56 protein-coding genes, 1 pseudogene and 1 riboswitch are annotated in these 52,359 nt (G+C 66.0%); of the genes and pseudogenes, 25 read left to right on the top strand and 32 right to left on the bottom strand.

Features of this window, described 5'->3' with window-relative positions; all coding sequences use genetic code 11:
• The 4 genes from A5779_RS11195 to A5779_RS11180 all read right to left on the bottom strand — a co-directional run.
• A partial coding sequence (locus A5779_RS11195; RefSeq protein WP_236734736.1) for an ABC transporter substrate-binding protein occupies positions 1-797 on the bottom strand: 797 nt, incomplete at its 3' end.
• A 26-nt stretch (positions 798-823) separates the two neighbouring features.
• A complete protein-coding gene (locus A5779_RS11190; protein ID WP_064881761.1) occupies positions 824-1,582 on the bottom strand; it encodes an ABC transporter ATP-binding protein in 759 nt (252 codons plus the stop codon).
• 1 nt (position 1,583) lies between these two features.
• Entirely contained in the window at positions 1,584-2,423 is an 840-nt protein-coding gene (locus tag A5779_RS11185) for an ABC transporter permease (RefSeq protein WP_064881759.1), read from the bottom strand.
• Positions 2,420-3,745, bottom strand: coding sequence for an aryl-sulfate sulfotransferase (locus A5779_RS11180; protein WP_064881757.1), 1,326 nt, complete (start codon positions 3,743-3,745; stop codon positions 2,420-2,422). The genes A5779_RS11185 and A5779_RS11180 overlap by 4 nt, the downstream gene beginning before the upstream one ends.
• Positions 3,746-3,932: 187 nt before the next feature.
• Between A5779_RS11180 and A5779_RS11175 the strand changes: the two genes are divergently transcribed.
• Positions 3,933-4,910, top strand: a complete 978-nt coding sequence (locus A5779_RS11175) for a LacI family DNA-binding transcriptional regulator (protein WP_064881780.1) — start codon at positions 3,933-3,935, stop codon at positions 4,908-4,910.
• On the opposite strand, the gene A5779_RS11170 is transcribed toward A5779_RS11175, so the two are convergent.
• From A5779_RS11170 to A5779_RS11155, 4 genes are all read right to left on the bottom strand, one after another.
• A complete protein-coding gene (locus A5779_RS11170) occupies positions 4,907-6,229 on the bottom strand; it encodes a DUF445 domain-containing protein (RefSeq protein WP_064881755.1) in 1,323 nt (440 codons plus the stop codon). The two genes, A5779_RS11175 and A5779_RS11170, sit on opposite strands and share 4 nt — an antisense overlap.
• Positions 6,230-6,331: 102 nt before the next feature.
• A complete protein-coding gene (locus tag A5779_RS11165; protein WP_174554328.1) occupies positions 6,332-7,162 on the bottom strand; it encodes an Abi-alpha family protein in 831 nt (276 codons plus the stop codon).
• A gap of 106 nt (positions 7,163-7,268) precedes the next feature.
• A complete protein-coding gene (locus A5779_RS11160) occupies positions 7,269-7,895 on the bottom strand; it encodes a TetR/AcrR family transcriptional regulator (RefSeq protein WP_064881753.1) in 627 nt (208 codons plus the stop codon).
• A complete protein-coding gene (locus tag A5779_RS11155; protein WP_064881775.1) occupies positions 7,879-8,724 on the bottom strand; it encodes an oxidoreductase in 846 nt (281 codons plus the stop codon). Before A5779_RS11155 ends, A5779_RS11160 begins: the two co-directional genes overlap by 17 nt.
• Before the next feature lie 154 nt (positions 8,725-8,878).
• Positions 8,879-8,970, top strand: a riboswitch (glycine riboswitch).
• A 151-nt stretch (positions 8,971-9,121) separates the two neighbouring features.
• Here A5779_RS11155 and A5779_RS11150 point away from each other — a divergent pair.
• The 5 genes from A5779_RS11150 (at position 9,122) to A5779_RS11130 (ending at position 14,755) form a co-directional block, all read left to right on the top strand.
• The gene (locus A5779_RS11150; protein ID WP_064881751.1) at positions 9,122-10,507 is read left to right on the top strand and encodes an L-serine ammonia-lyase; all 1,386 of its coding nucleotides are present in this window, start codon (positions 9,122-9,124) and stop codon (positions 10,505-10,507) included.
• A gap of 178 nt (positions 10,508-10,685) precedes the next feature.
• Positions 10,686-12,542, top strand: coding sequence for a molecular chaperone DnaK (dnaK, locus tag A5779_RS11145; RefSeq protein WP_064881749.1), 1,857 nt, complete (start codon positions 10,686-10,688; stop codon positions 12,540-12,542).
• On the top strand, positions 12,539-13,180 hold the full coding sequence (grpE, locus tag A5779_RS11140; protein ID WP_064881747.1) for a nucleotide exchange factor GrpE: 642 nt from the start codon (positions 12,539-12,541) through the stop codon (positions 13,178-13,180). Before dnaK ends, grpE begins: the two co-directional genes overlap by 4 nt.
• A gap of 37 nt (positions 13,181-13,217) precedes the next feature.
• Positions 13,218-14,384 (top strand): molecular chaperone DnaJ, encoded by a 1,167-nt coding sequence (dnaJ, locus tag A5779_RS11135; RefSeq protein WP_055110693.1) that lies wholly within the window; start codon positions 13,218-13,220, stop codon positions 14,382-14,384.
• Positions 14,381-14,755, top strand: a complete 375-nt coding sequence (locus A5779_RS11130; protein WP_064881745.1) for a heat shock protein transcriptional repressor HspR — start codon at positions 14,381-14,383, stop codon at positions 14,753-14,755. The genes dnaJ and A5779_RS11130 overlap by 4 nt, the downstream gene beginning before the upstream one ends.
• On the opposite strand, the gene A5779_RS11125 is transcribed toward A5779_RS11130, so the two are convergent.
• From A5779_RS11125 to A5779_RS11115, 3 genes are read right to left on the bottom strand one after another with little or no spacing between them, the layout of a single operon-like run.
• Complete coding sequence (locus tag A5779_RS11125) at positions 14,752-15,654, bottom strand: aldose 1-epimerase (protein WP_064881743.1); 903 nt, start codon at positions 15,652-15,654, stop codon at positions 14,752-14,754. The genes A5779_RS11130 and A5779_RS11125 overlap by 4 nt on opposite strands.
• Before the next feature lie 19 nt (positions 15,655-15,673).
• Complete coding sequence (locus A5779_RS11120) at positions 15,674-16,840, bottom strand: FAD-binding oxidoreductase (RefSeq protein ID WP_064881741.1); 1,167 nt, start codon at positions 16,838-16,840, stop codon at positions 15,674-15,676.
• Positions 16,827-17,858 (bottom strand): ABC transporter permease, encoded by a 1,032-nt coding sequence (locus A5779_RS11115; protein ID WP_082941645.1) that lies wholly within the window; start codon positions 17,856-17,858, stop codon positions 16,827-16,829. The genes A5779_RS11120 and A5779_RS11115 overlap by 14 nt, the downstream gene beginning before the upstream one ends.
• A gap of 99 nt (positions 17,859-17,957) precedes the next feature.
• On the opposite strand from A5779_RS11115, the gene A5779_RS11110 reads away from it, so the two are divergent.
• The gene (locus A5779_RS11110; protein WP_064881738.1) at positions 17,958-18,587 is read left to right on the top strand and encodes a TetR/AcrR family transcriptional regulator; all 630 of its coding nucleotides are present in this window, start codon (positions 17,958-17,960) and stop codon (positions 18,585-18,587) included.
• A gap of 37 nt (positions 18,588-18,624) precedes the next feature.
• Here the strand turns inward: A5779_RS11110 and A5779_RS11105 are convergent, their stop codons facing one another.
• The gene (locus A5779_RS11105; protein WP_082941643.1) at positions 18,625-19,341 is read right to left on the bottom strand and encodes an EspA/EspE family type VII secretion system effector; all 717 of its coding nucleotides are present in this window, start codon (positions 19,339-19,341) and stop codon (positions 18,625-18,627) included.
• Positions 19,342-19,483: 142 nt separating this feature from the next.
• The gene (locus A5779_RS34485) at positions 19,484-19,798 is read right to left on the bottom strand and encodes a hypothetical protein (RefSeq protein WP_064881736.1); all 315 of its coding nucleotides are present in this window, start codon (positions 19,796-19,798) and stop codon (positions 19,484-19,486) included.
• 36 nt (positions 19,799-19,834) lie between these two features.
• Here A5779_RS34485 and A5779_RS34480 point away from each other — a divergent pair, with 36 nt between their 5' ends.
• Positions 19,835-20,050: a hypothetical protein gene (locus A5779_RS34480; RefSeq protein ID WP_236734738.1), complete on the top strand. Its 216-nt coding sequence runs from the start codon at positions 19,835-19,837 to the stop codon at positions 20,048-20,050.
• A 114-nt stretch (positions 20,051-20,164) separates the two neighbouring features.
• On the opposite strand, the pseudogene A5779_RS34475 reads toward A5779_RS34480, so the two are convergent.
• The 7 genes and pseudogenes from A5779_RS34475 to A5779_RS33825 all read right to left on the bottom strand — a co-directional run.
• Positions 20,165-20,308, bottom strand: a pseudogene (locus tag A5779_RS34475) (DUF2510 domain-containing protein); the annotation flags it as partial.
• 64 nt (positions 20,309-20,372) lie between these two features.
• Positions 20,373-20,960 (bottom strand): hypothetical protein, encoded by a 588-nt coding sequence (locus tag A5779_RS11090; RefSeq protein WP_064881732.1) that lies wholly within the window; start codon positions 20,958-20,960, stop codon positions 20,373-20,375.
• Positions 20,961-21,057: 97 nt separating this feature from the next.
• On the bottom strand, positions 21,058-21,375 hold the full coding sequence (locus A5779_RS11085) for an ESX-1 secretion-associated protein (protein WP_082941644.1): 318 nt from the start codon (positions 21,373-21,375) through the stop codon (positions 21,058-21,060).
• A gap of 360 nt (positions 21,376-21,735) precedes the next feature.
• A complete protein-coding gene (locus A5779_RS11080) occupies positions 21,736-22,359 on the bottom strand; it encodes a CYTH domain-containing protein (protein WP_064881728.1) in 624 nt (207 codons plus the stop codon).
• 37 nt (positions 22,360-22,396) lie between these two features.
• The gene (locus A5779_RS11075) at positions 22,397-23,065 is read right to left on the bottom strand and encodes a GAP family protein (protein ID WP_064881727.1); all 669 of its coding nucleotides are present in this window, start codon (positions 23,063-23,065) and stop codon (positions 22,397-22,399) included.
• A gap of 66 nt (positions 23,066-23,131) precedes the next feature.
• Positions 23,132-24,313: a macrolide family glycosyltransferase gene (locus A5779_RS11070; RefSeq protein WP_236734735.1), complete on the bottom strand. Its 1,182-nt coding sequence runs from the start codon at positions 24,311-24,313 to the stop codon at positions 23,132-23,134.
• A 337-nt stretch (positions 24,314-24,650) separates the two neighbouring features.
• Entirely contained in the window at positions 24,651-24,875 is a 225-nt protein-coding gene (locus A5779_RS33825; RefSeq protein ID WP_131811631.1) for a hypothetical protein, read from the bottom strand.
• A gap of 353 nt (positions 24,876-25,228) precedes the next feature.
• Here A5779_RS33825 and clpB point away from each other — a divergent pair, with 353 nt between their 5' ends.
• On the top strand, positions 25,229-27,775 hold the full coding sequence (gene clpB / locus A5779_RS11060; RefSeq protein ID WP_064881723.1) for an ATP-dependent chaperone ClpB: 2,547 nt from the start codon (positions 25,229-25,231) through the stop codon (positions 27,773-27,775).
• Positions 27,776-27,878: 103 nt separating this feature from the next.
• On the opposite strand, the gene A5779_RS11055 is transcribed toward clpB, so the two are convergent.
• Together A5779_RS11055 and A5779_RS11050 are read right to left on the bottom strand one after the other, a co-directional pair.
• Positions 27,879-28,958, bottom strand: a complete 1,080-nt coding sequence (locus A5779_RS11055; protein WP_064881721.1) for an NAD(P)H-dependent amine dehydrogenase family protein — start codon at positions 28,956-28,958, stop codon at positions 27,879-27,881.
• On the bottom strand, positions 28,955-29,986 hold the full coding sequence (locus A5779_RS11050; RefSeq protein ID WP_064881719.1) for an aromatic ring-hydroxylating dioxygenase subunit alpha: 1,032 nt from the start codon (positions 29,984-29,986) through the stop codon (positions 28,955-28,957). Before A5779_RS11050 ends, A5779_RS11055 begins: the two co-directional genes overlap by 4 nt.
• 90 nt (positions 29,987-30,076) lie before the next feature.
• On the opposite strand from A5779_RS11050, the gene A5779_RS11045 reads away from it, so the two are divergent.
• Genes A5779_RS11045 through A5779_RS11025 form a run of 5 tightly spaced genes read left to right on the top strand, consistent with a single transcriptional unit; the run spans position 30,077 to position 34,014 of the window.
• On the top strand, positions 30,077-30,721 hold the full coding sequence (locus tag A5779_RS11045; protein ID WP_064881717.1) for a TetR/AcrR family transcriptional regulator: 645 nt from the start codon (positions 30,077-30,079) through the stop codon (positions 30,719-30,721).
• 59 nt (positions 30,722-30,780) lie between these two features.
• Positions 30,781-31,647 carry a trehalose monomycolate transport factor TtfA gene (ttfA, locus tag A5779_RS11040; protein WP_055110682.1) on the top strand — a complete coding sequence of 289 codons (867 nt, stop codon included), beginning with the start codon at positions 30,781-30,783 and terminating at the stop codon, positions 31,645-31,647.
• A gap of 35 nt (positions 31,648-31,682) precedes the next feature.
• Complete coding sequence (locus tag A5779_RS11035; RefSeq protein ID WP_064881715.1) at positions 31,683-32,459, top strand: SDR family NAD(P)-dependent oxidoreductase; 777 nt, start codon at positions 31,683-31,685, stop codon at positions 32,457-32,459.
• Between the two features lie 18 nt (positions 32,460-32,477).
• On the top strand, positions 32,478-33,368 hold the full coding sequence (locus A5779_RS11030) for a hypothetical protein (RefSeq protein ID WP_064881769.1): 891 nt from the start codon (positions 32,478-32,480) through the stop codon (positions 33,366-33,368).
• The gene (locus A5779_RS11025; protein WP_064881713.1) at positions 33,361-34,014 is read left to right on the top strand and encodes a TrmH family RNA methyltransferase; all 654 of its coding nucleotides are present in this window, start codon (positions 33,361-33,363) and stop codon (positions 34,012-34,014) included. Before A5779_RS11030 ends, A5779_RS11025 begins: the two co-directional genes overlap by 8 nt.
• Here the strand turns inward: A5779_RS11025 and A5779_RS11020 are convergent.
• The 3 genes from A5779_RS11020 to cynR all read right to left on the bottom strand — a co-directional run bounded on the left by A5779_RS11020 (position 33,980) and on the right by cynR (position 36,007).
• Positions 33,980-34,507: a nucleoside deaminase gene (locus A5779_RS11020; RefSeq protein ID WP_064881711.1), complete on the bottom strand. Its 528-nt coding sequence runs from the start codon at positions 34,505-34,507 to the stop codon at positions 33,980-33,982. The two genes, A5779_RS11025 and A5779_RS11020, sit on opposite strands and share 35 nt — an antisense overlap.
• Before the next feature lie 25 nt (positions 34,508-34,532).
• The gene (cynS, locus tag A5779_RS11015; RefSeq protein ID WP_064881710.1) at positions 34,533-35,000 is read right to left on the bottom strand and encodes a cyanase; all 468 of its coding nucleotides are present in this window, start codon (positions 34,998-35,000) and stop codon (positions 34,533-34,535) included.
• Positions 35,001-35,116: 116 nt separating this feature from the next.
• The gene (gene cynR / locus A5779_RS11010; RefSeq protein ID WP_064881708.1) at positions 35,117-36,007 is read right to left on the bottom strand and encodes a transcriptional regulator CynR; all 891 of its coding nucleotides are present in this window, start codon (positions 36,005-36,007) and stop codon (positions 35,117-35,119) included.
• A gap of 223 nt (positions 36,008-36,230) precedes the next feature.
• Here cynR and A5779_RS11005 point away from each other — a divergent pair, with 223 nt between their 5' ends.
• The 5 genes from A5779_RS11005 (at position 36,231) to A5779_RS10985 (ending at position 41,493) form a co-directional block, all read left to right on the top strand.
• Positions 36,231-37,436: an amidohydrolase family protein gene (locus A5779_RS11005; RefSeq protein ID WP_064881706.1), complete on the top strand. Its 1,206-nt coding sequence runs from the start codon at positions 36,231-36,233 to the stop codon at positions 37,434-37,436.
• Positions 37,437-37,505: 69 nt separating this feature from the next.
• Positions 37,506-38,606, top strand: a complete 1,101-nt coding sequence (locus A5779_RS11000) for a glycoside hydrolase family 76 protein (RefSeq protein ID WP_064881704.1) — start codon at positions 37,506-37,508, stop codon at positions 38,604-38,606.
• Between the two features lie 92 nt (positions 38,607-38,698).
• Entirely contained in the window at positions 38,699-39,382 is a 684-nt protein-coding gene (locus A5779_RS10995) for a FadR/GntR family transcriptional regulator (protein WP_064881702.1), read from the top strand.
• A gap of 63 nt (positions 39,383-39,445) precedes the next feature.
• Positions 39,446-40,597, top strand: coding sequence for an XdhC family protein (locus A5779_RS10990; protein WP_064881700.1), 1,152 nt, complete (start codon positions 39,446-39,448; stop codon positions 40,595-40,597).
• On the top strand, positions 40,594-41,493 hold the full coding sequence (locus A5779_RS10985) for an LLM class F420-dependent oxidoreductase (protein ID WP_110777128.1): 900 nt from the start codon (positions 40,594-40,596) through the stop codon (positions 41,491-41,493). The genes A5779_RS10990 and A5779_RS10985 overlap by 4 nt, the downstream gene beginning before the upstream one ends.
• Here A5779_RS10985 and A5779_RS10980 read toward each other — a convergent pair.
• Positions 41,490-42,194 (bottom strand): DedA family protein, encoded by a 705-nt coding sequence (locus tag A5779_RS10980; RefSeq protein WP_064881695.1) that lies wholly within the window; start codon positions 42,192-42,194, stop codon positions 41,490-41,492. The genes A5779_RS10985 and A5779_RS10980 overlap by 4 nt on opposite strands.
• Before the next feature lie 74 nt (positions 42,195-42,268).
• Here A5779_RS10980 and fbaA point away from each other — a divergent pair, with 74 nt between their 5' ends.
• Positions 42,269-43,306 (top strand): class II fructose-bisphosphate aldolase, encoded by a 1,038-nt coding sequence (gene fbaA, locus A5779_RS10975; protein ID WP_064881767.1) that lies wholly within the window; start codon positions 42,269-42,271, stop codon positions 43,304-43,306.
• A 5-nt stretch (positions 43,307-43,311) separates the two neighbouring features.
• Here fbaA and A5779_RS10970 read toward each other — a convergent pair whose 3' ends face one another.
• Complete coding sequence (locus tag A5779_RS10970) at positions 43,312-43,899, bottom strand: CHAP domain-containing protein (protein WP_064881693.1); 588 nt, start codon at positions 43,897-43,899, stop codon at positions 43,312-43,314.
• Positions 43,900-43,908: 9 nt separating this feature from the next.
• The gene (locus tag A5779_RS10965) at positions 43,909-44,706 is read right to left on the bottom strand and encodes an Rv0361 family membrane protein (RefSeq protein WP_055110669.1); all 798 of its coding nucleotides are present in this window, start codon (positions 44,704-44,706) and stop codon (positions 43,909-43,911) included.
• A gap of 64 nt (positions 44,707-44,770) precedes the next feature.
• Here A5779_RS10965 and A5779_RS10960 point away from each other — a divergent pair, with 64 nt between their 5' ends.
• Positions 44,771-45,187 (top strand): DUF3151 domain-containing protein, encoded by a 417-nt coding sequence (locus tag A5779_RS10960; protein ID WP_055110668.1) that lies wholly within the window; start codon positions 44,771-44,773, stop codon positions 45,185-45,187.
• A gap of 3 nt (positions 45,188-45,190) precedes the next feature.
• On the opposite strand, the gene A5779_RS10955 is transcribed toward A5779_RS10960, so the two are convergent.
• The 3 genes from A5779_RS10955 to A5779_RS10945 all read right to left on the bottom strand — a co-directional run bounded on the left by A5779_RS10955 (position 45,191) and on the right by A5779_RS10945 (position 47,713).
• A complete protein-coding gene (locus A5779_RS10955) occupies positions 45,191-46,087 on the bottom strand; it encodes a cation diffusion facilitator family transporter (protein WP_064881691.1) in 897 nt (298 codons plus the stop codon).
• Between the two features lie 223 nt (positions 46,088-46,310).
• Entirely contained in the window at positions 46,311-47,090 is a 780-nt protein-coding gene (locus A5779_RS10950; protein WP_064881690.1) for a site-2 protease family protein, read from the bottom strand.
• Positions 47,091-47,131: 41 nt separating this feature from the next.
• The gene (locus A5779_RS10945) at positions 47,132-47,713 is read right to left on the bottom strand and encodes a hypothetical protein (protein WP_064881689.1); all 582 of its coding nucleotides are present in this window, start codon (positions 47,711-47,713) and stop codon (positions 47,132-47,134) included.
• A 106-nt stretch (positions 47,714-47,819) separates the two neighbouring features.
• Between A5779_RS10945 and A5779_RS10940 the strand changes: the two genes are divergently transcribed.
• Positions 47,820-49,115, top strand: a complete 1,296-nt coding sequence (locus A5779_RS10940; protein WP_064881688.1) for an adenylosuccinate synthase — start codon at positions 47,820-47,822, stop codon at positions 49,113-49,115.
• The gene (locus A5779_RS10935) at positions 49,112-49,738 is read left to right on the top strand and encodes a PaaI family thioesterase (protein WP_064881687.1); all 627 of its coding nucleotides are present in this window, start codon (positions 49,112-49,114) and stop codon (positions 49,736-49,738) included. Before A5779_RS10940 ends, A5779_RS10935 begins: the two co-directional genes overlap by 4 nt.
• A 2-nt stretch (positions 49,739-49,740) precedes the next feature.
• Here A5779_RS10935 and A5779_RS10930 read toward each other — a convergent pair whose 3' ends face one another.
• Positions 49,741-50,487 carry an SDR family NAD(P)-dependent oxidoreductase gene (locus A5779_RS10930; protein WP_082941640.1) on the bottom strand — a complete coding sequence of 249 codons (747 nt, stop codon included), beginning with the start codon at positions 50,485-50,487 and terminating at the stop codon, positions 49,741-49,743.
• Between the two features lie 62 nt (positions 50,488-50,549).
• Between A5779_RS10930 and A5779_RS10925 the strand changes: the two genes are divergently transcribed.
• Both A5779_RS10925 and A5779_RS10920 read left to right on the top strand, forming a co-directional pair.
• Positions 50,550-51,221, top strand: a complete 672-nt coding sequence (locus A5779_RS10925) for a hypothetical protein (RefSeq protein ID WP_236734734.1) — start codon at positions 50,550-50,552, stop codon at positions 51,219-51,221.
• A 50-nt stretch (positions 51,222-51,271) separates the two neighbouring features.
• Positions 51,272-52,359, top strand: a 1,088-nt coding sequence (locus A5779_RS10920) for an HNH endonuclease signature motif containing protein (protein ID WP_064881686.1), incomplete at its 3' end; no start/stop codon positions are given.

Here is a 52,359-nt window from a genome sequence, read left to right as displayed (position 1 = left end):
ATGCGGTGTCGATCTTCCAGCCCTACCAGGCGCAGACCATCAAGGCACTCGGCGACGACGCGGTGGCACTGAGCGGCGGAACCTACAACCAGCACAGCCTGTTCATCGCGACCGAATCCGCCGTCGCAACCAAGGGCAAAGCGATCGCCGCCTTCCTCACTGCCCTCGATGACGCAGGTGCCGCTCAGTGCCACCGCGTCGTCGCCGAGTGCCTTGATGGTCTGCGCCTGGTAGGGCTGGAAGATCGACACCGCATCGACATTGCGCTGGGTGGCGGCGGTGACGATCGCCGACGGTGCGACCTGCACCAGCTCAGCCTTGAGGTTGTTCTGCGCCAGGGCATTCGACACGTAGTAGGCGGCGCTGGTACCCAGCGGAGTGCCGATCGACTTGCCGGCCAGATCCGCGACGGTGTTGATGCCCGCGCTGCGCCGGGCGACGATCCGCGAGCCCTCCCAACGGGATCCGTCGGCGATCACCCGCAGCGTGGGTGTGCGGGTCAGCGCCGCCGAGGTGGGCACGTCCGCCGCGGTGGTGATGTCGACCTGACCGGCGGCCGCGGCCTGCAGTGCTTCGACACCGGATTGGAAGTTCACCACCTTGACGTCGACGTTGTGCTTGCCGAACAGGTCGGTGCCGGCGGCGACGGGGACCTGCGCCCAGGACGGGTCGACGACGAACCCGACGGTGAGTTGATCGGCGTTCGCGGTGCCCGAGTCGGTGCAGGCGGTGCCTGTCGCAGCGAGGGCGGCAGCGGCGACTGTTGCGGCGACGATGCGCCGGAAAGGAGTCTTCACGTTATGGGTTCCTTTGTGGGTGGATGTCAGTGCACGGCGTGGTCGATGCCGAGCTGGTGGTGCAGGGTCTTGCGGATCTCGCTGTAGCCGGGCTGGTCTGCCAGCGCATCGGCCGGGCGGGGGCGGCTGAGCGGATTGGTGATCTGATCGGCGATCTGCCCGTCGCGCAGCACGCTGACGGTGTCCCCCAGCCGGATCGCCTCGTCGATGTCGTGCGTGACGAACACGACCGTGCGGTTCAGCCGCGTCCATAGATCGATCAGCAGATCCTGCATGCGCAGCCGGGTCAGTGCGTCGAGCGCCGCGAACGGTTCGTCCATCAGCATGACGGACGGCTCCCCGGCCAGCACGCGGGCGATGCTGACCCGTTGTCGCATCCCACCGGACAGCTCACCGGGGCGCTGCGCGGCCACTTCGTCACGCAGACCTACCAACTCGAGCAACTCGTGAATGGTGTCCCGGCGCTGCGATTTCGGCAAACGTCGGGCCGCCAGGGCGAAGTCAATGTTGTCCGCGACCGTCATCCACGGGAACAGCACGTCGCGCTGGAAGGCGACGCCCCGGCGAGGATGCGGCGCGGTGACCGTCTCACCATTGTCGGTCACCGCGCCCGAGGTTGCGGTGATGAGGCCGGCAAGACAGTGCAGCAGAGTCGATTTGCCGCTGCCGGAGGCGCCGACGAGAACCGAGAAGGAGCCGTCCGGAATGGTCAGCGAAATGCCCTTCAGGGTCGGCTCCTGCTTGCCGGGGAACCTCACCACGAGGTCGTGGGTCTGCATGGACATCTCAGCGCTCCTCTTGGGCCCAACGGGTGAACGGGGACGTGACCGAGGCGACCAACAGGTCACACAGGGCGCCGATGATGCCCAGGATGATCAGGCAGAAGATCAGCCGATCGGCCTGGGAGAACAACTGCGCCTGAGAGATCCGATATCCGATACCTGATGTGGTGCCGGTCATCTCGGCCACCACGATGAGCACGAATGCCATCGCGGCACCTACCCGTAGTCCCGACGCGATGTCGGGGGCCGCCTCGGGCAGCACCACTCGCGACAGGGTCTGCCAACGGCCGGCCCCCAGGCAGCGGGCGGCCTTCAGATAGTCGACCGGAGTGCTCGCCAACCCGGAGTGGCTGTTGATCCACACCGGGACGAACACTCCGAGCGCGATGACCAGGAGCTTGCTGTTCTCGCCCAGCCCGAACCACAGGATCGCCAGTGGGACGAGACCGATCGTGGGGATCGGCGAGAACACCCGCAGCACCGGTTGCAGCAGATTGCGGCCGGCCGTTGTCGTCGCGGTGAGTATGGCGACGATGATGCCGATACCGGCACCGAGGGCGAAACCGACTGCTGCCCTTTGCAGGCTGGCGAGGATGTCGTCGGCCAGCAGCCCCTCGGTCCACAGGGTGTGACCGGCGGCGAGGATCTCGGGCACGCTCGGGAACAGCTGTCGCGGGAACCGCCCGGTCGCCACGATCAACGACCACAGGGCCGCGGCGATCCCCAGTCCGGTGAGCGTCCAGCCGAGGACACCGAGCCGGGCGAACGCCGACCGCGGCCGGGCCGGAGCCGGGTGCAGTGGCGGGTTCGATGCCTTGCCCAGGACGGCCAAACCGGCTGTCATGGACGGACTTCCGGGTCTGGCCGGACGGCCCTCAGCGGTTCGCGCGGGGTGTCCGCAGGCACCCAGTCGAACGGTACGGCCTGCGACCGGTACACCAGCGCCGTACGGGTCAGGCGGTCGACCCCGGGCACCCTGGTCTGCTTGACCTCGGGCTCACCGGCCACCCCGTAGCCCTGATAAGGGCTGTGGTACTCCCATGCCACGTCACCGTCCGGGGTGACCTGGAACAACCGTCCCTGCATCCCTTCGGTGATCAGGGTGTTGCCGTTGGGCAGGCGCTGCGCATTGCTCACGAATGAACTGAAGAAGGTCCACGACGGCAGCCCCGAGTCCTCGGCGGTGTACTGCCACACGATTTCCCTGGTGGCAGGGTCGATTTCGAGTACCCGGGAACCCGCGTAGATGCCCAGGGGAGCGGCCGGGTAACCGGCGCCGCCCTGGTTGTCGAACACCAGGATGTTGCCCGCCCCGGGCAGGCCCGCGGCGATCATGTGGGGGTTGTGCTGGCCGGACGTCTGATCGACCGGACGCGGCACCTTGTGCACGTTGATGCGCTGATGCTGGGCGCCGAACTCGGTGTCGTAATAGGGTCCGAGCTTCCAGGCGATCGCGCCGGAGGCCTTGTCGATCAGCGCGATGATGTTGGCCTTGCGGAAGCTGATCAGGATGTTGTCGGGGTGGAACACGGAATCGGAATCGTCGACATGCCACCGGTTGGGCCTGAGGGTCTTGGCGCTGTTCATCTCCAGATAACCCCATGGATCGTCGGGATCGCGAGCCACGGCCTGGCGCAACGCATCCCAACCTGCCTCGGAGAATCCGAACTCATCGAGGTGGTCGCCGGCAAGCCACTGCCAGACGATCTCACCCTCGGGCGTCACTTCGTAGAGCCCCTGATCTCCGACGGTGTGGTCCCCGAGACCGGGCACCACTCGAGGAACGGTCGTGAGGATCAGGCGATTGCCGTTGGGGAGCAGCTCCCAGTCGTGGTTCTGGCGGGCCGCTCCGCCAGGGGCCTGGTTGCCCCACTCCCAGACGGTCTCGCCTTCCCAGTCCAGTTGGCCGACGGTGCCGTTCGCGTAGATGCCACCGCGGGCGTCGTCGCTGTCGGACAGTTGCACCCCGACGTCGCCCAAACGCCCACCGTTGAGGGCCGGATCCACGATGCGCGGTGGCACACCGGCATACGGCCATTCGTGCACCACGGTGCCGTTGAGGTCGATCAGTCGGGTGGCCCCGTCGGCGCCGGTGAACAGGACGTAGCTGTCGTAGGCGAGTTCGGGGTCGAGATAGGTGACTCCGGTGAGTCGTACGAATGCCATGTCAGTTACTCCACCAACGACCGGTTACAACCACGGGTCCTCCTCGTTACGGTTCTAATCGATTAGCGTAGGCAGGCGAATTGTGGGCGTAACCGTCACAATCGAGGTGATTCAAACTCTTTCGAGCGGTCACCGACGAGCGGAGGCTCCAGCCGTTGTGAGTGGTAAACGTCCGACCCTGGCCGACGTGGCCAACCGCGCAGGCACCTCGACGGCGGTGGTGAGCTACGTCCTCAACGACGGGCCGCGTCCGGTGTCAGAGTTTCTGCGGGCCAAGGTGCTTCGTGCGATCGACGACCTGAACTATCGGCCGGACGGGCGTGCCCGCGCGTTGCGTCGGGCGCGACGCTGGCGGCAGATCGGACTGCTGGTTCCCGACCTCACGTTGCCTCTGTTCGGTGAATTCGTGGGGCGCATCGAAGTGGAAGCCCGGACGCGCGATCACCTGACCCTGATCGGCAACACCGGATACGACCCCGAGCGTGAGCTCGAGTTCGCCACCGCGTTCGCCGAGGTCGGCGTCGACGGGCTGCTGGTGGTCGGAGCGGCAAACGCCCCACGCACAGCGAATCTTTGTCGGCGAGAACACATTCCCGTGGTGTGGATGCACAACATCAGGGGCGCGGTCGAGGCGGACATCGTGGGAATCGATCACGTCCATGCCGGCGAACTCATCGCCCGGCACCTGTTCGACGTTCACGATTGTCGCGACGTCGCTTTCGTCGGCGGTTTCACCGAAGCCGATGTGTGCCACGGCGACCGGGAGACCGTGCAGCAGCGATTCGAAGGCGTCGCCTCCGTCGTCGGCCAGGACCTACCGATCATCCGCACGGATCTCACCCCGTCCGGCGCCTACGGTGCGGTGAGCGCGTTTCTGCGCGGTGACGCACGGGCGCCGCAGGCGTTCGTCGTCGGGACCTACGGCCAGACCTCCGCCACGATCCGTGCGGTCGCGGATGCGGGCCTGCGGATCCCCGACGACATCCGGGTGGTCGGGTTCGACGGCAGCGCTGCCGATTACGGACGACCGCGGCTCACCACCGTGCAGCAACCGGTCGACGCGCTGGCCCATCAGGCTCTCGGCCGGTTACTGGGCGATTCCCCGCTCGCCGACGATGGTTTCGTACCGATGCTGAAGGTCGGGGAGACCTGCGGCTGTGTCTAGTGGTGCAGGACGGTCCGCACGAGATCCGGCAGCGCACCGACCGACTCGGGGTCGTGCCCGAAGTGCTCGATGACCTGCACCTGGATCTCGCCGACCACACCGCCCAGGACGGCGCCGACGGCGATCATGGTCGGCTCGTCGTCCTTGAACACGGGCCGCAGAATCGACTCGTACTCCTCATTGGTGAGCTGACCCATCTTGTCGATGATGGTCTGTTCGAGATCGAGGGCGCCCATGGCGTAGTCCTGCGCGTCGACCAATGTCGTGGGGAGGCGTTCCAGCACCATCTGCACCAGGTTGTCCTTGAACGCGTTGTAGCGCTGCGTGCCGACCGCGAACTTGACCAGCGGTGTGGCGATGCCGGTCTGCGCGTCGATGGCCGCCTCGACCTCCTTGCCGACGAGTGAGAACAGTTTGTCGGCACCCGGACCACGCAGCACGCCGTCGAACAGGATCTCAGGGGAGAACAGGTCCTCGGCCAGGATCCGCGCGTAGTCCTTGGTGATGATGTCGCGCTGAGCGTGCAGCAACCCCTGGAAGGGGATGAAGCCGAGATACTTCGTCGGGTGGACGGGCCGGAACAACATGTTGAGTGCGATGTAATCGCTGATGAAGCCGACGCCGAAACCGAATGCCGGCATGATCCACGGGTTCTGGAACAGCGCCCAGGCCACCATCTGGACCACGCCGATCACCAGGCCGAAGTAGATGCCGCTGCGCCGGACAAACGCCATGGCGTTGTCGCCGAGCCCGCGCATCAGCTTGTTCAGCTTGTCCTTGTTGCGGACGAGCGTCGTGACGGCCAGGAACTGGATGTCGACGAACCGGTTGAGGTCCGCCCGCATCTCGTTGAGCATCTTCTCCACGACCTTGGGGGTCTGGTCGTGGATGCGGGCCTGGATCGCGTTGCGCGCCGCATCGGGCAGCGAGTCCCACAGCCCGGGGCGGATCTGCTCGGCGAGGTCGCGGGAGATCTCGTCGACCACCTGGGTCAGCGGCTCGCGCAGCGCGTTGACGGCTTCCTTCGCGTCGACCCTTTCGAGCAGTTCCTCCGGCTTGAGGAGGTTCTGGGTGAGTAGCTCGATGGTCTTCGAGCCCACCTTGCCTGCCCGGCGCGGCACGATGCCCTGCCAGCCGAACGGGCCGATGCCCTTGAACTCCATCGGCCGGTAGATCATCTCCAGCGCGACGATCTTGGTGCTCCAGCCGACAAACGCAGCGACGAACGGCATGGACAGATAGATCAGCCAGTTGACACTGAAATCGGCCTTGATCTCCTGCCACGTCTGGACGGCGAGGATCGTCTCCGTTGTGTTCATGCGCGATCCGCCTTCGGCTTCTCGCTGGCGTTCATGCGCGATCCGCCTTCGGCTTCTCGCTGGCGTTCATGCGCGATCCACCTTCGGCTTCTCGCTGGAGCGTCACAAACCGTTCCGTTGCACCGCAGACTCCCACAAGCCGCGCCCAAGCCCCGACAGCGTCAGCGTCAGCTTCTCCACCCGCGCGGCCAGCGGACCGCGGGATCCGTTCTTGATCGCCTGCAACACCATCGGCTCCGCCAGGAGCACCTCGTACTCGGCCTTCTGGGAAGGGTCTTCGGGACCGGTCTCGACCAGACCCAGCGACAGCAGGTGGCCGACGTACTGCGGGACCATGGCGGGCAACGCCACATTGGCGGTGCGTCCGATCAGGCAGGCGTTCTCCAACACCGCCTGACCCGGGGTGCGCGATCGGGTCCAGGTGTGGATGTTGACCAGCGGCGAGGCATCACCTTCGGAGAGCGCGCCGAGGATTCGCGCTTCGTCGGCCACCAGCTGGTCGAGCAGCCGGTGGTACAGCTCCACCTGACTGCCCGACGTGCTCTGATCCAGGGCCCGGTCCAGCAGGCGGTCCATCTTGGTGTTGAGCGATTCGGGCGTCGGCTCTTCGGGGGTGGCGATGGTCACGGGTCGGGGCGCCGCCGAATCGATGGCCTCCAGGCGGTTCTTCACCAGTGTGGCCAGCTGCTCCTCACCCCAGGCCGCCAGCTTCATGCTCGTCTTGGCGGCGTCGAGCGCGCGATCGGCGATGCCGAACGGGTCGTACCGCTTCGGCAGAAGCGGGCGCTCGTTGCGCGGGGTGCGGATCGCGATGGCGATCTCGCCGACGGGTGTGGCGAACCTGAACGCCCGCCGCTGCATGTTCTTGCGGCGTGCCGGGGCGTCATCAGACGCCGTGTCGTCCGGACCCCTCTTCGACAGTTCTTCTGACATGACCGATCGATCGCCTCCCCACCTACCGCTGTCCCCGAGCTGTGGGCACCGTACCTGGTCGCCTTGTGAGGTGCCGAAGTCCCAGGTGGTTGGTGGGGTTTGTGAGCTAGGAGGTGGTGTTGGGGAGCAATCCGCGCAACGCCGTCACGGCCAGTTGCCGGGCATGCTCCTCGGTCAGCGCGTAGTGGCCGGTCATCCGACGGAAGATGAGCGGACCGAACAGTATGTCGATCACATCGTCGATGGCGGTGCCGGCGTCGGCGTCGCCGCGGTCCAGTGCGCGTTGCCAGAGTTCGGTGATGGCCGCGCGCCGACCGCTCAGGAAGTACTCCCGGAAATACGCTGCGCCCATTGCATCTTCGACGCAGGCGGCGAGCAGTTGGGCGAACACCTCGCCTCGGGGGCTGGCATAGAACGCCGAGACCCGGACCACCTGTTCGGTCAGATCACCTGCCGTACTGCCCGTATCGGGCAAGGGCAACGCTTCGGCCATCGTGGTGCCGAACGCCTCGGCCGAGACGGCGGTCCGCGATGGCCAGTGTTTGTAGAGGGTGGCCTTGCTGGCGCCGGACCGCGCCGCGATCGCGTCCATGGTGGCCGCCGGGAAACCACCCTCGTCGAGCAGCTCGGCGGTGGCGACCAAGATGGCCTGATGGATCCGGTCGCTGCGTGCGCCGGTGGGGCGGACGAACGCGCCCGCCCCACGGGCCGCTCCGTCAGTGCTGGCTGACATCGTCGAAATCCGTTGATTCCGAGACGCTTCGCCACTGTGCCAGCTCGGCCTGAACATGGGCGATCTTGGCCTCGACGGCCGCGATGGTGTCGTTGCCCAGCAGCAGGCGCAGTGGTGGTTGCGGGGATTCGACGACATCGATGATGGCGCGGGACGCCTTCACCGGATCGCCGGGCTGGTCGTGGTTGCGCTCACCGGCGGCGACGCGCATCTGTCCGGCGGGCCCGTCGGCGTAGTCGGCGATGATATTGCGCTGGGTCTGCAGGCTCGACGAGTCGAGGAAGTCGGTGCGGAAGTAGCCGGGCTCGACCACCATGACGTGCACGCCGAGCGGTTTCAGTTCGGCGTTGAGTGCCTCGGAGATCGCCTCGACGGCGAACTTGGTCGATGCGTAGACGCCCCAGCCGGGTGAGCCGACGAATCCGCCGACCGATGAGATGTTGACGATGGTGCCCGACCGTTGTGCCCGCAGCACCGGGGTGACCGCGCGGGTGACGGTCAGCAGCCCGAACACGTTGGTGTCATACACGGCCCGCACCTCGGCGTCGGTGGCCTCCTCGACAGCTCCCAGCAGCCCACGTCCGGCGTTGTTGATCAGGACGTCGATGCGGCCGAAGCGATCCACGGCGGCCTGGGCCGCCTGTTGTGCCTGCTCTTCGTTGGTGACGTCCAGCGCCACCGCCAGCACGTTGTCGTTCTCGCCTAGGGCGGCGGTGACGGCGGACGCGTCACGTGCGGTCGCGACCACCTGATGGCCGCGGTCCAGTGCGTCGCGGGCGATCTGCAGGCCGAACCCGCGGGAAGCTCCGGTGATGAACCAAACGCTCATGTCTTTGACCACCTGTTCTCGGTTTTAACTGAACTGTACGATCAGTTTAGTTTTGTTGACGGTCGGTGTAACCGGGGAGCCGGCGTAGTTATTCCGGTCTCGCCGCCGCGGAGTCGCGGCCGAGTAGCATCCGTTACACAACTCAAAACGTCGACGACGCACTGTGGGAGAACCTCCGATTTCCGGAGGCGCCGTAGGAGCAAATCCTCCCCGGGAATCTCTCAGGCCCAATACCGCAGTGTCGAGACAACTCTGGAGAACAGTGCGGCCGCATGCGTCGCGCTTACCGAAGGGGAAAGGCGCGGCGCGCTGCAACTCTCAGGTTTCAGGACAGAGCGGGGAGGTGTCACCACACGATGCATCACAAAGCTGTGATGCCCGGAATTGGAGTCATCTCATGGCGGTCAGTGTCTTCGACCTGTTCTCGATCGGGATCGGCCCGTCGAGCTCGCACACTGTCGGCCCGATGCGGGCGGCGGGCATGTTCGCCGACGAACTCGTCGGTCGCGAGGTAGTTGAGCGGGTCGCCGAGGTCGGGGTGGACCTGTTCGGCTCGCTGGCGGCAACCGGTGCCGGCCACGGCACGATGCCGGCAATCCTGCTGGGTCTGGAGGGCTACCGGCCCGAGACGATCGAGACCGACGAGATGGAACGGCGTCTTGCGGCCATTCGCGCCGAGGGCAAGATCCTGTTGGCCGGCCGAATCATCATCGGGCTGACCGAATCCGACATGCAGCTGCAGCCCGGCCGCCGGCTCGCCCAGCACCCGAATGCCATGACATTGACGGCATTCTCGTCCGCTGGTGACCCGGTCTTCCGGGAGACCTACTTCTCGGTGGGCGGCGGCTTCGTCGTCACCGAATCCGAGCGGGACCAACGCGAGGATCCGGAACCACACGCCGACCGCTCCTTCCGCACGGCTGCCGAATTGCTCGGCCTGACCGAACGCGACGGACTGTCAGTGAGCCAGGTGATGATGCGCCATGAATGTGTGGCCCGAAGTGAAGCCGAGGTACGCGACCGTCTCCTGCGGATCCGTGACGTCATGGTCTCGTGTCAGGCCAACGGCATGTCCCGGGACGGCTACCTGCCCGGCAACCTCATGGTCCGGCGTCGGGCCAAGGACTGGTATGTCCGGCTCGATGCCGAAGACCCACAGCGTGATCCGGTCTTCGCCGAGGACTGGGTGAACCTGGTCGCACTCGCGGTCAACGAGGAGAACGCCTCGGGCGGCCGGATCGTGACCGCGCCCACCAACGGTGCAGCCGGGATCATCCCGGCGGTGCTGCACTATGCGTTGTGCTACACCCCGGTCGGAATTGCGGAGCCGGACGACACGACCGTCCGATTCCTTCTCACCGCCGGCGCCATCGGGTCGCTGTACAAGGAACGGGCCTCGATTTCGGGTGCCGAGGTCGGGTGCCAGGGGGAGGTCGGATCCGCGGCGTCCATGGCTGCCGGAGGGCTCGCCGAGATCCTGGGCGGGACCCCGCGACAGGTCGAGAACGCGGCCGAGATCGCGATGGAACACAGCCTCGGCCTGACCTGCGATCCGATCGGTGGCCTGGTGCAGATCCCGTGCATCGAACGCAACGCCATCTCGGCGGGTAAGGCGATCAACGCGGCCCGCATGGCACTGCGGGGCGACGGAACCCATCGAGTGAGCCTGGATCAGGTGATCGAGACGATGCGTGCCACCGGAATGGACATGAGCGCCAAGTACAAGGAGACATCCACGGGTGGCCTGGCGGTCAACGTTGCCGTCAACGTCGTCGAATGCTGAGTTCGGATCGGCAAAAATTTCCTGGAATCCCGGGAACAAAACCCCCGAAACCCCCGTTGACCACATCGACAGCAAGTTGAGTGGGGATGACTCAAGTCTGGGTTGACAATCTATGCTCACCCGGAGCAAGCTTGAGCGCAGTCCGCTCAGACCCCTATCTGTATCAGGAGGCAACACCATGGCTCGTGCGGTCGGTATCGACCTCGGGACCACCAACTCATGCGTGGCGGTCCTGGAAGGCGGCGACCCCGTCGTCGTCGCAAACTCTGAAGGCTCCCGGACCACCCCTTCCGTCGTCGCGTTCGCGCGCAACGGTGAGGTGCTGGTCGGCCAGCCCGCCAAGAACCAGGCGGTGACCAACGTCGACCGGACCATCCGTTCGGTCAAGCGTCACATGGGCACCGATTGGACCGTCGAGATCGACGGCAAGAACTACACGGCGCAGGAGATCAGCGCGCGCACGCTGCAGAAGCTGAAGCGCGACGCCGAGGCCTACCTCGGTGAGGACATCACCGACGCCGTCATCACCGTGCCCGCGTACTTCAACGACGCCCAGCGTCAGGCCACCAAGGAAGCCGGCCAGATCGCCGGTATGAACGTGCTGCGCATCGTCAACGAGCCGACCGCGGCCGCCCTGGCCTACGGTCTGGACAAGGGCAGCAAGGAACAGACCATCCTGGTCTTCGACCTCGGTGGCGGCACGTTCGACGTCTCGCTGCTGGAGATCGGCGACGGTGTCGTCGAGGTGCGTGCCACCTCTGGCGACAACCACCTCGGTGGCGACGACTGGGACGACCGGATCGTCGAGTGGCTGGTCGACAAGTTCAAGGCCACCAGCGGCATCGACCTGACCAAGGACAAGATGGCGATGCAGCGGCTGCGTGAAGCCGCCGAGAAGGCCAAGATCGAACTCAGCTCCTCGCAGAGCACCTCGATCAACCTGCCCTACATCACCGTCGACGCCGACAAGAACCCGCTGTTCCTCGACGAGCAGCTGACTCGCGCCGAGTTCCAGAAGATCACTCAGGATCTGTTGGACCGCACCCGTCAGCCGTTCCAGTCGGTGATCAAGGACGCCGGCATCTCGGTCGGCGAGATCGATCACGTGGTCCTGGTGGGTGGCTCGACGCGTATGCCCGCGGTCACCGACCTGGTCAAGGAACTGACCGGCGGCAAGGAGCCCAACAAGGGCGTCAACCCCGACGAGGTTGTCGCGGTGGGCGCTGCGCTGCAGGCCGGCGTGCTCAAGGGCGAGGTGAAAGACGTTCTGCTGCTTGACGTCACCCCGCTGTCCCTCGGTATCGAAACCAAGGGTGGCGTGATGACCAAGCTGATCGAGCGCAACACCACCATCCCGACCAAGCGGTCGGAGACCTTCACCACCGCTGACGACAACCAGCCGTCGGTGCAGATCCAGGTCTTCCAGGGTGAGCGCGAAATCGCTTCGCACAACAAGCTGCTCGGCTCCTTCGAGCTGACCGGCATCCCGCCGGCCCCCCGCGGCGTGCCGCAGATCGAGGTCACCTTCGACATCGACGCCAACGGCATCGTGCACGTCACCGCCAAGGACAAGGGCACCGGCAAGGAAAACACGATCAAGATCCAGGAAGGCTCCGGCCTGTCCAAGGAAGAGATCGACCGGATGATCAAGGACGCCGAAGCGCACGCGGACGAGGACAAGAAGCGTCGCGAAGAGGCCGATGTCCGCAACCAGGCCGAGTCGCTGGTCTACCAGACGGAGAAGTTCGTCAAGGAGCAGCGTGAGGCCGAAGGCGGGTCCAAGGTTCCCGAGGACACATTGACCAAGGTCGACGGCGCGATCGCCGAAGCCAAGTCGGCGCTGGAAGGCACCGACATCTCCGCGATCAAGACGGCGATGGAGAAGCTCGGCGTCGAGTCGCAGGGTCTGGGCCAGGCGATCTACGAAGCCACCCAGGCCGAGCAGGCCTCGGGGGCTGAAGCCGGAGGCTCGAGTGCTGCGGATGACAACGTGGTGGACGCCGAGGTTGTCGACGATGATCAGGAGACCAAGTGAGCGAGAACGATTCGCACGAGCCGGTGACCATCACCGACAAACGGCGCATCGATCCCGACACCGGTGAGGTTCGTGAGCAGGCGCCGGCCCCTGGTGGGCCGGCGTCCGCCGCCTCCGATGCCGGTGCGCCGGCGAGCGACAGCGACGAGGTTGCCGAGCTCAAGTCCACGCTGCAACGCGTGAAGGCCGAATACGACAACTACCGCAAGCGGTCACTGCGTGATCAGCAGGTCACCGCCGACCGGGCCAAGGCCACCGTCATCACCCAGTTGCTGGGTGTGCTCGACGACCTGGACCGGGCCCGTAGCCACGGTGACCTGGAATCCGGGCCGCTCAAGTCGGTTGCCGACAAGCTCGTCGGTGCCCTTGAGGGGCAGGGTCTTTCCGCGTTCGGCGCGGAGGGTGACGAGTTCGACCCGTCACTGCACGAAGCCGTGCAGCACGAGGGCGAGGGCACCCACCCCGTTGTCGGAACCGTGATGCGCCGCGGCTACAAGATCGGTGACCAGGTGGTCAGGCACGCCCTCGTCGGCGTGGTCGACACGGTGCCCGAGGCCGAGTCCGGCGGTGATTCCCCGTCGGGGACAGCGGATAACGCTGACGCCGCAGGCGCTCAGGCCGCAGAATCAGACAATTAGTCCATCCAACTAGAGAGAAGAGGTAAGGAGGTGGCGCATGGCCCAACGCGAGTGGGTCGAGAAGGACTTCTATAAAGAACTCGGCGTCTCCTCTGACGCCAGCGCCGACGAGATCAAGAAGGCCTACCGGAAACTGGCCTCGGAACTGCATCCTGACCGCAATCCCGATGCGGGAGCGGCAGAGCGGTTCAAGGCGGTTTCCGAGGCGAACAGTGTTCTGTCGGACCCCGCGAAGCGCAAGGAGTATGACGAGACCCGCCGGTTGTTCGCCGGGGGTGGGCGTCGGTTCAACCAGGGCGGGAACTTCAGTGGCGGATTCGGTTCCGACGGAGCCGAATTCAACCTGGGCGACCTGTTCGATGCGGCCGGCCAGAGCGGCGGTGCCAACATCGGTGACCTCTTCGGCGGGCTGTTCGGGCGCGGTGCACAACCGCGGCCGAGCCGGCCCCGCCGGGGCAACGACCTGGAAACCGAAACCGAGCTGTCCTTCCTGGAAGCCACCAAGGGCGTGGCCATGCCGCTGCGGCTGACCAGCCCGGCACCGTGCACCAACTGCCACGGCAGCGGTGCGCGGCCGGGAACCAGCCCCAAGGTATGCCCGAACTGCAACGGCTCCGGTGTGGTCAACCGCAACCAGGGGGCATTCGGGTTCTCCGAGCCCTGCACCGAATGCCGGGGCAGCGGTTCGATCATCGAGCACCCGTGTGCCGAATGTCAGGGCACCGGCGTCACCACCCGGACCCGCACGATCAACGTGCGGATCCCACCGGGTGTCGAGGACGGTCAGCGTATTCGGCTGGCCGGCCAGGGTGAGGCCGGGCTACGAGGTGCACCCTCGGGCGACCTCTACGTCACCGTGCACGTGCGTCCGGACAAGGTGTTCGGGCGTGACGGCGACGACCTGACAGTGAGCGTTCCGGTCAGTTTCCACGAATTAGCTCTTGGGACAACGCTTTCCGTTCCCACCCTGGAAGGCAAGGTCGGTGTGCGGGTGCCCAAGGGCACCTCCGACGGCCGGATCCTGCGGGTGCGCGGGCGGGGGGTGCCCAAGCGCTCCGGCGGCCACGGTGACCTGCTGGTCACGGTGAAGGTCGCAGTGCCGCCGAACCTGGAAGGTGAAGCGGCAGAGGCGCTGGAAGCGTATGCGAAAGCCGAACGGGCCAGTGGTTTCGATCCGCGGGCCGGATGGGCAGGCAACATATGAGCCAGCGGAAAGAGGAAGCCCGTACGTTCTTGATCTCGGTGGCCGCCGAGCTGGCCGGTATGCACGCGCAGACCCTGCGCACATACGACCGGCTCGGCCTGGTCAGCCCGCAGCGCAGTTCCGGCGGCGGGCGTCGCTACTCCGAACGTGACGTCGACCTGCTCCGTGAGGTGCAGCGGCTGTCACAGGACGAGGGCGTCAACCTCGCCGGGATCAAGCGGATCATCGAACTGACCAATCAGGTTGACGCGCTGCGCACGCGGGTTTCCGAGTTGACCCAACAGGTCGACCAACTCACCGACCAGCGGCGCGACGTTTCGGTGGCGTCGAAAGCGGTGGTCCTGTGGCAGCCGCGCAGGGGTGCACGCTAGCTGACATTGATCGAAAAGGTGGCCGTCTCCGGACTTCCGGGGGCGGCCATTTTGTAACTTCCGCGGTGTAGCGCGTCGGTCGGTGCGGTCATCGGCTCGATGCCCACCACGGCATCGCTGCCCGGCGCGAACAGCTGCGCTGCGGTGTAGCCCGCGTCGAAGGTGACCTCCACGCGGCGGTCCGCACCGGACAGTGCGAACACCGCCCCCGGCTCGAGATCGTCGAACCCGTCGTCCAGTTCGGTGGTACCGAGACGTTGCCTCCCACCCGGCCACTGCCGTGATTCGCCGGTGGGTAGGCCCCGCTCATCCACGAGCAGGTGCCGCATGGCGGGGGACTGCAACTGCCAATCCTCGCGCGGCACATCGGGAATCGTCACGTACGGGTGATAGCCGTAGCACAGCGGGACGTGTTGTTGGGCCGTCGGTGTCACGGTGGTGGCCACCGTGAGGGTCCGGTCGGCCAGCGTCACCGCCATCGTGAGGCGGTGGGGGAAGGGGAACGTCGCCAGCAGGCTTGGCTGGGCACTCCAGTCCAATTCCGCTATCAGTACGTTCCCGAGTTTTTCGATCACCTGCCAGTCCGGACTGGCGGCCAGCACACCGTGCATCGGCGCCCCGTGCGCATCAGCGCGCACACCGTTGACCCCTGGGGTCACCCGCACGGTGGTGTCGTCGACACGGTACTCGTTGGCGCTCAGTCGGTTTGCCCACGGATACAGGATGGGAATCCCCATGGTCTTGCCGTCGGCGACATAGGCGTGCAGACCGCGCCGCTGGCCCAGATACTCGACGGGGCCGTCGGTCAACGACGTGCAGATCATCCCTGCGTCCGGAACGTAGGTGGCCGTCAGTGACGACGACGGGTCAGACAAGGTGACTGGGTGAACCTCGGCCATGCCGCCAGTCTGGCACGCGTCAGCGCGTCAGCGGGTCGTGCTGGATGCGCTCGGCCGGTGCACCTCGCTCAACCAGCGCGGCCTTCGTCGCAGTGACCATGTCCGGTCCACCGCAGATGAGGATCTGCCGATCACCCCAGTTGCCGAATTTCGTCACGACCTCGGCCAGCGTGCCGGTCTGGCGCACGTGCAGCCCGCGCGGCGGCCGGACGTCGGGATACTGGCCGGCCCACGGGGGATCGGTGCTGTACTCCGACACCGGGGTGACCGACAGCCACGGATTGGTCGAGGCGATGTGCCACAGCGTCTTCAGGTCGTACAGGTCGCACGGATAGCGGCCCCCGAAGAACAGGTGCACGCGGGGATTCTCGCCGTGCAGCGTCATGTCCATGATGATGGTGCGCAGCGGGGCCAGACCCGTGCTGCCCGCCACCATCAGCACATCTTCGCCATCGCGGTCGACCTGCAGGCCGCCGTGCGGGCTGGACAGGCGCCAACGGTCGCCGATCTTGGTCTCCGCGACGACGGCAGTGCTCACCATGCCGCCGGGCACGGACCGGACGTGGAACTCGATGGCTCCCGAGCGGTCCGAGGGAATGGCCGGGCTCAGATAGCGCCAGCGCCGCGGCCACTGGGGCACCTGGACCGTGACGTATTGACCGGGGTAGTAGAACAGCGCCTGGTCGAGCTGCAGCCGGATCACCGAGACATCGCGGGTGACCCGGTGGTGTTCGATGACAGTGCCGTCGCAGTACGCCGGAGATTCCTCGGCGTCGGCGGCCCCGCGCATCACCCCGATGATCAGGGCCACCGCGTCGCGGGCGGTCTCGGCCAGGGCGTCGTCCCAATCGGCCTCGAGGTGGTCGTGCAGCGCGTTGAACAGCGCTTCCTGCATCGAGTCGTAATGACTCTGCGTCACACCGTACTTGCGGTGGTCTCTGCCGAGCTGAGCCAGGAACGCCACCGGCTCCTCGGCCCGCTGGGCGATCAACTCTCCGAACAGCCAGGTCAGGGCGCGGGCGAAGACTTTGCGTTGGCTGTCCATATCGGGGGGAAACAGATCGCGGGCGGAGAGATCGGTGGCGAACCAGCGCGTGTAGAAATCGCGGATCAGCGGCTCTGAGCCCTGCGTGAGGTCGACGGCGTTCTGGAGTGTCTCCAGTGCTGCACGGTCATCGAGGCCCACGGAGCTGCATCATAGGCGCGGAGCGGCTCGGGCGCCGTAAAGCGGCCATGATCACCAATGACAGGCCGACGACGACCCAGCAACCGAGCACGATGATCGCCGAGTCGGCCCCGGCTCCGTCGAAGTAGGCGGTGGACCGCAGCAGCGTCGCAGTGGCCCCCTGAGGCAGCAGCTGGCCGAGCTTGCCCCAGCCGGACGGCAGCATCTCCGGCGCAGCGGTCAGCCCGGACAGCGGGTTGCCGAGTAGCAGGGCCAGCGCCGCGCCCACGCCCAAACCGACTTTGCCGAACATCGCTCCCAAGCCGAGCATGAGCAATCCGGCGGCAGCAATTCCCAAGGTCAGGCCTGCGGCCACGCCCCACAAGTTCGAGTCGATCGAACCGAACACGTAACGCAGCAGGGCTGCCACCGTGATGCCGGCGAGTACGGAGAACACGATGGTGGCGGTCAGGCGGGTCCACACCTCACGGCGCAGCATCAGGGTCAGAGCGACCGCAGGCAACATCCCGGCCAAGGTGATCGGCAGGGCAGAGGCGGCCAACCCGGTCCCGCGCGGATCCTGGGCGGTGGGTGGGGCCAAGTCCTCGGTGTGCAGGGACAGTCCCGAGTGCGCCGCGATACCGCCACCGATCTGGGTGAGCAGCTGTGCGACGGCCGGGCTGCCTCCGGTCGCGGTCAGCATGGTCGGCCCATCGGGGCCGAAGGCGATGCCGCCGTAGACGTTTCGGTTGAGGATCGCCTCCCGCAGGGTGGCCTCGCCAGGGTAGTAGGTGACCTTGAACGCGCCGGGGGCCTGCTGTTCGAGTTTTTGGGCGACCTGGCTGGTGGCGGCCTGGGGGCCCGCCGCACCGATCGGGATCTGGTGGGGCTTGGAGCGTGAGGCGGGCAGGGCGAAGGCGATGGCAACGACCGCGATCGCGACGGTGAGGGCGGCGACGATACCCATGGCGCGCAGGGCGGCGGGTGGCGCATGTTCAGGTGCCGCGTGGTGGGGCGTGGAGACCTGTGTCGAGAGCATCATTCCCTCTTTTCATCCGACGTTGAATTAATCGGTTGATGTGAGGGTAACGTCCGCCTCGGATGTTTTCAACAGTCATTGAAATGATAGTGTCGATGTATGGCTTCACCAGGGAAAACTGCGAGCCGGCGCGGGCGACGTCAAGGTGACCCGGTGTCCCGCGACGCAGTGCTCGCGGCGGCCAAGCAGCGCTTCGCAGCCGAGGGGTACGAGAAGACGACGCTGCGGTCTATTGCTTCCGACGCGCATGTCGACGCGTCGATGGTGCTCTACCTGTTCGGGTCGAAGGCCGACCTGTTCCGGGAGTCGCTGCGGCTGATCCTCGATCCCGACGTGCTGGTGGCCGCCCTGGAAGGGCCGGAGGCGGAGATCGGCGAACGGATGGTCCGCACCTACCTGACGATGTGGGAATCACCCGACACCGCAGCCAGCATGCGGGTCATGCTGCAGTCCGCGACATCGAATTCCGATGCGCACGTGGCATTTCGAACGTTCATGCAGGACTATGTGCTCGCCGCGGTGTCCGGCGTGCTTGGTGGCGGCGAGCAGGCTCGATTACGGGCCATGCTCGCCGCTTCGAATCTTGTCGGTACCGCGATGCTGCGGTATGTGATGGCCGTGCCGCCGATGGCGACGTTGTCCGGCGAGGAAGTTGTGCGGCTACTCGCGCCGACCGTGACTCGCTATCTCACCGCCGATGCGGCGGAGCTGGGGTTGCCTGAGTTGTAGTGCGCTGCTTCACGATCGACGGTGCCGACGATTCGATCTAGATGCCGAGAGCCGAAGTTGCCGTCACCTTGGCGTATTGGGCCGAGGCCGCCACGACCTCGGCGGCGTTCGCTGTGGAGTTGGCAGCCATCTTCGTCATCATTGCCATACACGGAGGGACTGTCCCGGCGACGGCCCCCACCTCAATGGCGATGGCGTAGGGTGCCGTCGCGACAAAGGCCTTCGCCGCCACTGCGGGTATGATGGCGTACCCGAGTACCGTTGCATTAGTCCCCAGATACTGGCGTGAAAAATCGATCTGCTTGGCTTGTTTCTGGATAACTGCTTCGATCTTTTTATCCGCTTCCGCGATAGTGCGTGCACGTTCCTGTTGCTTTGCGTCCTGGCTGGTGTAGGCGCTCGAGGCGTCTCCCTGCCAACTATCCGTTGGGGTCGCCGACTCTAATGTTTGGCCGACATCGCCGAGTTGTTCTGAGCCTTGCCCGAATCTGTCCCCGCTGTCCGGATTCCCGATACCACAGGTCATCGTCATCCCTTGGATGGCCAACAGCCCGGCCGAAATGATCGGCGTTGCGTAGGACTTCCCGAGAAACATCTGCACGATGCCAACCGCGTCGGAACCCAACCCGAGTTTGTCCCCGGCTTCATCATGGGATTTGGTGGACCATAAAGTGTTGGCATCACCGACTTTGGAGAATTTTTCGCTCTTGCCGAGCATCGAGCTGACATTCTCTGCAGCGTCCCAAAAACTCATTCCAGATTGCCTTCCCTCGTTGCAATTAGCCTAACAGGGGCGCAAGACGGTGCCACGCACCAGTTTTGGATGTACGAGGGATCGCGGTCTCTGAACCAAGAGGACTGAGGTGCGACGAGCCAGCATTCGGTCGGCGGGACGGTTATCGGGAATGGCGCGACAACGGTGCCACCGATACCAGGTCGTCATATAGGAAGTGCGCAAATGCTATGGCTATGAGCAACGCCGGCATTGGCGGGGAGGTGGTGCGCGCGCAATCGAGACGGTAGTCGAAGGTCTTCGGCATCCACCCACGCATGAGCCTGGATTGGTTCGACTGGCTGCGCACCCGTGCGATCTCGTTGTCGTTGACGTCGTTGACCGGAGCGTCGAGTTCCAACGGGGTGAACGGGGGGATGTGGGTACGTATCTTGGTGTTACCCAGGCGCTGACCCTGATACTCGAGGTCGACAGACATCCGAGGTGTTCGCAAGTACTGCCAGTACGAGTTCGTTTGACGGAGGCAGCCGAGTTCATGACCGGCGGGGTCATCAACCTGCAGGCGATGGCGGGCAAACGACGTCACACCAGTGAATCGAGTGAACCGCAGAAGTTGGACACCGTTGGGCCGAACCACTTCGAATTCGAGCTTGCTCACTTCCCGAGCCGGCGGGAGTTCTCCCAGCGGTTGGATCAGCGCCAGTGGCTGCCCACCCGCGTTCGAAATTGAGCAGCGAATATTGCGGTGCAATACGCCGCTGGGCACTGGATGTAGAAACAGGGTCGATTCCCCGAACGGGTACCCGCCCGACGAGACCGGTGGCGAAGTCAATGGTGTGGAGGTCTCCGGTTGGGCCACGTGGCCGGTCCACTGTTGCCCGTCGAAGTACCGGATTTGCTGCGCGTTCCACGGATCAGTGAACCACCCTGCCTGTGGGGGAACTGGAACCGATTCGTTGATGTTGGGCCCCTGATGCGGAGGTTTCATACCGACGGTGGCCCAGATGCCACCGTCGATGCGGTTGGGCTGCAGTTGCCGGGTGCGTCGAGAGTCATTGCGACTGCTCGGAGTGCCGCGCGATGAGAGCGAGGTCGGCTTCGCCGGCTTGGTCCGGGGTGGCGAACGGCATGTTGGTTTCCACGAAATCCCTCGCTTCGCGCAAACTAATACCCTGTTCGACGAGCATGTTCACCACTCCGACGTGCACGATTGCCGAAGCCTTCTTGGCCGCCACGCCTGCCACGAACCGGACCTCCTCAGCCAGTTGGGCCTCGGTAAGCACAGTCACTTTCGGATCCAGGTCAACGTGCGTTACCGAACCGCCGAGAACGGCCGTCACGGTGACCGTGCCTGGAGGGTTAGCGACCACGATGGTCGGAACCTGCTCGTTGTCCTCGGTGGTGTCGTCGGATTCGACAGCAGCGAAGTCGTCGTGTTCGTGGAGTTCGATCTCCTGATCGGTGTAAGACTCCTGGACGGCATCGAGGCCGATGTTGTCGGCGTCGTCGCTCGGCGCAGTGTCGTAGTCGGGCAGGGCGTCGAGGCCGGAGCCTTCCTCGACTGATTCGGGAGTAGTGAAGTCGAGTGCAGCGAGGCCAGCGTCGTTGTCAAAATCGTCGTCCGGATCGTGTGTGCTCAAGGTACTTTCGGTCCCGATTCTCGTTGGTCGCCGCTGGTCGGAGACCGTTGGCTTCGGCAAAGACTCGCTGCGCGCAAGCCACCTGTTGCCGACGGTATCAGCGTGGGTGCATCTGCTTGCCCAGTTGTCCGGCGCTCTGCGCATCCGTACCGTCGTAGCGCGATGCGGCCACTCCCAGCTTTTGGGACAGGCTCGAGGAGACCGCGTTCATGCTGGCGCAGGCGAACGCGCGGGCCTGTTCGGCCGCAGTGACAGCCGTATTTGCCGGGGCACAGACCACGCCATGGTTGGCCAACATCGACATGCCGACACCGTTCGTCGTCGTGCCGGCCTCAAGAACTTGCTTCGCGGCAGTACTCTGCCGTTCCGCGAGGTCACGCACGTGTGAGGTATCCACCCGCAGTTCGCCAGACAAGGTCATCTCCTCATGCTTAAGTAGCCGGTGGCCAAGATTCGCGCGATGTTTCTCTGAGGAACTTTATCAGCGCGTTCAGGCGCTTGTATGCACCAAAGTTTGCGGTGACTGGAGATGCCGCAGCGGCCGAGGTGATCGCCGGTGTCATCAGGCTGCCGTTCCTGGTGGCGGCGACATCCGGGCCCAAATCACGCAGTTCGCGGAAATTTCGCGCTCAGGCCTGCTGGGCGAAAACGCTTGCCGCTCAGTTGTTCCGGGATGGTCGGCAGCGCGGAACGAATGCCTGCCCGGCAACGAAACCTATGACGAGGCCAACCGCCAGATCGCTACGTATCAGCAGCTGCTCTACAGCACGTGAATTCAGCCGCCCTCGAACTGATTCTGGCCCAACGTATCCACGAAGGTAGGGCCGCGGAGGTCGAGTTCAGCTCGGTATTCGTCGGCCCAGGTTCCGAATGGCTTGTGTGCCAGGTATTCATTGCGGAATCGGTCGTCCTCGGACACCTCCGAAACGCAGAATGACGGAATGGCCAGATCGACAACCGGCCCGCCGCGCTCGACTTCGGAGAGCAATAGCGGTGCGTTCCGGCCCAGGAACTGGTCGATGATCCAGCCGTCCTCGCCGAGCCACATCGAATAGCGAACCTTGGCAACCACATGTTCGGATCGACCGACGATCTGCGCCGCGATCAATGGGTCGAGCTCGCGTTCGGCCTCGTATCGGGTGCCGCCGACGGCGGGACCTTTCGCAGTCATGGTCCCGAGCGATTCATCTCCTAGTGTCGCGACGAGTTCGGCGGGAGCGCCGCCCAATTCTGCGGGCGCGGGACCCTGGACGCGAACGCGGACCGCATATCCGTCGGAAGCGAACAGATATGCCTGGACGATCAGTGCTGGTGCGGGATCCGATGCTGCCACTGCGGGCAATTCGCGGACAAAGAACTTCCGCTCGAATTCGAAATCACCGAAACCGGATTCGGACATGCGCACACCGTAGCGTCTCCTGCGCCAAATACGTCGCCTATAGCGCGTGAATTCCCTTGTAGAGCACTAGCAGGCCGATCACAACGAGAATGGCGGCAACCAACACGGCGTGGTTGCGTTCCATCCAGTCTTTGAGCCGGACCAGCGCGGGGTCCAAGCGCTCTCCCGACACCGCATAGGCGAGGATCGGCAGCGCGACGGTCGATCCGGCCGCCAACACGTAATAGAGCCCTGCTGCCCACACCCCGGGCTGGCCCAGGCCGGCGCTACCGATGGCCAATCCTGCTGCCGCGCAGATGAACAGCACCTTGGGATTCACCACGGTGAGCACCGCGCCGGCGGCCCCCGCCTTGACCGGCGTGAGCGTGCTGAGCTTGGTCATCCAGCCCGGCATGTGCTCGGATTCGGCCCGAGTGAGAAAGCGGTAGACGCCGAAGACGATGAGGGCGGCGCCCACCACGATGCGTAACCACGAGGCCCAGGTCGGGGCTGCGTTGAGCCCGCCGAGCATGCTGGAGACGCCGACGAAGATCGTGGTCAGCGCGGCCAGTCCGACGAGCCACCCCGTGAGGAACGCCAGGCCGGCGGGCCGGGGGTGAGGGGTGTGCAGCACCAGCACCGCGGGAATGATCGACAGCGGCGACAGCGCCACCACCATTGCCAGTGGAATGAGTTCGGCAAGCACCGAACCCCAGCTTTCAGTCATTGCCGCCCTCTCGATGCAGTCCCGAGCAAAACCTAGCAAGCATCGAGTCGCCTGGGAGGTGAGTGCTCACCAACGTCCGGTCGCAACGTCCTCCACGGCATCAGCGGCATGTCCGGGCCCGCCGTGGGAACGGATCTCGTCGCGAATTGCGTCGAGGTTCGCCCGGATCTGCTGATCGGTCGCCACGCCGAGTACCGCGTCGCGGATCTCCGCCGTACCGGGTAGATCGTCCGGAAGGTGACGGCCGGCGCCGATCGCCTCCAGGTGGGCGGCGTTGGCCGGCTGGTCGACGGCCTGCGGTAGGGCCGCCATCGGCACCCCGAACCACAGCGCTTCGGTGCACGAGCCCATGCCCGCGTGGGTGATGAAACAGTCCGCCCGTTGCAACACCGCCGGTTGGGGGACGGTAGTGCGCAGCTGGACCCACGGAGGGACGGCACCCAAGTCATCGACGTCGGCGCGGCCGGCGGCCAGCACCAGCCGCCAGCCCTGTCCGTCGAGCGCCCCGATCACGTTGCGGTACACGGCGGCTCGGTCCGTGTAGGCCGTGCCGAAGGCCAGCAGGGCCAGCGGACCGTCGCCGTGCGGCGGGCTCCAGTCGCCCGGATCCTCGCGACGCGGATCGATGCACGGTCCCACGAACCGATACCGGTCACCGACCCGGTCGGCGTTGCGCTGCATCACGCGGGGGAGAAGCGCCAGGCAACGTCGCGGCACACCGGTCACCTCGTCGAACGTCAACCCTGACCGCGAATCGGTCAGCCAGTCGTCGAACGTCTGGCGGTAAGCCACGCCACTGGGACTGCCGAGGATCGGGCCGAGGATCTCGGCCATGTCGTCGAAATAGCCCTCCCATGCCACCTCGCTGGGTGACAACTGAGCGGCCGGTACACCCCACTGCTCGGCAGCCACCGGACCGGCCATGCCGCCGATGTCGTAGAGCACGAGGTCGGGCCGATCGTCATCCAGAGCGGCGTGAAGCTGGGGCAGCACGTGGATGGCCTCGTCGAGGAACATCCGCATGCCGGCCACCGGATCGGCGTCGTCGAAGCTCTCCGGTGCCCCGGGCGCACCGGGCAGCACCGAGGTGCAGAAGATGACGTCCGCCCCGGTCGGGGTGACCAGGCCGGCGAGATGCCCGCCGACCAGGTAGCTCACCCGATGGCCGCGGCGCGCCAACTCGTGAACCACCGCCAAATGCGGGTACATATGGCTGGGTGCGGAGGCGGCGACGACGGCGATGTGCACGAGATCGAGTCTGCCTGCCAATTTCGGCGGAATGCACGCGCTACGGTGGGTTTGGCGCGAGCGAATCGACATGGTGTGTGGGGGAGCTGCTATGACGTTGCCACACTCAGGATGGTCTGCCGACGCGGCGATTCCCGGGCACCGTCGAGGTTTCGGTTACCCACTCGGGCAGGAGGTTCTTCTCCTTCGAGAGTTGCCGGGCCGTCGTGCCGAGGACATCGATTGTTCGATCGGTGACCGACATGGTCGTCAACTTGCCGTCGTTCATCCGGCGACGCCGATCCCTGGATTTGTCGGCAGGGACACCCGCACGGTCGAGTTTGAAGTCGCGGCCCCATCAGGTGAGGCGATGTGGTTGATCACCAGAAGGGGCGGGAGGCGGGCCCAGCAGCTCGCCGTAACCGACCCCGAGCACCGTGAGTACGGCCGGCTTGTTCAGACCAGTTCCTTCTGGCGACGGGTCCACAGTGCTCGGATGTCCATGCGGTTGCAGGACAGTCAGCAATGTCTTGCCACTACCGAGTTCTATCTGAACCCGCTTGACCGCCTCGATGTGGTCCATCAGCAGATCCATGACTCGGCCGGCGCGGTGATGGCAACCCTGACTCGGCGGAGACGGAATCCTGCCCCGCAGCGGAATCGGTTCGAGTACCAGCTGGAGTGCTCACGGGCAGTAGCTCAGCCTCTCCCCGCCCTGCTGTTGGCCGCGCTGTTCGCTCACTATTTCTATGACCGGATGGAGGATCGAGAGAGCTTCTTCGACAGGGCTGCGTTCGGGTTGTCTCGCCCGTCATGGGAGTCCTGAGTCGTCTGAAAGCTGCGTCACAAAATTTCTAAAGTTGAGCGGAACAGACTCAACCTTGACTACGTTGTAGATCACGACAAGCATTTTCTCTATCGAAAAAGGGAGGTGTCGTGGACTCGTTCAACCCGACGACCAAGACTCAGGCGGCGCTGACCTCGGCGTTGCAGGCGGCCAGTTCCGCAGGCAATCCGGAGATCCGTCCCGCCCATCTTTTGATGGCACTGCTCACTCAGAACGAGGGCATTGCCGCACCCCTGCTCGAGGCCGTCGGCGTGGACCCCGCGACGATTCGTGCGGGGGCGCAACGACTGCTCGACCAGTTACCCAGCGCCAGCGGCGCAAGCAGCCAACCTCAACTGAGCCGGGAATCGCTCGCCGCGATCACCACGGCCCAGGGCCTGGCCACCGAGATGGACGACGAGTACGTCTCCACCGAACATCTGATGGTCGGCCTGGCCACCGGTGACTCGGAGGTCGCCAAACTGCTGACCGGGCACGGTGCCTCACCCGAGGCGCTTCGCGAGGCCTTCACCAAGGTGCGCGGTAGTGCCAGGGTCACCAGCCCCGACCCCGAGGGCAGCTACCAGGCGTTGGAGAAGTACTCCACCGATCTGACCGCCCGCGCCCGGGAAGGCAAGCTCGACCCGGTCATCGGGCGCGACAACGAGATCCGCCGTGTCGTACAGGTGCTGAGCCGTCGCACGAAGAACAACCCCGTGCTCATCGGTGAGCCCGGTGTCGGCAAGACCGCCATCGTCGAGGGCCTGGCCCAGCGCATCGTCGCCGGCGATGTTCCGGAGAGCCTGCGCAATAAGACCCTGGTCTCACTCGATCTGGGCGCCATGGTCGCAGGCGCGAAGTACCGCGGTGAGTTCGAGGAGCGGCTCAAGGCTGTGCTCGACGACATCAAAGAGTCTGCCGGGCAGGTCATTACCTTCATCGACGAGCTGCATACCATCGTCGGCGCCGGAGCCACCGGTGAATCCGCGATGGACGCGGGCAACATGATCAAGCCCATGCTGGCCCGTGGTGAGCTGCGACTGGTCGGTGCGACCACGCTCGACGAGTACCGCAAGTACATCGAGAAGGACGCCGCCCTGGAGCGCCGGTTCCAGCAGGTACTGGTCGGCGAACCGTCGGTCGAGGACACCGTCGGCATCCTGCGCGGCCTCAAGGACCGCTACGAGGTGCACCACGGTGTGCGCATCACCGACTCCGCATTGGTGGCTGCCGCAACGCTTTCCGATCGCTACATCACCTCGCGATTCCTGCCGGACAAGGCTATCGACCTGGTCGACGAGGCCGGATCCAGGCTGCGTATGGAGATCGACTCCCGGCCCGTCGAGATCGACGAGGTCGAGCGGCTCGTCCGTCGCCTCGAGATCGAGGAGATGGCGCTGGAGAAGGAAGAGGACGACGCCTCCAAGGAACGTCTGGAGAAGCTGCGCGGTGAGCTGGCCGACTACAAGGAGAAGCTCGCGGAGCTGACCACCCGTTGGCAGAACGAGAAGGGCGCCATCGACATCGTCCGCGAGCTCAAGGAGCAGCTGGACACGTTGCGCGGTGAGGCCGATCGGGCCGAGCGTGACGGTGACCTGGCCAAGGCCGCCGAGCTGCGCTACGGGCGCATCCCGGAGGTCGAGAAGAAGCTCGATGCCGCACTTCCCGTGGCCGAGGCACGCGAGAACGTGATGCTGAAGGAAGAAGTCGGTCCCGACGACATCGCCGAGGTGGTCGAGGCGTGGACCGGTATTCCAGCCGGCCGGATGCTCGAAGGCGAGAGCGCCAAGCTGCTGCGCATGGAGGAGGAGCTGGGCAAGCGCGTCATCGGCCAGAAGGCCGCGGTGACCGCGGTGTCGGATGCGGTGCGCCGCACCCGGGCCGGGGTGGCCGACCCCAACCGGCCGACAGGTTCGTTCATGTTCCTGGGCCCGACCGGTGTCGGCAAGACCGAGCTGGCAAAAGCGTTGGCGGAGTTCCTCTTCGACGACGAGCGTGCCATGGTCCGCATCGACATGAGCGAGTACGGCGAGAAGCACTCGGTGGCTCGGCTGGTCGGTGCGCCTCCGGGATACATCGGCTACGACCAGGGCGGTCAGCTGACCGAAGCGGTGCGGCGGCGTCCGTACACGGTGGTGCTGTTCGACGAGATCGAAAAGGCCCACCCGGACGTGTTCGACGTGCTGCTGCAGGTGCTCGACGAGGGCCGGTTGACCGACGGCCAGGGCCGTACAGTCGACTTCCGCAACACGATCCTGATCCTGACCTCCAACCTGGGTGCCGGTGGCACCGAGGAGCAGGTGATGGCGGCGGTGCGGGCGGCGTTCAAGCCGGAGTTCATCAACCGGCTCGACGACGTGATCCTGTTCGACGCACTGAATCCCGAGCAGCTGGTGTCGATCGTCGACATCCAGTTGCAGCAGCTGCAGAAGCGGCTGGGACAGCGCCGGCTCACCCTCGAGGTGTCGCTGCCTGCCAAGACGTGGCTGGCCGAGCGTGGTTTCGACCCGCTCTACGGTGCCCGCCCGCTGCGCCGCCTGGTGCAGCAGGCCATCGGCGACCAGCTGGCCAAGATGTTGTTGGCCGGCGAGGTGCACGACGGCGACGTGGTGCCCGTCAATGTCAGCGCGGACGGTGAAGGCCTGATCCTGGGCTGATCCAGCCGCCATTGCCGCGAAACGGTATTCCAGCAGAGAAAGTTCGAGAGGACGCCTGCTGGAATACCGTTTCGGCGCGAGAGGTGAGTGCGAGAGGTGAGTGCTAGATGTTGAACCGGCCGGCGAAGCCGCGCAACGGCACGTCGGCACTCGTCAACAATCCCGGCGGTGCCTTGACCACCGACGCGATCGCGTTGAGCGCGGGCAGTCCGGTCACGGTCATGCCTATCGACGCGAATGAGGCCGGATCGGACAGGTCCACACCGGGTTTCGGGAAGATCATGTGCTTGTTGTAGACGCACGGATCGCCCTTGATCTGAGTGATGTAGCAGCCCTTGATGTCCCAGCTGGGATCGGTGTGCGGGGTCATCTGCCATTCCAGATGGGTTTCGACGCGCGGCACCCCGTCGACCATCCCCTGGTACTTGATGTAGTTGCCGCCGAGGGAACCCTTGGGCAGCGTGTACCAGCCGAGGTCGACGTCCTTGGTGCAGGCGCCGAGGTCGTAGGTGAACTTGACCTCGTCGAGTTCCAACCCGAAGCAGTCGGCCATCATCAACACGCTGTCGGCGAACACCTCGGTGTACTTGCGCAGCTTGCCCGGGATCGAGGGATCGTCGACGGGCAGACCGTAACCGACCTCGATCCAGGTGTCCTTGCTGTGATGGCATGACACGTCGACGGATTCGATGGTGGTGACATTCTCGATCTCGGCGACATCGGCGGAGCACACCACGCCCAGGATCTGGTTGAGGCCCGGGTTCATGCCGGTGCCGTAGAACGTGGAACCACCTTTTTCGCACGCTTCGGCCAGCAGCTGCGACACCGGCTTGCCGGAGGGGTGCGGGTGATTGGTGTCGCGGTGCCAGCCGGTGATCCAGTCGGCGGTGGTGACGATGTTGATCCCGGCCTCAAGGACTTTCACATACAGGTCCTCGTCCGGAAAGACGCCATGAAAAGTGAGCACGTCAGGCTTTATGGCGATGATCTCGTCGATCGAGCCGGTGGCGGTGACCCCGATGGGATCGATGCCGGCGATCTCGCCGGCATCGCATCCTACCTTTTCCGGTGTGTAGCAATGCAATCCGATCAGTTCGAGATCGGGTCGGTGTCCGATGCGTTTGATCATCTCCGTGCCGACATTGCCGGTGGCGACCTGGAAAACCCGGATCTTCTCGGTCATAGGGTGTCCTTTTTCCTCACACTTGCCAGGTCTGCGGCGGATCCGCCCAGACCGTCCGGATAGAACTGCATGGCCCACTTACGGATTGCGGTGAAGCCCTCGTACTCGGCGGTCGCCAGCGCCGGGGGATCGGAATAGCGCTGGTGTGACCAGATGTGGATGTCCTGGGTGAACTGGCGGATCACCTCGTCGCCGAATTCGGCGGCGCGCTCGCCGGCCCGGGGAGTGTCCTTGCCGGGGGTTCGGCCGATGTAGACCATGAACCGCACGTCGGAGGTGGATTCGTCGACAGGGGTGACCGCGGAAATGGTGCGGTTGTCGATCATGCCCCAGCTCTTGGTCACCGCGATGCCCAGACCGCCGTTGATGGCCTCGACACCGCTGCGGACATCGTCGATCGACTGTTGATCGTCACCCTCGAACGTGATGGTGAAGTCGACGTAGGAGATCGGCGCGGCGAAGTCGTGGCGGGTGAACACCGGCACGATCGGGGTCTGGTGGACGTACTTGAAGTGGGCGAAGTCGACGCCGTTCTCCAGTACGTACTGCGGATGCAGCTCGAGCCCGACGCGAAAGAGTCGCTGTTGGGGGTAATAGTCGGCGGCGCTGCTGCCGTCGGCGAACGACGCGAAGACGTCGGGCGCCTCGAAGAACGGCTCACGTCCGTCGATGTCGTGCCAGATGTAGATGGCCTCGTTGCGCTCGGCGACGGGGTAGGTGCGCATCCGGCGGCCGCGGTTGGGCCGGTCCTGGTAGGGAATGCAAACGTTGCGGCCCTCGGCATTCCACTGCCAACCGTGGAACGGGCATTGGATGACCTCGCCGACGACCTGGCCGCCGAATCCGAGATGGGCCCCGAGGTGTTCGCAGTAGGCGTTCATCACGGTCACCTGCCCGGCTTCCGAGCGCCAGGCGACCATCTCCTCGCCGAAGTACTTCATGGCATGCACTGCACCGACCTCGACCTGGTCGGACCAGGCGACCTGGAACCATCCCGTCGGTTTCATCGACAACGGTGGTTTGGCCATGACGGGAATCGTAGGAGGATCTGTGAAACTTGTGAAGGGTTTAGTAGAGGGTTCTACGAAACTCGTCTCCGACCGGCTAATCTCTCGGAGATGACCGAGACCGAGGCGGGAGCGCGGCGGACCAACCGACGCGGCCTGGCCACGCGGGAGAACATGCTGGAAGCCGCGCGCAAGGCGCTGGCCACCGGCGACCCGGGAGCGGTGTCGGCCAACCGGATCGCCAAAGAGATCGGTGCCACCTGGGGCGCGGTGAAGTACCAGTTCGGCGACATCGACGGATTCTGGGCGGCCGTCCTGCAGCGCACCGCGGAACGCCGCGCGGGCATGCTGGGCCACCGCGACGACGGTGCGCCGCTGCGGCACCGCGTCGCCGGCATCATCGACCTGCTCTACGACGGTCTGACGGCCAGCGATTCGCGGGCGATCGAGAACCTGCGCGCAGCCCTACCGCGCGACCACGCCGAACTCGAGCGGCTCTACCCGAAGACCGCGGCCGAACTCTCGTCGTGGGGGCAGAGCTGGTTGCAGACCTGCCAGCAGGCCTTCGCCGACCTCGACGTGGATCCCGAGCGGGTTCGTGAGGTGGCATCCTTCATCCCCGGCGCAATGCGCGGCATCACCTCCGAGCGTCAACTCGGCACCTATACCGACCTCGATGTGGCCCGGCGGGGGCTCACGAATGCGATCGTCACCTACCTCGAAGCGTCCCGGTCACAGCGCTCTGATCACCAGTAACCGGGTTGTGACCTCACAAGGTGGGGGCATTTCCGCCGTCAACAAGTAGGCTAGGCCCGATGGTCCCGCTCTGGTTCACGCTGTCCGCACTCTGTTTCGTGGGTGCGGCCGTATTGCTGTACGTCGACATCGACCGTCGGCGTGGGTTGGGACGGCGCCGCAAGTCGTGGGCGAAGTCGCATGGCTTCGACTACGAGCACGAGTCGCACGAGATCCTCAAGCGCTGGAAGCGCGGGGTGATGTCGACCGTCGGTGACGTCACGGCCAAGAACGTCGTCCTCGGCCAGATTCGTGGCGAGGCGGTGTTCATCTTTGACATCGAAGAAGTCGCGACAGTGATCGCGCTGCACCGCAAGGTCGGCACGAACGTCGTCGTCGATCTGCGGCTCAAGGGCATCAAGGAGCCCCGGGAGAGCGACATCTGGCTGCTCGGTGCGATCGGTCCGCGGATGGTGTACTCCACCAACCTCGATGCCGCCCGTCGCGCGTGCGACCGCCGGATGGTCACTTTCGCCCACACGGCTCCGGACTGTGCCGAGATCATGTGGAACGAGCAGAACTGGACGCTCGTCAGCATGCCGGTCACGAGCACCCGTGCCCAGTGGGACGAGGGACTGCGCACGGTGCGTCAGTTCAACGACCTGCTGCGGGTATTGCCCCCGGTTCCGCAGAACGGCGTGGCACCACAGTCCGGTCAGGGCAGCCAGGCTGCACTGGCTCGTCGCGCCAGCTCGCCGAGCCGCCCGTTGGCGCCGACCCCGGCCGGGCGTCGCGAACTGCCTCCCGGCCGGGCCGATGCGGCGCCCGGACGTGGCGACGTGAGCCGCTACACCCAGCCGCGGCAGGAGCCGGGCCGCCCGGACGCGATCCGTCGCACCCCGCCGCCGGCCCGCAACGGGCGTCACGCACCGCACTACCAGCGCTAGCCGGCGCGGCAGAGCAGATAAGTACCCTCTAGGTCGTGCCTCGTCCCCTCGCGCTGATCACCGGACCGACATCGGGGCTCGGCGCCGGATTCGCCCGCCGCTACGCGCGCGACGGGTATGACCTTGTCCTCGTGGCCCGTGACGCGGCACGGCTGGAACACCTCGCCGCCGAGCTGCACGCAGAGGTCGGTGTAGACGTCGAAGTACTCCCGGCGGACCTGGCGTCCGCCGCCGACCGGGCCAAGGTCGCCGACCGGCTGCGCGCCGGGGTGCAGGTCCTGGTCAACAACGCCGGCTTCGGCACATCGGGTGAATTCTGGACTGCCGACCTCGTCCAGCTGCAGGCCCAATTGGATGTCAACGTCACCGCGGTGATGGAACTGACGCACGCCGCCCTGCCGTCGATGATCGAGGCCGGCCGCGGCACCGTCATCAATGTGGCCAGTGTCGCCGGTCTGGTGCCGGGGCGCGGATCGACCTACTCGGCGTCGAAGGCCTGGGTGGTCTCGTTCACGGAGGGGTTGGCCAACGGGCTCGGCGGTACCGGCGTCGGGGTGCATGCCCTGTGCCCAGGGTTCGTCCACACCGAGTTTCATGCCCGTGCGGGCATCGACATGGCGGGCACACCGTCGTTCCTGTGGCTGCAGGTCGAGGACGTGGTGCGCGAATGCCTGGCCGACGTGGCCGCAGGCAAAGTGGTCATCGTGCCCGGCCTGCAGTACAAGGTGCTCACCACTGGGGGGCGGATGGCTCCGCGAAACCTGGTGCGCGCCATGACAAAAGCAGTGGGAAAAGGTCGTGGGAGAACTTAGGACAGAACTGCCGTGGCAGTGCGGGCGCTGATCGCGGCGGTGATGGCGGTACTTCTCGTCGTCACCGCGGGCTGCACATCCGATGAACCGGGACGCACGTACGAGGCTTCGACTGCTGCGCTCGGCAAGTCGCTCGACATCCTGGGCTGGAACCTGAAGGTGTCGAATCTTCGATTCGACTCTGACCACGTACTGGTCGACGTCGAGGGTTCGGCTACCGGTGACGCCCACGCCAAACCCGAGGACATCCGGTTCGGTCTGTACGGTGCCCTGGCGCATCCGATCGAGGCCGACGCACTCCACGGCTGCGACGCGATGACCAACCTGGGGATCCGGCCGCTGTCCGCGTCGGCCCCTGACAAGCTCAGCGGCACAGTCTGTCTGGGGCCGCAACGCGACCAGAGCCAGGTACGCGGGGTCTATGTGTACTCGCCGCGCGAGCGAATCCCCAAGACCACCGTGGCCTACCCGGCGGCCTTCCCGGTGGGCATGCTGCCCACTGATGTCAACGACACGGGCATCACCGTCAGGACCTCCAGCGTGGACGGGTTCAGTGCCGACGGCGGGCAACTGGCGCCGACGGCGATCGGTGACCCCACGGCTTTCAGCGGCAAGGGCTACATGCTGCTCGGACTCGAAATCGCCGGTGCGGCAAAGCGTTACGCCGAAGATTCGGCGGGACGCGGCGGGCCGTTGATGGTGGTGGCCGGCCCTACCCTGCCCCCGCCGGGGCTCAGTCATCTCTGCTCGGTGTACGGCTCGTCGGTGCTGCTGCTGCCGGAAGCCAGCCGTGAGGCGGTCAACGTCCGGGCCTCGTTGTGCACCCAGGGAGAGATGACCGCGGCGCTGCTGTACGCGTCGGTTTCGGTCATCGGCACGCACGCGGCACTGTGGACCACCGGTGGCTGACGCCGTCGGCCCGACCGAGTGGGGCGAGAGCCCAGGCGTGGGCCCCTGGGTAGGCGCTCCACCCTCCGGGGATGAAGCCGCGCGCTACGATCCCGACCTACTGCGCGACGGCGATACCCGCAATGTCGTTGACGCCTACCGGTATTGGACCCGTGAGGCGATCATCGCCGACATCGACCGGCGGCGGCACCGGCTGCACATCGCGATCGAGAACTTCGGCAACGACGCCAACATCGGTGCGGTGGTGCGCACCGCCAACGCCTTTGCGGTCGACACCGTGCACATCGTGGGGAAGCGCCGCTGGAACCGACGGGGCGCCATGGTCACCGACCGCTATCAGCGGTTGTGCCACCACGACAGCACCGCCGAACTGCTGGCGTTCGCCGCCGACGCCGGATTGACCGTCGTCGCAGTCGACAACGTGCCCGGCGCCGTACGTCTTGAGCAGACCGAGTTACCCCGCGACTGCCTGCTGATCTTCGGTCAGGAGGGTCCGGGCATCACGCCGGAGGCGCAGGGCGGGGCTGCCGTCACAGTCTCGATCGCTCAGTTCGGCTCGACCCGCAGCATCAACGCCGGTGTCGCCGCGGGAATTGCCATGCACGCGTGGATCACTCGTCACGCGGATTTTTCGCAGGCCTGGTAGGGGTGGGCACTCCGGCCACCCGGCGTTCGCCACCGTTTCGCTCCTGCCAGAGCTTGTAGACATCGACCGCGGAGTCGCGCGGTTCGTAGCGCATCGGCAGGCGCCGTTCATTCCACGGCTTGGCGAACTCGTCGTAGAACGTATTGAGCTCGAAGTACTTTCGATCGTCGACGTAATGTGGTTCGTAGGCGTCCCGGGTGGTCAGGAACACGACTTCGTCCGGCGAGCAGTAGTAGAGCGAGCCCAGACACACCGGGCAGGGTTGGGCCAGGACATAGATCGTGGCACCGGTCAGGTGCTCGGTGCCGAGCTTGGTGCACGCCTTGCGGATCGCGAGGATCTCCGCGTGCGCGGTGGGATCATGGGTCTGGGCAACCAGGTTCGGGCTCTCGGCCAGGATCGCACCGTCTTTGACGATCACGGTGGCGAACGGACGGCCGCCCTCGGTGACGTTCCGGCGTGCGATGTCGATGGTGTGTTGTGCGAAGTCCATGAGACCTCCTCGATTTCGGACTCGATCAAAAAGGTTTGGTGGGAAGGTATTTGCCGTCCAAAGTGATCACGGCGCGTTCCCCGCCCTCCGGATCGGCGACCTTGCGCACATCGAGCTTGAAGTTGATGGCACTGATGATGCCGTCGCCGAACTGTTCGTGAACCAATGCCTTGAGCGTCGTGCCGTAGACCTGGAGCATCTCGTAGAAGCGGTAGATCGTCGGGTCGGTGGGGACACCGCCGGGGATCGAACCGCGGGTCGGGATGGTCTGCAGCAGCATTGCCGCGTCGTCGTCGAGACCCAATAATGCGGCAACCGCGACGGCCGACTGGGCAGGCAGCGCGTGCTGGCCGAGGACGGCAGCGGTCACGAATGCCGTTGAGAGCTCGGCAACGTCGGCGATCTGCTGCCAGGTGAGATCCTTGCGGGTCTTGGCCTCGACCGCTGCGATGGCCAGGGCCTGGCGGGCGGTCGGGTCGAACTGCGCGTGCATGGGTTCACTCCATTCGATGGGAGCCGGACTTGGAAAACCGGCGGTATATCAACCACCCTGCGCGCGAACTTCGATAGCGTCCAATACTTAATTTCCATCGGAGCGATAGTTCGTGTCTATGGCTGGTGATGGTGGGAGTAGTGCACCGCGATCGCGCTGAACGCCCGCGCGGCGGCGGACTGATATCCCGCCGACCGGTGTAGGAGTACGACCTCGCGTGATGGAAGAGGCGGAACGGGCCGGATCGGATAAAGGTCGGCATGCGCCTGCGTGATCGCGTCCGGCAATACCGTGGCGAGCGTGCCGAGGCGCACGAACTCGATCAGCGCGCTGATGGAGTTCGCCTCGATCGCGATGCGGGGCGTGACGTTCTGGGCGGCGAAGAACTCGTCGATGTAGTTGCGCGTCGCGAAGTCTCGGCTGAGCAACGCCAACGGTTGGGCGGGAAGGTCCGCGATGGCGAACGTCGTGGCGCGCGGGTGGAGAGGATGAGCGGCACCCACGACCAGGCTGAGGGTCTCGGTGAAGAGCGCCGATGCGGCTACCCCCGCAGCGTGGGGGCCGGCGAAGGCGATGCCCAGGTCGACTCGGTCGGCGAGCAGGTCGGCTTCGATCAGGTCCTGAGTGGTCTCGATGACCGTGAGGGTGACACCGGGGTGCTCGGCGTGGAACTGGCGCACCAGCGGACCGATGAGATACGCGGTGATGGTCGGTGTCATCGCGATCCGCAGGTGGCCGCGGCTCAGGTCGTGTACGTCATGGACCGCCCGCTCGGCGGCGTCCAGATCCTGTAGGGCCAGTCGTCCGTGCTGGGCGTATGCCTCGCCGGCATCGGTGAGCCGGACGGTGCGCCCCGAGCGGTCGAGCAGCGGGACTCCCACTTCCCGTTCGAGCTGCTTGATCTGCTGCGACAAGGTGGGTTGCGACACATGCAGGGCCTCGGCGGCGCGGGTGAAGTTGCCGTGGTCGGCGACGGCGAGCAGGTACCGGAGGTGACGCAACTCCATCGGCCCAATGTATAGGTGGCGTCTATTGCTGCGATGAGAAATGCGTCTTGGACACTATGGTTCGAACAAGGCAGGTTGGAGCCATGCCTGATTCCTTTCGTGCCTTCCGCTGCGCCCCGGCCGCGGTTGACTTCGCGACGTTCTCGCCATCCTTCCTCGGTGCCAGATTGCCATGGAACCGAGGCATTTTCGCTAACCCGCAACCGCTCACTTCGGAGCCGTCGTGACCGGCCCGGCGCTCGACGCGCTCGTCGACGCCACACTGCCCGACGGTCGTCGGGTCGATGTCACGCTGCGAGACGGACGTATCGAGGCGATCGTCGATCGCGGACAACCCGATTCGACGCCGGCGCAACCCGGCCGGCACGCCATCGACTGCGGCGGTGCCTTGTTGCTGTCCGCATTCGTCGACGGCCACTGCCATTTGGACAAGACCTTCTGGGGTGCTCCGTGGCAGCCGCACGTCGCATCGGGGTCGTTGCGGGAACGCATTGCGCACGAACGTGACCTGCGCGCCCGGATCGGGGTACCCGTCGCGCTGCGTGCGACGGCGTTGGCCGAGCACATGGTGTCGCTGGGCACGGGACATGTCCGGTCGCACGTCGACATCGACCCCGATGTGAAGCTCGACGGGCTGCATCAGCTGCTCGAGGTCCGTGAATCGTTGCGCGACAAGTTGAGTATCCAACTGGTGGCGTTCCCGCAGAGCGGCGTTGTCACCGCTCCCGGCGTGCCCGACCTGCTCGACGCGGCCCTGTCCGAGGGGGCCGACCTGATCGGCGGGCTCGATCCCGCCGGGTTCGACGGCGATGTCGACGGCCAGCTCGACGTGGTGTTCGGTTTGGCCGAACGACACGGGGCAGGTATCGACATCCACCTCCACGATGGCGGCGAGCTTGGCACCAGGCAACTCCACGCGATCGCCGAGCGGACGAAAAGCCTTGGGCTCGCGGGCAAAGTGACGGTCAGTCACGCGTATTGCCTGGGTCCGGTCGACAAGGCTGCGGTCGACCGGACCGCGACGGCGCTGGCCGCCGCCGGGGTATCGCTGATGACCAACGGCCCGGCCGGGACCATGCCGCCGGTCCTACGGCTGCGTGAACACGGTGTGCTCGTGTTCGCCGGGTCGGACAACATCCGCGACGCCTGGTGGTCATACGGCACGGGCGACATGCTCGAACGCGCCACGATCATCGGCCTGGAAGGCGGCCTGATGACTGACGACGAACTCGGGTACGCCGCGTCACTGGTCACCGACTCGGCAGCCGCCGCGCTCGGGCTCGCCGATTACGGCGTACACCCCGGCAACCGAGCTGACCTGGTGGTGATCGCCGCGGCAAACCCGGCCGAGGCGGTGGCCGGCCATCCCGAGCGGCTGCTTGTCCTGCACGATGGCCGGGTGGTGCGCCCGGCGGACCACCTATCCTGACCTGACGCAGGCCCGGAAACTGCTCGACATGCCGACAATTCGAACGCCTGGTAAGGCAGGATCGTCAACATGGATCAGCTATGGGCTAACCGTGCGGCCAGCGCCGAAGCTGCGATCACCCAACGACACCTGACCAAGCTCTGGGGTCTGCCGGGTACCCAACTCGGAGTGGTGGCCTGGCCGGCGACCAAGAAGTACCGAAAGTTCGGAACGTGGCACTACTGGTGGCAGGCGCATCTGCTGGACACCCTGGTCGATGCGCAGGTGCGTGATCCGCAGCCCGAGCGGAAAACCCGTATCGAACGGCAGATCCGTGGGCACTGGATGCGCAACAACCTGTCTTGGACCAACAGTTATTACGACGACATGGCCTGGCTGGCATTGGCCCTCGAGCGGGCCGGTCGCCTGGTGGGGGTGGAAAAAGCCCATGCGCTCAGGAAGTTGTGCGCGCAGTTCGTGGATGCCTGGGTGCCCGAGGACGGCGGCGGCATCCCATGGCGCAAGCAGGACCAGTTCTTCAATGCCCCGGCCAATGGTCCGGCGGGGATCTTCCTGGCCCGTTATGACGATCGACTGCGCCGGGCCCAGCAGATGGCGGACTGGATCGACGACACCCTGATCGATCCGGAGACCCACCTGGTGTTCGACGGCATCAAGGCCGGCTCGATGGTGCGTGCGCAGTACACCTACTGCCAGGGCGTGGTGCTCGGGTTGGAGGTCGAACTGGCGGTGCGGACCGGCGACACCCGGCACGCCGAAAGGGTCCGGCGTCTGGTGACCGCGGTGGACAAGGAAATGGCCACCGACGGTGTCATCAAGGGCGCCGGCGGGGGCGACGGTGGCTTGTTCAACAGCATCCTGGCGCGGTACCTGGCGCTGGTGGCCACCATGTTGCCGGGGGACGACGCACAAGATCAGGCCGCGCGCGATACGGCCCGGTCGCTCGTGCTCAAGTCCGCACAGGCGGCATGGGACAACCGGCAGAACGTCGACGGGCTCCCGCTGTTCGGACCGTTCTGGGATCGCACCGCCGAGGTGCCCGGGGCCGAAGGTCAGGAAGCGCAGTTCGTCGACGGCGCGGTGAACGCGTCGGCGATCCCGGAACGTGATCTGTCAGTTCAGGTTTCGGGGTGGATGCTCATGGAGGCGGCGCATACCCTCGCCGGGTGATCCCCGCCGGCAAGACCTGCCTACCAAATAGAAAAATGGTCAGACCATAATGGCCGTGTAGCTGTCTGACGAATGTGTGAAGTAGGTCGTGAATGGAACGGGTCGCACGGACCTCCATAGTCGACGTGGTCGTCGACAGATTGCGCGACGAGATTCGCAAGGGTGGTTGGCCGGTCGGGAGCAAGATCCCCACCGAGGCGAAACTTGTTGAGGCACTGGGGGTGAGCCGCCCATCGGTCCGCGAGGCGGTGCGGTCGCTCGTCCAGCTCGGCTTGCTCGAATCGCGGCAGGGTGACGGCACCTACGTGGTCGCCGAGGACGAGACGACAGTGGCGCTGCAGCGCGTGGTCGACACCGCGGATCGCGACGAGGTGCAGTTGGTGCGCCATACGCTCGAAGTGCTCGCCGCGCGCGAAGCTGCCACGAACCGCTCGGCGGCCGATATCGATGCGCTGCGTGTCGCCCTCCATGGACGTCGGTCCGCGAAGGCCAGGGCTGACCTGGACGCGTTCATCGAACACGACGTCGCCTTCCACATCGGTGTGGCCCGCGCCTCGCACAACACGCTGCTGCTCGATTTCTACAGCTCTTTCGAAAATGCCATGCGCGACCCGGCTCACGGCGCGTTGTGCATGGGCGTTCCCGAGGATGCATACCGGGATTTCCACACCGATCTGTTTCAGGCGATCCAACGAGGCGACCACGGTGCGGCGACCCGTGCCGCGATCTACGGGCTCGACGTGCACGAACGCCATCTGCACGCGGTCGGTAGCTGACTTGCCTTCGGGACGTGCGACCCGAAACTGAGCATGTGCCCAGCCCGGGCTACTTTGGTCATCGTGAGAGACGTGCTCGCCGATGCACTGTCGGTTTGGCGTGCCGGTGGCACCGTGGGCCTCGCGACGGTGGTGCGCACGTTCCGTTCCGCACCGCGGCCCGCCGGGGCGTCGATGGTGGTGGCCCCCGACGGCACGGTGACCGGTTCGGTATCCGGTGGCTGCGTCGAAGGTGCGGTGTACGAACTCGCCGGTGAGGTCGTCGCCGAGGGCGTGCCGGTGCTGCAGCGTTACGGAGTCAGTGACGACGACGCCTTCGCCGTGGGCCTGACCTGCGGCGGCATCCTCGATGTGTTCGTCGAGCCGGTGTCGAAGCGGACGTTCCCAGAGCTGCAGGCTCTGGTCGACGACATCGAGGCCCATCGGCCCGTCGCGACCGCGACGGTCATCGCGCATCCCGATCCCGCATGGCTGGGCCGCCGACTGGTCATCCGCACCGGCGAGGTCACCGGCACACTCGGCTCGACCCGCGCGGACAGCGCGGTCACCGATGATGCGCGCGGTCTGCTCGCCACCGGCCGCAGTGCGGTCCTGACATTCGGCCCCGACGGTGAGCGCCGCGGCGAGGGCATGGAGGTGTTCGTCGCGAGCTTCGCGCCACCGCCGCGGATGCTGGTGTTCGGTGCCATCGACTTCGCGGCGGCCGTCGCCCGTCAGGGCTCATTGCTCGGCTACCACGTCACGGTGTGCGACGCGCGCCCCGTCTTCGCCACCGCGGCCCGCTTCCCGACCGCAGACGAGGTCGTCGTCGACTGGCCCAACCGGTACCTGGCCGCGCAGGCCGCCACCGGCGCGATCGACGGCCGCACGGTCATCTGCCTGCTCACCCACGATCCGAAGTTCGACGTGCCGCTGCTCGAAGTGGCGCTGCGATTGCCTGAGATCGGCTACGTCGGTGCGATGGGCTCGCGGCGCACTCATGACGACCGGATCGCCCGGCTGCGCGAAGTCGGCCTGACCGACGAAGAGCTCGCGAGGCTGTCGAGTCCGATCGGACTGGACCTGGGCGCCAGGACGCCCGAAGAGACCGCGGTGTCGATCGCGGCCGAGATCATCGCCCAACGCTGGGGCGGCACCGGCACACCGTTGGCGGACACTGGTGGCCGTATTCATCACGAACACAACGAACCGAGTGAATTGAGGAGTGGTCAGTGACACGAGCCAAGATCGATTTCCCGAGCCAGATCGGTGTGTGGTGGGCCAGCGACACCTGGTCGATGCCGGACGCGCAGCAGGTTGCCCGGGACATCGAAGCTCTCGGCTTCGGCTCGTTGTTCCTTCCGGAAGTGGTCGGTAAGGAGGCTCTCACCCAGTCAGCGGCGTTCCTGGCCGCCACCGAACGCCTCGTGGTGGGCACCGGCATCGCCAACATCCACGTCCGGGTGCCGTCGGCGGCCGAGTCGGGGGCACGCACTCTCACGGCGCTCTACCCGGGCAGGTTCGTGCTCGGGCTGGGCGTCAGCCACGGACCTCTCGTCGAGCACGGACTGGGTGGCACCTACGCCAAGCCCCTGGCCACGATGCGCACCTACCTGGAGCGGATGGCCGCGGTGCCCGAGCAGATCGAACCGGGCGTCGGGCGCCCGCCCCGGCTGCTGGCTGCACTCGGCCCGAAGATGATCGAGTTGTCCGGCACCCACGCCGACGGTGCACACCCCTACCTGGTCACGCCCGAGCACACCGCGACGACGCGCGAGCTCCTCGGCCCGGACCGCTGGGTGGTGTCCGAGCAGGCGGTCGCGATCGGTGGTGACGACGCCGACCAGCTGGCTCGGGCGCACAAGCACCTTGAGGTGTACAGCGGGCTGCCCAACTACCGAAACTCGTGGCTGCGGCAGGGTTTCGACGAATCCGACCTGGTGCGGGGCGGCTCGGACCGGCTGGTGCGCGGACTTGTCGGCATGGGTTCGGCCGATCAGGCGGCAGCGGTGATCACCGCCCACCTGGATGCCGGCGCCGACCACGTCGTCGTTCAGGCGCTGGGGGAAAACCCGACGGCCGATCCGCGTCCGGCCCTGCGTGAACTGGCCGCCGCGTTGGGTTTCGGTTAGGGGTTCGGCTGAACCTGCTCGGTGCCCTTCTTGGCGGCCCGGCGGCGCTTGAACCACTCGTAGAACATCGGCGCCACCGAGGCCACGACGATCAGGATGAAGATCGGCTCGAGCAGCTTCTGGATGATCTCGAACTGGCCCAGCCAGTAGCCGAGCAGGACGAGGCCGACACCCCACACGATCGCGCCCAGCACGTTGAACGTGGTGAACACCGAATAACGCATCTTGGCGGCCCCGGCGACGATCGGTGCCAGGGTGCGCACAATCGGCACGAACCGGGCGATGACGATCGCGAACGGGCCGCGCTGCTCGAAGAACGCGTGGGCCTCGTCGAGGTACTTCTGCTTGAGGACCCGGGCGTCGGGCTTGAACATCTCGACGCCGATGAACCGGCCGATGAGGTAGCCGGCCTGGCCGCCGAGGATGGCCGCCAGCGGGATGAACACCAGTAGCTGCCAGAGCGCGAAGTTGGCGTCCACTGCCGTTCCCTGGGCGGCGGTGCCCGCGGCGAGCATGCCCGCGACGAACAACAACGAGTCGCCGGGAAGGACCGGGAACAGCACCCCGGACTCGACGAAGACGACGACGAGGATGCCCACCAGGGCCCAGGTGCCGAAGGATCCGATGAGGTGCAGCGGATCCATGAAATCCGGCATGAGCGCCAGATTGGTCGTAGCCTCAGGGAGGGCGATGTCGATCACGACTCCCTAGGGTACCTGTGCCCCACCACCGGTCTTCACCTGCGATAACCCGCGTCCAGATGGAAGGACAAGTCATGCCGATCGCTACGCCCGAGGTCTATGCCGAGATGTTGGGCCGGGCCAAGGAGCATTCCTTCGCCTTCCCGGCCATCAACTGCACTTCGTCGGAGACGATCAACGCCGCCATCAAGGGTTTCGCCGATGCGGGCAGTGACGGCATCATCCAGTTCTCGACCGGAGGGGCGGAGTTCGCTTCGGGGCTCGGGGTAAAGGACATGGTGACCGGGGCCGTCGCCCTGGCCGAGTTCGCCCATGTGATCGCCGAGAAGTACCCGATCACCGTCGCCCTGCACACCGACCACTGTCCGAAGGACAAGCTGGACACCTATGTGCGGCCGCTGCTGGCCATCTCCGCCGAGCGGGTGGCCGTGGGCCGCAATCCGTTGTTCCAGTCGCACATGTGGGACGGCTCGGCCGTCCCCATCGACGAGAACCTGACCATCGCGCAGGAACTGCTGAAGCTCGCCGCGGCGGCCAAGATCGTCCTCGAGGTCGAGATCGGTGTGGTCGGCGGCGAAGAAGACGGCGTCGAGGCCGAGATCAACGAGAAGCTCTACACGTCCTCGGAGGACTTCGAGAAGACCATCGACGCGCTGGGCGCCGGCGAGCAGGGTGCCTACCTGTTGGCGGCCACGTTCGGAAACGTGCACGGCGTCTACAAGCCCGGCAATGTGGTGCTCAAGCCCGAGGTGCTGGCCGAGGGGCAGCGGGTGGCCGCCGCCAAACTCGGATTGGCAAGTGATGCAAAGCCTTTCGACTTCGTCTTCCACGGCGGGTCGGGTTCGCTGAAGTCCGAGATCGAAGATTCCCTCAAGTACGGCGTGGTGAAGATGAACGTCGACACCGACACCCAGTACGCCTTCACCCGTCCGCTCGCCGCGCACATGTTCACCAACTACGACGGGGTGCTCAAGATCGACGGCGAGGTGGGCAACAAGAAGGTCTACGACCCGCGCAGCTACCTGAAGAAGGCCGAGGCGTCGATGAGCGAGCGAGTCATCGAGGCCTGCAACGACCTGCACAGCGCCGGGCGCAGCGTCACCGCGGGCTAGGCGCCTCAGGCGGCCGGTCGGCCGTACCCGAAGATCCCCGCGATCTCGGCGTCGTCGAGGGTGTGCACGCGGATGCCGCCATCCTCGTTGCCGCCGACCGTGGTGATCGCGTTGTCATCCACGACCACAACGAAATTGGTGTGCAACCCGAGCGGGCTGCCATCGGCGTACATGACCACGTCGCCGGTCTGGGGCCGGTATCCGGGCGGTTCGGCGAACCGGCCGGCGGCCTGGAAGTACTCCTGCAGTGTGTACACGCCCGGGATCCGCCAACTCCCCGAGTTGGGATTGGACAGCGGCCGGCCCGCCTCGTTGAGCACCCAGCTGACGAAGTCCGCGCACCACGGCTCCTCGACGCCTTCGGAGAAGTGGCTGCCGCCAGGTTGGGCGTCGTACTGTGCCTGCAGCACGTCGACGATGCGTGCCTGGCCCGGATCGAGTGCGGTGCGGTCGATCTGGGGAAAGGCGACGGGTTTGCCTGGTAGCAGGTCGATCGCGCCGGGCTGGCGGACCAGAAGGGTGGCCAGGCCGACCACGATGACCGCGCCGAACGCGCACAGGGTCAACCAGAGCTTGGGTCCGCGCAGGGTCACCGGACCAGATTAGCCGGTAGGCGCCTGGCAGATCTTCCACTGATTGTCGCGGAACTGGAGGTCGAAGCTGCGGGTGGACCGGGTTTGCGGGGCAAACGCCATGAAGCTCGTGACGTTGGCCTCGGCGTGGTCGCCGTTGACGACCACCTGGTCGATGCTGGCCACGACGGGGTACTGCTTGGCGGCCGCCACCCGGGCGTGGGTCTCGTCCCAGGCCTTCTGGTCATATTTGACGTAGTTGTCGCTGGTGGTGCCGCAGGTCATCGATCGCAGGGCGGCCAGATCGCCCCGCTGGATGGCCGAGTCGAAGTCCTGGATGGTGGTGCGGACGTCGTCCTCCTGGGAGGCCGCCGACGACGATTTGCGGGTCAGCAGGACCGTGCCGAGCACCGCGATCGCCACCAGGGCCGCGATCACCAGGACGACCGCCACCACCCATCCCCAGCTGCGGCGGGTCGTGGTCTGCGGGGCCTGCTCCTGTTCTTCGCGCGGCGGGATGACTTTCGGGGCAGCACCTTTCGGCACCTCGGCGGCGACGGTGTCACCATCGGCCGGAGCGAACACCTCGGTCTCCGGATCGGGCGGGGTGTCGATCTTCTGGGTGGAACTGTCGAAGCCGGACGGCGCGGTGAAGCGCCGTTCCTCACCGAGGTGTACCTCCCCGGTGACTTCGTCGGCCGAGCTGAAGATCTCGGTGGCCGGCTCGGACAGGGCGGACAACTCGGCCGTGGAAGGTAACTCGACCTTCTCGGTCGGTGTGTCGCTCTGGTCGGTGCGGTCTTCGCCAGGTCCCGTTGGGTTCGACATCCCTGCTGCGGTCCTCCCGTACGTCGCTACCGGTGGAGCTTATCGGTCGGTGCACAATAGGCCCATGACACGGATGGGTGATTTGTTGGGGCCGGATCCGGTCCTCCTTCCCGGGGACCCCGAGGCCGAGGACGAATTGGCTGCGGGTGAAAAGGCTGCCGTGGTGGCCGCCGCCCACCCGTCGGCGTCGATCGCGTGGGCGGTGCTGGCCGAGCAGGCCCTCGCCGACGACAAGGCCGTCACGGCGTATGCGTACGCCCGCACCGGTTATCACCGTGGGCTGGATCAGCTGCGCCGCAACGGCTGGAAGGGTTTCGGCCCGGTGCCGTTCGCCCACGAGCCGAACCAGGGGTTCCTGCGGTGTGTGGCCTCGCTGGCCCGGGCCGCCGATGACATCGGCGAGACCGACGAGTTCCAGCGATGCCTCGATCTGCTCGACGACTGCGATCCGTCGGCGCGGGCCGAACTCGGCCTGGCCTGAGCCTCAGTCCTTCGCCTCGCAGGAGCAGTCGTCCGCTGATTCGGGCGGCTCCACCTGCACGGTGGCGTGGGCCAGCCCCCGGGCGTTCAGCACCGCGCGGGCGTCGTCGAGCACCCGGGCGGTGTCGGCGTTGCTGGTCAGGTGCGCGGTGACCATGTCCTTGCCGGGTACCAGCGTCCACACGTGCAGATCGTGTACGCCCGTCACGCCGTCCACCGCGCCCAGCGCGGTACGCAGCTCTTCGACGTCGATGTGCTGTGGGGAGGACTCGCTCAGGATCCGCAGCGCTGCCCGGGCCAACGCGATGGCTCGGGGCAGCACCCAGAGCGCGACCAGGACGGCGACCACGACGTCGGCATACGGCCAGCCGGTGGCGACGGTGACGACGCCGGCGACCAGCACGCCGATGCTGCCGACGGTGTCGGCCACGACCTCCATGTAGGCGCCCTTGACGGCGAGGCTGTCCTTGGAGTGCGACCGCAGCATCAGCACCACGACGGCGTTGGCGGCCAGGCCGGCCAGCGCCACGACGATCATTGGCACGCCGGGGACGTCGGGCGCATTGCCGAGGCGTTCGAAGGCCTCATACAGGATGAAGCCCGCCACGCCGAGGAGCAGTGCGGCGTTGGCGACGGCGGTGAAGACCTCGGCCCGGTGCCAGCCGTAGGTGCGGGCCGGAGAGGTACTGCCGCGCTTGGCCAGCAACACCGCGGTCAATCCCATGAACATGGCGACCAGGTCGGTGAGCATGTGGCCGGCGTCCGCGAGCAGTGCGATCGAGTTGATCAGCAGCGCGGTGACCAGTTCAAGGACGAAGAACGCACTGAGGATCGCCGCCGCGATGAGCATTCTGCTGACGCGGGTATCGCTGCTGTGACTGTGATCGTGGCCGGCACCCATGCCCGAAATATATGCGGAAGTACGCATATGTGGCAAGCGTCAGAGCCGGGCGGGCACTTTGTCACGCCAGAGTGGCTGTCGCCGTCGAGCGTCACGCCAGCGTGGCGGTGGCGGGTTGGGTGCGCCGAGCTGCGGTCCCTTTGTCACGCCAGAGTGGCTCTCGCCGTCGAGCGTCACGCCAGCGTGGCAAGAAGCGGGCGAGGTGGGTGAGGGCGCCGACCTCTCACAGCCAGGCGGACCAGAAGCGGGTCAACTGGCTGCCGATGGACACAAGCTGGCCCGGCACGCCGGAGAGGTCGACGAACCAGAAGACCACCGAGAAGAACCATCGGTTGAGCGCGGGCGTGAACAGCAGAATCAGCAGGATGAACAGGCCCCACTGTTTGGCCGGCTCGAGCGCGCGTTGCGTGTCCGCGCTCAGGTGCGGTTCCAGTGCGCCGTAGCCGTCCAGCCCGGGGACCGGCAACACATTCAGCACGAGGGCAGTGACCTGCAGAAATCCCAGGAAGGCCAGCCCAGACCAGAACACCAGGTGGGCCGGGTCGAAGAAGACCGCGGTGACGGCCAGCAGCAGGACGGCAAGCACCAGGTTGGCGGCCGGGCCGGCGAGGCTGACCAGGGTCTTCTGCCGTGCCGTCATCCACGAGGTCCGGACATAGACCGCGCCGCCGGGCAGCCCGATCCCGCCTAGCGCGATGACCAGCACCGGAAAACCCAGGGACAGCAGGGGATGGGAGTACTTGAGGGGGTTGAGCGTCAGATAACCGCGCACCGCCACGTCGTGATCACCGAAACGCCACGCCGTGAACGCATGGCCGAACTCGTGCAGGCACAGCGACACCAGCCAGCCCGCGATCACCAGGATGAACACGCCCACGTACGACAGCGGCTTCACAGTGTCGGCGGCCAACCAGGCCACCACCCCGCCCGCGACGGTGATCGCGACGACGGCCAAGAAGACCGGGCTGGGCCGTACCGACTGATGCAGCGGGCGGATGTTCACGATTCGACGCTACGGCAATTCGGCCGGCAATCCGGCCCTGCTCAGCCGACCCGCAGCCAGCCTTCGGTGTGCCGATAGAACGTCGAGCGTCGTACCGTCCGCGGCGCGGCCACGCCGTCCCGGATCACCTGAGCACCCGGGGTGCCCAACTGCGCGGCGCGGCCGACGACCCACCGGCGCGGGCGGCCACGGTCCGACAGCACGCTCGCGCGCAATCCCGGCATGCTCGTCGTGGGCTCGACCCGGACACTTGGAGCCTCGCCGTCGAACAGCACGATGTCGTCGACGATGGCCTCACCCTGCAGCGCCGCTCCGTCGAGCCCGTGCCACTGTGCCGCACCGACCAGCACAGTTCCCGTCTCGTCGCGGATCAGCGGGACACGCCGGGCAGATCCTCGGAGCGCGCGCCGGGCCGACCAGCTGCCGGACGCCACAGCGACCTCGACATCGAGCCGATCGGCCCGCAGCAACGCGGTGAGTACGGCGGAAAGTTCAGCTTCGCCGCCGGTCACGACCACCCTGCGGTGCGCCCCGAGCTCATCGACACCGACCCTCGGCAGGTCGCGGAGTGGGCGCGGAACACGGCCTGTGCCGACCAATGCGACCCCGGGTGAGGCGGACAAAGCTGCTCCTCGCGGTCGAGAAAATGTGGTTCGCAGCGTGTGCTGGGATAAGGTGACCTACCGGCTGCACCACACTAGTGCGGAAGATTGAGCGGGAGATTACGCCATGCCGGCAATCGTCCTCATCGGCGCCCAATGGGGCGACGAGGGCAAAGGTAAAGCCACCGATCTGCTCGGTGGCCGCGTGCAGTGGGTGGTTCGCTACCAGGGGGGCAACAACGCCGGGCATACCGTCGTGCTCCCCACGGGGGAGAACTTCGCACTGCACCTGATCCCTTCGGGCATCCTGACGCCAGGGGTAACCAACGTCATCGGTAACGGCGTGGTGGTCGACCCGGGTGTGCTGCTCACCGAGCTCCAGGGGCTGGAAGAGCGAGGCGTCGACACCTCGGGCCTGCTGATCTCGGCCGACGCGCATCTGCTGATGCCGTATCACGTCGCCATCGACAAGGTGGTGGAGCGCTACGCCGGCAGCAAGAAGATCGGCACCACCGGCCGCGGCATCGGCCCCTGCTACCAGGACAAGATCGCCCGCATCGGTATCCGGGTCGCCGACGTGCTGGACGAGCAGTTGCTGGCCGAAAAGATCGAGGCGGCACTGGAATTCAAGAACCAGGTGCTGGTCAAGATCTACAACCGCAAGGCGCTCGAGCCGGCCGAGGTGCTCGAGAACCTGCTCACCCAGGCCGACGGCTTCAAGCACCGCATCGCCGATTCCCGGCTGCTGCTGAACCAGGCGCTGGAAAAGGGCGAGACCGTGCTGTTGGAGGGCTCGCAGGGCACCCTGCTCGACGTCGACCACGGCACCTACCCGTTCGTCACCTCGTCGAACCCGACCGCCGGCGGTGCCGCGGTCGGTTCCGGGATCGGGCCGACGCAGATCACGACCGTGCTGGGAATCCTCAAGGCGTACACCACCCGCGTCGGGTCGGGTCCGTTCCCCACCGAATTGTTCGACGAGCATGGCGCGTACCTGGCCAAGACCGGCGGTGAGGTCGGTGTGACGACCGGCCGGGCCCGGCGCTGTGGCTGGTTCGACGCGGTGATCGCGCGGTACGCGACCCGGGTCAACGGCATCACCGACTACTTCCTGACCAAGCTCGACGTGTTGTCCAGCCTGGAGACGGTTCCGGTGTGCGTCGGCTACAAGGTCGACGGCAAGCGCACCAACGAGATGCCCATGACGCAGTCCGACATCCACCGCGCCGAGCCGATCTACGAAGAGCTGCCCGGCTGGTGGGAGGACATCTCCACCGCCCGCGAGTTCTCCGACCTGCCCGCCAAGGCACAGGACTATGTGCTGCGGTTGGAAGAGCTTGCCGGCGCGCATGTTTCGTGCATCGGTGTGGGGCCGGGCCGCGAGCAGACGATCGTGCGCCGTGACATCCTGGCCGCCAAGTGACGGACGAGCGGCCATCGGTCTTTGAGCAGCACGGCGGATTTCCGGTATTCGAATCAGCCGATCCCGGACCGGGTTTCGCGCGTTTCCTGACCGCGATGCGCCGAGCGCAGGATCTCGCCGTGTCGGCCGATCCGGACAGTGACACCTGGGACGACGCCGCGGATCGGGTTGAGGAGCTCGTCAAGCTGCTCAGCCCGTACGAGGCCGCCGAGGGCGTCGGGCCGGCCAACCGGGTGCCGTCCCTGCCCGGTGTGGGCAGTCTGCTGATGCCTCCGTTCACCGTGTCGAAGTTCGAGCCCGAGGGCGTCGAATTGAAGGTCGAGTTCAGCCGATTCCACGTCGGCGGCAACTATGCGGTGCACGGCGGTGTGCTTCCGCTGCTGTTCGATTCGGTATTCGGCATGGTGATCCACGCCGCGGGCCGGCCGATCAGCCGTACCGCGTTCCTGCATGTGGACTACCGCAAGGTGACCCCGATCGACACGGTGCTGACCGCCCGCGGTTGGGTGCGGGAGTCGGAGGGGCGCAAGGCATTTGTGAACGCCGAACTGCGTGACCCCGACGAGAACCTGCTCGCTGAGGCCAACGGCCTCATGCTCAGATTGCTGCCGGGCCAGCCCTAGAGCTAGATCGCAGTGCGGCCGCCGTCGGCGGGCAGCACCGCGCCGTGAATGAAACTGGCGTCCTCGCTCACCAAAAAGCCGATGGTCCTTGCGATTTCGGTGGGATCAGCGACCCGTCGCGCCGGGGCCTGTGCCGCGAGGGCGGTCAGCCGGTCGGTGCCGTACTGAGCCGTGGTGCCTTCGGTAAGCGTCGGTCCCGGAGCGACGGCGTTGATCCGGACACCCTTGGGCCCGTATTCGGCGGCCCATGATTTGGTGAGCAGATTCAGCGCGGCCTTTGACGACGCGTACACCGCCGAACCTGGCGTGCCGAACATGGAGACCATGGTGCTGACGTTCACGATCGCGCCGTTTCCGCGCTTGGCCATGGCCGGCGCGGTCGCTCCGACGAGGAAGAACGGGATCTTCACATTGAGGTCGAAGCAGTCGTCGAAGTCGTCTTCGGCGATGGCCGCGGTGGGCCCGAAGACCGCGATGGCGGCGTTGTTGACCAGGATGTCGATCTGGCCTGCGACGGCGAGTGCACTGTCCACCAAGTCTCGGGCGCTGGTGGCGTCGGTCAGATTGGCCGGCAAGAAATCGGCGTTGCCGCCGGCGTCACGGATCTCGGCCACCACCCGGGCCCCACGGTCGGCGTCTCGGCCGCTTGCCAGAACGTGCGCACCCCGTTGAGCGAGATGTATTGCGGTGGCATGGCCGATCCCACTCGTCGCGCCGGTGACAAGTGCGGTTTTTCCACTCAATGACACCGGGTCATCGTAAGGGGGCGAATGTCATCGCAGTTCGGGAGTCGGGGTGTCACTATGACGCCGTGGATCAACGACCTTTGCACCGTTTGTCGACGCCGCGCGCCGCGGCGATCGCGGGAGTGTTGTTCGCCCTGCTGTTCGGGGCATCGCTGGTACTGATCCGCACCGCGCTGCCCGAGGGTGCCGAGCCGGGCTCCCAGTGGATCGACGGAGCGAGTACCCGGCTGCGCGTCGCGTCCGTCCTGATGCCGTTCGCGGGCATAGCGTTCCTGTGGTTCATCGGCGTGGTGCGCGACGGATTCGGCCGCTTTGAGGACCGGTTCTTCTCATCCGTGTTTCTCGGCAGCGGCATCTTGTTCCTGGCCATGATGTTCGTGTCCTCTGGTGTCGGTGCCGCGTTGATCGCCAGCAAGGCCGGGATGGTCGACGCCGCGGCGCATTCCGAGGTCGCCACGTTCGGCCAGATGTTGCTGCTGGTGCTGAGCAAGACCTACGGCATCCGCATGGCAGCGGTGTTCATGATCTCGCTGGCCACGATCTGGTTGAAGACCGGCCTGATGCCGCGTCCGTTGGCGTTCGTGACATACCTCCTCGCGGTGACGCTTCTGGTTGCCGGCGATCTGAGCATGTGGTTGACGCTGGCGTTCCCGACCTGGGTGCTGGCGGTCAGCCTGTTGTTCCTGGTCCGGGCCGGGGTGATCGACCTACCCGGTGAGCACGAGCATTCCGGGTAGTCAGCGGTAGTTTCGCCGGCGTGTCAGTGGATCGGCGTAGGATCGAACCCATGTTCGATACTGATTCCGATGTGGCTCTGATCGACCGGATCAGTGGCGCGGCGCGGGCGGAGTCGGCGGCGATCGCGGGGCGGCTGGCTGCGATCGGGGCGTTGGACAGTCTGCGGGAACAGGAGTTGGCCGAGTCGATCTTTTGGACCACCGACCCGTTCGAAGAAGTCTCGGCTGAAGTATCGGCGGCGTTGCGGATCAGTCGGGGCCGGGCCGGCACCCAGATTCATCACGCCCGGGTATTACGCGACAAACTGCCGTTGGTGGCCGCCCGGTTCGCCGCCGGCGACATCGATTACCGGGTGGTGCGGATGCTCATCGCCCGCACCGGCATCGTCGACCCCGCAGTATGGGCCGGCCTGGATGCAGAACTCGCCGCCCGGGCCCACCGGTGGATGCGGCTGTCTGAACGGCAGTTGCGGGACCGGGTGGATCAATGGATCGCCAAACTCGACCCCAACGGAGTACGGGTCCCACCCCCGATCGATGACGGCCGGTTCGTGCAGGTCGAGGCGAGCACCCCGGGCATGGCCTCGATCTGGGCCAACATCCACGCCGCCGACGGGGTCGCGCTGAATCAACGCCTCGATGCGGTGGCTGACACGGTGTGCAGCCACGATCCGCGCACCCGCGAGCAGCGCCGCGCTGATGCCGTGGGGCCGGTGGCCCGACTCGAATCCCGCATGCCGTGCTTGTGTCGACGCGAGGACTGCCCGGCCGCACAGCAGCGGGCGGCCGCCGATGCCGCGGTGGTGCATGTGCTGGCCGACCGATCCACCGTGAACGGCACTTGTGATGATCCGGGGTATCTGGTCGGCCATGGCATCGTGCCCGCCGAGTCCGTGCGGGATCTGGCCGCCGCCGCCAAGGTCAAACCGGTGCGCATGCCCACCGGGAATGCGGCCGAAGCAGCTGAGTCCGCTGCGGCTGAGCCGCGGTACCGCCCGTCGGTGGCCTTGTCGGAGTTCATCCGGTGGCGCGATCTGACCTGTCGGTTCCCCGGCTGTGATGCCCCGGCTGAACGCTGCGATGTCGACCACACCGCGCCCTGGCCCGCCGGGCCGACGCATCCGTCGAACACCAAACT

Origin of the sequence: Mycolicibacterium peregrinum (genome assembly GCF_001665625.1) — a bacterium.
Classification (GTDB): Bacteria; Actinomycetota; Actinomycetes; order Mycobacteriales; family Mycobacteriaceae; genus Mycobacterium; species Mycobacterium peregrinum_B.
The sequence above is the reverse complement of the archived record's forward strand: the minus strand, read 5'-3'. Positions and strand labels throughout refer to the sequence as shown.

Coding starts and splice junctions, on each gene's coding strand:
- A5779_RS11160 (WP_064881753.1), bottom strand. CDS start 7,895: ATGTCAGCCAGCACTGACGGAGCGGCCCGTGGGGCGGGCGCGTTCGTC.
- ttfA (WP_055110682.1), top strand. CDS start 30,781: ATGGTCCCGCTCTGGTTCACGCTGTCCGCACTCTGTTTCGTGGGTGCG.
- A5779_RS34485 (WP_064881736.1), bottom strand. CDS start 19,798: ATGTCTGTCGACCTCGAGTATCAGGGTCAGCGCCTGGGTAACACCAAG.
- cynR (WP_064881708.1), bottom strand. CDS start 36,007: ATGGAGTTGCGTCACCTCCGGTACCTGCTCGCCGTCGCCGACCACGGC.
- A5779_RS11180 (WP_064881757.1), bottom strand. CDS start 3,745: ATGGCATTCGTACGACTCACCGGAGTCACCTATCTCGACCCCGAACTC.
- A5779_RS11000 (WP_064881704.1), top strand. CDS start 37,506: ATGGATCAGCTATGGGCTAACCGTGCGGCCAGCGCCGAAGCTGCGATC.
- A5779_RS11080 (WP_064881728.1), bottom strand. CDS start 22,359: ATGTCCGAATCCGGTTTCGGTGATTTCGAATTCGAGCGGAAGTTCTTT.
- A5779_RS11150 (WP_064881751.1), top strand. CDS start 9,122: ATGGCGGTCAGTGTCTTCGACCTGTTCTCGATCGGGATCGGCCCGTCG.
- A5779_RS11075 (WP_064881727.1), bottom strand. CDS start 23,065: ATGACTGAAAGCTGGGGTTCGGTGCTTGCCGAACTCATTCCACTGGCA.
- A5779_RS11050 (WP_064881719.1), bottom strand. CDS start 29,986: ATGGCCAAACCACCGTTGTCGATGAAACCGACGGGATGGTTCCAGGTC.
- A5779_RS11165 (WP_174554328.1), bottom strand. CDS start 7,162: ATGTCAGAAGAACTGTCGAAGAGGGGTCCGGACGACACGGCGTCTGAT.
- A5779_RS11045 (WP_064881717.1), top strand. CDS start 30,077: ATGACCGAGACCGAGGCGGGAGCGCGGCGGACCAACCGACGCGGCCTG.
- A5779_RS11110 (WP_064881738.1), top strand. CDS start 17,958: ATGGCTTCACCAGGGAAAACTGCGAGCCGGCGCGGGCGACGTCAAGGT.
- A5779_RS11155 (WP_064881775.1), bottom strand. CDS start 8,724: ATGAGCGTTTGGTTCATCACCGGAGCTTCCCGCGGGTTCGGCCTGCAG.
- A5779_RS10955 (WP_064881691.1), bottom strand. CDS start 46,087: ATGGGTGCCGGCCACGATCACAGTCACAGCAGCGATACCCGCGTCAGC.
- A5779_RS33825 (WP_131811631.1), bottom strand. CDS start 24,875: ATGGACCACATCGAGGCGGTCAAGCGGGTTCAGATAGAACTCGGTAGT.
- A5779_RS11125 (WP_064881743.1), bottom strand. CDS start 15,654: ATGGCCGAGGTTCACCCAGTCACCTTGTCTGACCCGTCGTCGTCACTG.
- cynS (WP_064881710.1), bottom strand. CDS start 35,000: ATGCACGCGCAGTTCGACCCGACCGCCCGCCAGGCCCTGGCCATCGCA.
- A5779_RS11170 (WP_064881755.1), bottom strand. CDS start 6,229: ATGAACACAACGGAGACGATCCTCGCCGTCCAGACGTGGCAGGAGATC.
- A5779_RS11185 (WP_064881759.1), bottom strand. CDS start 2,423: ATGACAGCCGGTTTGGCCGTCCTGGGCAAGGCATCGAACCCGCCACTG.
- A5779_RS10940 (WP_064881688.1), top strand. CDS start 47,820: ATGCCGGCAATCGTCCTCATCGGCGCCCAATGGGGCGACGAGGGCAAA.
- A5779_RS11190 (WP_064881761.1), bottom strand. CDS start 1,582: ATGTCCATGCAGACCCACGACCTCGTGGTGAGGTTCCCCGGCAAGCAG.
- A5779_RS11115 (WP_082941645.1), bottom strand. CDS start 17,858: ATGCTCTCGACACAGGTCTCCACGCCCCACCACGCGGCACCTGAACAT.
- A5779_RS11130 (WP_064881745.1), top strand. CDS start 14,381: ATGAGCCAGCGGAAAGAGGAAGCCCGTACGTTCTTGATCTCGGTGGCC.
- A5779_RS11020 (WP_064881711.1), bottom strand. CDS start 34,507: ATGGACTTCGCACAACACACCATCGACATCGCACGCCGGAACGTCACC.
- dnaJ (WP_055110693.1), top strand. CDS start 13,218: ATGGCCCAACGCGAGTGGGTCGAGAAGGACTTCTATAAAGAACTCGGC.
- A5779_RS10960 (WP_055110668.1), top strand. CDS start 44,771: ATGACACGGATGGGTGATTTGTTGGGGCCGGATCCGGTCCTCCTTCCC.
- A5779_RS11055 (WP_064881721.1), bottom strand. CDS start 28,958: ATGACCGAGAAGATCCGGGTTTTCCAGGTCGCCACCGGCAATGTCGGC.
- A5779_RS11105 (WP_082941643.1), bottom strand. CDS start 19,341: ATGAGTTTTTGGGACGCTGCAGAGAATGTCAGCTCGATGCTCGGCAAG.
- A5779_RS10995 (WP_064881702.1), top strand. CDS start 38,699: ATGGAACGGGTCGCACGGACCTCCATAGTCGACGTGGTCGTCGACAGA.
- A5779_RS10965 (WP_055110669.1), bottom strand. CDS start 44,706: ATGTCGAACCCAACGGGACCTGGCGAAGACCGCACCGACCAGAGCGAC.
- dnaK (WP_064881749.1), top strand. CDS start 10,686: ATGGCTCGTGCGGTCGGTATCGACCTCGGGACCACCAACTCATGCGTG.
- fbaA (WP_064881767.1), top strand. CDS start 42,269: ATGCCGATCGCTACGCCCGAGGTCTATGCCGAGATGTTGGGCCGGGCC.